General features: G+C 68.8%; 55 protein-coding genes and 6 pseudogenes (1 of these 61 only partly in view). 28 read left to right on the top strand and 33 right to left on the bottom strand.

The genetic code is table 11. The features are described from left to right. From ACWGI6_RS08210 to ACWGI6_RS08200, 3 genes and pseudogenes are all read left to right on the top strand, one after another. Nucleotides 1-67 carry the final stretch of a hypothetical protein gene (locus ACWGI6_RS08210; protein ID WP_453266734.1) on the top strand. 350 nt of this gene lie to the left of the window's left edge, so only the last 67 of its 417 coding nucleotides appear in the window; the start codon falls outside the window, past its left edge; its stop codon occupies nt 65-67. Between the two features lie 600 nt (nt 68-667). After that, the gene (locus ACWGI6_RS08205; protein ID WP_453266733.1) at nt 668-1732 is read left to right on the top strand and encodes an NAD(+)/NADH kinase; all 1065 of its coding nucleotides are present in this window, start codon (nt 668-670) and stop codon (nt 1730-1732) included. 243 nt (nt 1733-1975) lie between these two features. Continuing rightward, nucleotides 1976-2143, top strand: a pseudogene (locus ACWGI6_RS08200) (PPOX class F420-dependent enzyme); the annotation flags it as partial. A gap of 112 nt (nt 2144-2255) precedes the next feature. Here ACWGI6_RS08200 and ACWGI6_RS08195 read toward each other — a convergent pair. From ACWGI6_RS08195 to ACWGI6_RS08170, 6 genes and pseudogenes are all read right to left on the bottom strand, one after another. Further along, the gene (locus tag ACWGI6_RS08195; protein ID WP_453266732.1) at nt 2256-2591 is read right to left on the bottom strand and encodes a winged helix-turn-helix domain-containing protein; all 336 of its coding nucleotides are present in this window, start codon (nt 2589-2591) and stop codon (nt 2256-2258) included. Then, the gene (locus tag ACWGI6_RS08190) at nt 2578-3099 is read right to left on the bottom strand and encodes a hypothetical protein (RefSeq protein ID WP_453266731.1); all 522 of its coding nucleotides are present in this window, start codon (nt 3097-3099) and stop codon (nt 2578-2580) included. The genes ACWGI6_RS08195 and ACWGI6_RS08190 overlap by 14 nt, the downstream gene beginning before the upstream one ends. A 92-nt stretch (nt 3100-3191) precedes the next feature. Then, nucleotides 3192-3557, bottom strand: a complete 366-nt coding sequence (locus tag ACWGI6_RS08185; protein WP_453266863.1) for an AraC family ligand binding domain-containing protein — start codon at nt 3555-3557, stop codon at nt 3192-3194. A gap of 39 nt (nt 3558-3596) precedes the next feature. Then, nucleotides 3597-5189 carry a hypothetical protein gene (locus ACWGI6_RS08180; protein ID WP_453266730.1) on the bottom strand — a complete coding sequence of 531 codons (1593 nt, stop codon included), beginning with the start codon at nt 5187-5189 and terminating at the stop codon, nt 3597-3599. A gap of 517 nt (nt 5190-5706) precedes the next feature. Beyond that, nucleotides 5707-5910: pseudogene (locus ACWGI6_RS08175) on the bottom strand (transposase); the annotation flags it as partial. A gap of 88 nt (nt 5911-5998) precedes the next feature. Then, nucleotides 5999-6850, bottom strand: coding sequence for a LysR family transcriptional regulator (locus ACWGI6_RS08170; protein ID WP_453266729.1), 852 nt, complete (start codon nt 6848-6850; stop codon nt 5999-6001). A gap of 79 nt (nt 6851-6929) precedes the next feature. Here ACWGI6_RS08170 and ACWGI6_RS08165 point away from each other — a divergent pair, with 79 nt between their 5' ends. After that, nucleotides 6930-7424: a cupin domain-containing protein gene (locus tag ACWGI6_RS08165; RefSeq protein WP_453266728.1), complete on the top strand. Its 495-nt coding sequence runs from the start codon at nt 6930-6932 to the stop codon at nt 7422-7424. Between the two features lie 91 nt (nt 7425-7515). Here the strand turns inward: ACWGI6_RS08165 and ACWGI6_RS08160 are convergent. Beyond that, nucleotides 7516-7776, bottom strand: a pseudogene (locus tag ACWGI6_RS08160) (FUSC family protein); the annotation flags it as partial. 271 nt (nt 7777-8047) lie between these two features. Here ACWGI6_RS08160 and ACWGI6_RS08155 point away from each other — a divergent pair. Both ACWGI6_RS08155 and ACWGI6_RS08150 read left to right on the top strand, forming a co-directional pair. Continuing rightward, entirely contained in the window at nt 8048-8455 is a 408-nt protein-coding gene (locus ACWGI6_RS08155) for a YciI family protein (RefSeq protein WP_393909949.1), read from the top strand. 8 nt (nt 8456-8463) lie between these two features. Then, nucleotides 8464-9609 (top strand): RNA polymerase sigma factor, encoded by a 1146-nt coding sequence (locus tag ACWGI6_RS08150; RefSeq protein ID WP_453266862.1) that lies wholly within the window; start codon nt 8464-8466, stop codon nt 9607-9609. Between the two features lie 464 nt (nt 9610-10073). On the opposite strand, the gene ACWGI6_RS08145 is transcribed toward ACWGI6_RS08150, so the two are convergent. From ACWGI6_RS08145 to ACWGI6_RS08130, 4 genes are all read right to left on the bottom strand, one after another. Then, nucleotides 10074-10286, bottom strand: coding sequence for a hypothetical protein (locus ACWGI6_RS08145; RefSeq protein ID WP_393909950.1), 213 nt, complete (start codon nt 10284-10286; stop codon nt 10074-10076). 49 nt (nt 10287-10335) lie between these two features. Next, a complete protein-coding gene (locus ACWGI6_RS08140; protein ID WP_453266861.1) occupies nt 10336-11157 on the bottom strand; it encodes a family 1 encapsulin nanocompartment shell protein in 822 nt (273 codons plus the stop codon). Between the two features lie 20 nt (nt 11158-11177). Further along, nucleotides 11178-12161, bottom strand: a complete 984-nt coding sequence (locus ACWGI6_RS08135; protein WP_453266727.1) for a Dyp-type peroxidase — start codon at nt 12159-12161, stop codon at nt 11178-11180. Between the two features lie 282 nt (nt 12162-12443). Beyond that, nucleotides 12444-13079, bottom strand: a complete 636-nt coding sequence (locus ACWGI6_RS08130) for a DUF1345 domain-containing protein (protein WP_453266726.1) — start codon at nt 13077-13079, stop codon at nt 12444-12446. Between the two features lie 257 nt (nt 13080-13336). Here ACWGI6_RS08130 and ACWGI6_RS08125 point away from each other — a divergent pair, with 257 nt between their 5' ends. From ACWGI6_RS08125 to ACWGI6_RS08110, 4 genes are all read left to right on the top strand, one after another. Further along, nucleotides 13337-13777: a hypothetical protein gene (locus ACWGI6_RS08125; RefSeq protein ID WP_453266725.1), complete on the top strand. Its 441-nt coding sequence runs from the start codon at nt 13337-13339 to the stop codon at nt 13775-13777. A 135-nt stretch (nt 13778-13912) separates the two neighbouring features. Further along, nucleotides 13913-14431 carry a hypothetical protein gene (locus tag ACWGI6_RS08120; RefSeq protein ID WP_453266724.1) on the top strand — a complete coding sequence of 173 codons (519 nt, stop codon included), beginning with the start codon at nt 13913-13915 and terminating at the stop codon, nt 14429-14431. Nucleotides 14432-14520: 89 nt separating this feature from the next. Next, the gene (locus ACWGI6_RS08115) at nt 14521-15366 is read left to right on the top strand and encodes a DUF4097 family beta strand repeat-containing protein (protein WP_453266723.1); all 846 of its coding nucleotides are present in this window, start codon (nt 14521-14523) and stop codon (nt 15364-15366) included. A gap of 169 nt (nt 15367-15535) precedes the next feature. Then, nucleotides 15536-16762 (top strand): cytochrome P450, encoded by a 1227-nt coding sequence (locus tag ACWGI6_RS08110; RefSeq protein WP_453266722.1) that lies wholly within the window; start codon nt 15536-15538, stop codon nt 16760-16762. Nucleotides 16763-16827: 65 nt separating this feature from the next. Here ACWGI6_RS08110 and ACWGI6_RS08105 read toward each other — a convergent pair whose 3' ends face one another. Beyond that, complete coding sequence (locus tag ACWGI6_RS08105) at nt 16828-17283, bottom strand: VOC family protein (RefSeq protein ID WP_393909957.1); 456 nt, start codon at nt 17281-17283, stop codon at nt 16828-16830. A 332-nt stretch (nt 17284-17615) separates the two neighbouring features. On the opposite strand from ACWGI6_RS08105, the gene ACWGI6_RS08100 reads away from it, so the two are divergent. Then, entirely contained in the window at nt 17616-19133 is a 1518-nt protein-coding gene (locus ACWGI6_RS08100) for an FAD-dependent monooxygenase (protein ID WP_453266721.1), read from the top strand. Between the two features lie 152 nt (nt 19134-19285). Further along, complete coding sequence (locus ACWGI6_RS08095; protein ID WP_453266720.1) at nt 19286-19453, top strand: hypothetical protein; 168 nt, start codon at nt 19286-19288, stop codon at nt 19451-19453. Nucleotides 19454-19539: 86 nt separating this feature from the next. Here the strand turns inward: ACWGI6_RS08095 and ACWGI6_RS08090 are convergent, their stop codons facing one another. Continuing rightward, a complete protein-coding gene (locus ACWGI6_RS08090; protein ID WP_453266719.1) occupies nt 19540-20673 on the bottom strand; it encodes a PP2C family protein-serine/threonine phosphatase in 1134 nt (377 codons plus the stop codon). Between the two features lie 772 nt (nt 20674-21445). Between ACWGI6_RS08090 and ACWGI6_RS08085 the strand changes: the two genes are divergently transcribed. The 3 genes from ACWGI6_RS08085 to ACWGI6_RS08075 all read left to right on the top strand — a co-directional run bounded on the left by ACWGI6_RS08085 (nt 21446) and on the right by ACWGI6_RS08075 (nt 23992). Further along, nucleotides 21446-21841, top strand: coding sequence for an SH3 domain-containing protein (locus ACWGI6_RS08085; RefSeq protein ID WP_453266718.1), 396 nt, complete (start codon nt 21446-21448; stop codon nt 21839-21841). Between the two features lie 109 nt (nt 21842-21950). Then, complete coding sequence (locus tag ACWGI6_RS08080; RefSeq protein WP_453266717.1) at nt 21951-22958, top strand: phage baseplate protein; 1008 nt, start codon at nt 21951-21953, stop codon at nt 22956-22958. A gap of 152 nt (nt 22959-23110) precedes the next feature. Then, complete coding sequence (locus ACWGI6_RS08075; protein ID WP_453266716.1) at nt 23111-23992, top strand: helix-turn-helix domain-containing protein; 882 nt, start codon at nt 23111-23113, stop codon at nt 23990-23992. Between the two features lie 239 nt (nt 23993-24231). On the opposite strand, the gene ACWGI6_RS08070 is transcribed toward ACWGI6_RS08075, so the two are convergent. Further along, nucleotides 24232-25155 (bottom strand): SDR family oxidoreductase, encoded by a 924-nt coding sequence (locus ACWGI6_RS08070; RefSeq protein ID WP_453266715.1) that lies wholly within the window; start codon nt 25153-25155, stop codon nt 24232-24234. An 85-nt stretch (nt 25156-25240) separates the two neighbouring features. On the opposite strand from ACWGI6_RS08070, the gene ACWGI6_RS08065 reads away from it, so the two are divergent. Beyond that, entirely contained in the window at nt 25241-25807 is a 567-nt protein-coding gene (locus ACWGI6_RS08065; RefSeq protein ID WP_453266714.1) for a TetR family transcriptional regulator, read from the top strand. 463 nt (nt 25808-26270) lie between these two features. Then, nucleotides 26271-28151 carry a transketolase gene (locus ACWGI6_RS08060; protein ID WP_453266713.1) on the top strand — a complete coding sequence of 627 codons (1881 nt, stop codon included), beginning with the start codon at nt 26271-26273 and terminating at the stop codon, nt 28149-28151. A gap of 226 nt (nt 28152-28377) precedes the next feature. On the opposite strand, the gene ACWGI6_RS08055 is transcribed toward ACWGI6_RS08060, so the two are convergent. Continuing rightward, nucleotides 28378-28908 carry a PadR family transcriptional regulator gene (locus tag ACWGI6_RS08055; protein WP_453266712.1) on the bottom strand — a complete coding sequence of 177 codons (531 nt, stop codon included), beginning with the start codon at nt 28906-28908 and terminating at the stop codon, nt 28378-28380. Nucleotides 28909-29007: 99 nt separating this feature from the next. Here ACWGI6_RS08055 and ACWGI6_RS08050 point away from each other — a divergent pair, with 99 nt between their 5' ends. After that, a complete protein-coding gene (locus ACWGI6_RS08050) occupies nt 29008-29808 on the top strand; it encodes an alpha/beta fold hydrolase (RefSeq protein WP_453266711.1) in 801 nt (266 codons plus the stop codon). A gap of 266 nt (nt 29809-30074) precedes the next feature. Here ACWGI6_RS08050 and ACWGI6_RS08045 read toward each other — a convergent pair whose 3' ends face one another. From ACWGI6_RS08045 to ACWGI6_RS07990, 12 genes and pseudogenes are all read right to left on the bottom strand, one after another. Beyond that, nucleotides 30075-30488: a RidA family protein gene (locus tag ACWGI6_RS08045; RefSeq protein ID WP_393910001.1), complete on the bottom strand. Its 414-nt coding sequence runs from the start codon at nt 30486-30488 to the stop codon at nt 30075-30077. Nucleotides 30489-30832: 344 nt separating this feature from the next. Further along, the gene (locus ACWGI6_RS08040) at nt 30833-32800 is read right to left on the bottom strand and encodes a caspase, EACC1-associated type (RefSeq protein WP_453266710.1); all 1968 of its coding nucleotides are present in this window, start codon (nt 32798-32800) and stop codon (nt 30833-30835) included. Next, complete coding sequence (locus ACWGI6_RS08035; RefSeq protein ID WP_453266709.1) at nt 32797-33225, bottom strand: effector-associated constant component EACC1; 429 nt, start codon at nt 33223-33225, stop codon at nt 32797-32799. The genes ACWGI6_RS08040 and ACWGI6_RS08035 overlap by 4 nt, the downstream gene beginning before the upstream one ends. A 189-nt stretch (nt 33226-33414) precedes the next feature. Then, a complete protein-coding gene (locus ACWGI6_RS08030) occupies nt 33415-36099 on the bottom strand; it encodes an ATP-binding protein (protein ID WP_453266708.1) in 2685 nt (894 codons plus the stop codon). A gap of 84 nt (nt 36100-36183) precedes the next feature. Beyond that, nucleotides 36184-36534 (bottom strand): YciI family protein, encoded by a 351-nt coding sequence (locus ACWGI6_RS08025; protein ID WP_453266707.1) that lies wholly within the window; start codon nt 36532-36534, stop codon nt 36184-36186. Beyond that, the gene (locus ACWGI6_RS08020; protein WP_453266706.1) at nt 36531-37472 is read right to left on the bottom strand and encodes a virginiamycin B lyase family protein; all 942 of its coding nucleotides are present in this window, start codon (nt 37470-37472) and stop codon (nt 36531-36533) included. Before ACWGI6_RS08020 ends, ACWGI6_RS08025 begins: the two co-directional genes overlap by 4 nt. Before the next feature lie 124 nt (nt 37473-37596). Then, nucleotides 37597-38538: a GNAT family N-acetyltransferase gene (locus ACWGI6_RS08015; protein WP_453266705.1), complete on the bottom strand. Its 942-nt coding sequence runs from the start codon at nt 38536-38538 to the stop codon at nt 37597-37599. An 8-nt stretch (nt 38539-38546) separates the two neighbouring features. After that, on the bottom strand, nt 38547-39116 hold the full coding sequence (locus tag ACWGI6_RS08010; RefSeq protein ID WP_453266704.1) for a dihydrofolate reductase family protein: 570 nt from the start codon (nt 39114-39116) through the stop codon (nt 38547-38549). Nucleotides 39117-39512: 396 nt separating this feature from the next. Next, the gene (locus ACWGI6_RS08005; RefSeq protein WP_453266703.1) at nt 39513-40496 is read right to left on the bottom strand and encodes a glycine betaine ABC transporter substrate-binding protein; all 984 of its coding nucleotides are present in this window, start codon (nt 40494-40496) and stop codon (nt 39513-39515) included. 169 nt (nt 40497-40665) lie between these two features. Continuing rightward, nucleotides 40666-41312, bottom strand: a pseudogene (locus ACWGI6_RS08000) (ABC transporter permease). Between the two features lie 46 nt (nt 41313-41358). Further along, nucleotides 41359-41556, bottom strand: a pseudogene (locus tag ACWGI6_RS07995) (Lrp/AsnC family transcriptional regulator); the annotation flags it as partial. Then, nucleotides 41538-41633, bottom strand: a pseudogene (locus tag ACWGI6_RS07990) (IS5/IS1182 family transposase); the annotation flags it as partial. The pseudogenes ACWGI6_RS07990 and ACWGI6_RS07995, both read right to left, overlap by 19 nt. Nucleotides 41634-42263: 630 nt before the next feature. Here ACWGI6_RS07990 and ACWGI6_RS07985 point away from each other — a divergent pair. After that, nucleotides 42264-43328, top strand: a complete 1065-nt coding sequence (locus ACWGI6_RS07985; RefSeq protein ID WP_453266702.1) for an RICIN domain-containing protein — start codon at nt 42264-42266, stop codon at nt 43326-43328. 204 nt (nt 43329-43532) lie between these two features. Here the strand turns inward: ACWGI6_RS07985 and ACWGI6_RS07980 are convergent, their stop codons facing one another. From ACWGI6_RS07980 to ACWGI6_RS07970, 3 genes are all read right to left on the bottom strand, one after another. Beyond that, a complete protein-coding gene (locus tag ACWGI6_RS07980) occupies nt 43533-43979 on the bottom strand; it encodes a DUF1266 domain-containing protein (RefSeq protein ID WP_453266701.1) in 447 nt (148 codons plus the stop codon). 41 nt (nt 43980-44020) lie between these two features. Next, the gene (locus ACWGI6_RS07975; RefSeq protein WP_453266700.1) at nt 44021-44173 is read right to left on the bottom strand and encodes a hypothetical protein; all 153 of its coding nucleotides are present in this window, start codon (nt 44171-44173) and stop codon (nt 44021-44023) included. 175 nt (nt 44174-44348) lie between these two features. Further along, nucleotides 44349-44729, bottom strand: a complete 381-nt coding sequence (locus ACWGI6_RS07970) for a hypothetical protein (protein ID WP_453266699.1) — start codon at nt 44727-44729, stop codon at nt 44349-44351. Nucleotides 44730-44962: 233 nt separating this feature from the next. Here ACWGI6_RS07970 and ACWGI6_RS07965 point away from each other — a divergent pair, with 233 nt between their 5' ends. The 3 genes from ACWGI6_RS07965 (at nt 44963) to ACWGI6_RS07955 (ending at nt 47584) form a co-directional block, all read left to right on the top strand. After that, nucleotides 44963-45130 carry a hypothetical protein gene (locus tag ACWGI6_RS07965; protein WP_453266698.1) on the top strand — a complete coding sequence of 56 codons (168 nt, stop codon included), beginning with the start codon at nt 44963-44965 and terminating at the stop codon, nt 45128-45130. A gap of 461 nt (nt 45131-45591) precedes the next feature. Next, nucleotides 45592-46413, top strand: coding sequence for a maleylpyruvate isomerase family mycothiol-dependent enzyme (locus ACWGI6_RS07960; RefSeq protein WP_453266697.1), 822 nt, complete (start codon nt 45592-45594; stop codon nt 46411-46413). 205 nt (nt 46414-46618) lie between these two features. Further along, nucleotides 46619-47584: an SDR family NAD(P)-dependent oxidoreductase gene (locus ACWGI6_RS07955; protein ID WP_453266696.1), complete on the top strand. Its 966-nt coding sequence runs from the start codon at nt 46619-46621 to the stop codon at nt 47582-47584. Nucleotides 47585-47862: 278 nt separating this feature from the next. On the opposite strand, the gene ACWGI6_RS07950 is transcribed toward ACWGI6_RS07955, so the two are convergent. Together ACWGI6_RS07950 and ACWGI6_RS07945 are read right to left on the bottom strand one after the other, a co-directional pair. Then, complete coding sequence (locus ACWGI6_RS07950) at nt 47863-48273, bottom strand: STAS domain-containing protein (protein ID WP_453266695.1); 411 nt, start codon at nt 48271-48273, stop codon at nt 47863-47865. Nucleotides 48274-48490: 217 nt separating this feature from the next. Next, nucleotides 48491-49624 carry a glutathione-independent formaldehyde dehydrogenase gene (locus ACWGI6_RS07945; RefSeq protein ID WP_453266694.1) on the bottom strand — a complete coding sequence of 378 codons (1134 nt, stop codon included), beginning with the start codon at nt 49622-49624 and terminating at the stop codon, nt 48491-48493. A 173-nt stretch (nt 49625-49797) separates the two neighbouring features. On the opposite strand from ACWGI6_RS07945, the gene ACWGI6_RS07940 reads away from it, so the two are divergent. Both ACWGI6_RS07940 and ACWGI6_RS07935 read left to right on the top strand, forming a co-directional pair. Then, nucleotides 49798-49989, top strand: a complete 192-nt coding sequence (locus ACWGI6_RS07940; RefSeq protein ID WP_393909991.1) for a hypothetical protein — start codon at nt 49798-49800, stop codon at nt 49987-49989. A gap of 223 nt (nt 49990-50212) precedes the next feature. Further along, entirely contained in the window at nt 50213-50443 is a 231-nt protein-coding gene (locus tag ACWGI6_RS07935; protein WP_453266693.1) for a DUF6480 family protein, read from the top strand. A gap of 161 nt (nt 50444-50604) precedes the next feature. Here the strand turns inward: ACWGI6_RS07935 and ACWGI6_RS07930 are convergent, their stop codons facing one another. Next, nucleotides 50605-50907, bottom strand: coding sequence for a hypothetical protein (locus ACWGI6_RS07930; RefSeq protein ID WP_393909993.1), 303 nt, complete (start codon nt 50905-50907; stop codon nt 50605-50607). A gap of 427 nt (nt 50908-51334) precedes the next feature. On the opposite strand from ACWGI6_RS07930, the gene ACWGI6_RS07925 reads away from it, so the two are divergent. The 4 genes from ACWGI6_RS07925 (at nt 51335) to ACWGI6_RS07910 (ending at nt 55922) form a co-directional block, all read left to right on the top strand. Next, a complete protein-coding gene (locus ACWGI6_RS07925) occupies nt 51335-52567 on the top strand; it encodes a chitinase (RefSeq protein ID WP_453266692.1) in 1233 nt (410 codons plus the stop codon). 337 nt (nt 52568-52904) lie between these two features. After that, on the top strand, nt 52905-54524 hold the full coding sequence (locus ACWGI6_RS07920; RefSeq protein WP_453266691.1) for a M4 family metallopeptidase: 1620 nt from the start codon (nt 52905-52907) through the stop codon (nt 54522-54524). A gap of 273 nt (nt 54525-54797) precedes the next feature. After that, on the top strand, nt 54798-55190 hold the full coding sequence (locus ACWGI6_RS07915) for a DUF6153 family protein (protein ID WP_453266860.1): 393 nt from the start codon (nt 54798-54800) through the stop codon (nt 55188-55190). An 87-nt stretch (nt 55191-55277) separates the two neighbouring features. Further along, the gene (locus ACWGI6_RS07910) at nt 55278-55922 is read left to right on the top strand and encodes a DUF305 domain-containing protein (protein WP_453266690.1); all 645 of its coding nucleotides are present in this window, start codon (nt 55278-55280) and stop codon (nt 55920-55922) included. Nucleotides 55923-55983: the final 61 nt, after the last annotated feature.

Genomic DNA, 55983 nt, shown 5'->3' with positions numbered 1-55983 from the left:
CCCGCCCGGCCGGGAAGCGCGTGCCCAGCGGAATTCGCCCTCGGGTTCGCCGGAGCGGACAGACTGATGCCATGAGTGCCTTGCAGCGGCACCGTCGGGTCGCGTCCTGGACCGGGCGCGGGTCTCCCGGCCGTCTGCCCCGCTCCCCCGTGGCGGGGCGGACGGCCCGGTGAGAGGCGAAGTCCAGAAGGCCGCCTCCCTCACCGATGGCTGCACCTTGACGTCGTGTCAGGGTCAAGGTCCGGGTGCGGGAGCAGTGGCGGCGTTTCCGGCTCGCAGGTGAGCGTGCTGACAATTGCCCGAGAGCGGTCCGCATGACGTTGCCGCCATGGCGGCATCGCGTCCTCCATCAGGCCGCCGGGTGCACGTACGACGACGCCCCTTGTTGCGGCTGCCTTACCCCACCATTGGGATGACTTCGCCCGTGAAGTTGCCCTGCGAATACACACCTACAGCCCTGTACAGGGTGGAATTGCCCCTTGGGCCACGGGCTGTCCCGCACGGTGCATCGCGGCGGGATTCGCTCGCCCGGTGGGCAGTCCTGGTGGGCCAGGTGCGGTCACGGTGTTCATGGCTCCCGCGCCGGTTGCCGGGACGCCCGCAGCCGTCCGAGGCGGGTGTTCCCTCGCCGATGTGCACACGGACGTTCAGAGGGAGAGGACACTGCGTGAGCGTGCAACAGGTGGGCATCGTCGTCCACGAAGGGCGTCCCGCCGCCGTAGCGGCCGCCGATGTCGTCCGACGGTGGTGCGTGCGGCAGGGCGTCGGGTGCGTCGCCATCGACGTGTGGAGTCAGGACGAGCAACGGCGGGATGCGCGGGAGGAGGTCGACGCTGCCGGTGGCCCCGACCTGATCGTCACGCTCGGAGGAGACGGTACCTTCCTCCGCGGAGCGCGCCTGGCCGCACAGAACGACGCTCTGGTCCTCGGCGTCGACCTGGGCACCCTCGGGTTCCTGACCGAAGTCCCGGCCGACGACGTCGAGTGCGCGCTGGACACCGTCCACCACGGTCAGGTGAATGTCGAGACCCGCCTGATGCTGACGATGCGGGCGTCCCGGCCACTGGGACTCCCCGAGGGGATGGAAGCCCTCCTGCGCTACGGCCGGGGCCCCGCGCTCCCGCCCCCGCTGGTGCGCCCCGAGTGTGCCGTCGCCCTCGACTGGGGTGTGGCCCTCAACCTGACGGCCCTCAACGACATCGTCCTGGAAAAACTGGCCCGCGACCGGCAGGTCTCCCTCGGCGTGTACCTCTCGGGCCAACTGCTCGCCTCGTACTCCGCCGACGCCGTCCTGGTCGCCACCCCCACCGGATCCACCGCCTACAGCTTCGCCGCCGGCGGCCCTGTCATCTCCCCCGCGGCCGATGCCATCGTCTTCACCCCCGTCGCCCCGCACATGACCTTCAACCGCTCGGTAGTTGCCGCCCCCGACGAGGCCGTTGCCGTGCGCGTCCTGGAACACTCCGGCCGCGCGGCGGTGAGCGTCGACGGCCAGTTGCGCGGCGTCCTCGATCCGGGGGACTGGATCGGCGTCTACGCGGCACCGCGGCGCCTGCGCGTCGTGCGACTCGGACCGACCGACTTCTACGGCCGGCTGCGGGAGCGCATGCGCCTGACCGACGCCCCCGCGGCAGCCGACGCCGGCATCACCCCCCTGTGGCCCCACACCAGCCCACCCCCCGCAGATCTCGCGCACCTCCGCCTTCCACCCCTCCCCCTGGACGTCGACTGAACTGAACGCCGACCACCGACCACCCGGCCCCGCGGGCCCACACGCAGCACCGGAAGCGGCACCGTGCGGCACAGGAATCCTGCCGGGCAATCCGGGCCCGAGGTATGACCTTCCTGACACGCGCTCCACGGCTCCGACAGGAACTCGTGGAGAGCGATGTCGACCGCCGGCGAAGCCGTCAGGAGCCCAGCGGCGGCACACCGTCCATCGGCGCCAGCGGCCGCCCCGGCTTCCGGGGTGGAGGTGAGCGAGGACGCACAGCAGGTACGCGAATGGGCGGCCCGGATCGCGGCCCGCTACGTGGGAGAGAACCGTGCACCGGAGTACGCCGCCCGGAACGGCGTGCCCGGGATCCTCCTGGTACGGATGTCGATCGACAAGGTCGTGGCGATCAGCGGCGTAGCCGACTGAGAGAGCAGATGCGAGGCAATGGCGCCGGCCTTGGTCAGCTGCGTCAGGTTTGCACAGGCGGATGAGGTCTGTACGCGCGCAACCAGTGGGCGTCGCGTCCTCGATCCTTTGGCTACGGCTCCGCTAATCCGCCTCCGTCATCACCGGAGACGCGTTGCGCCGACCGGGCCGCGATATCCTGCAATGCCGTCAGATGCGCTTGCAGTGCGAGGTGTCCGTCACGGCTCAAGTTCAGCCAGGTACGGGGAGTCTTACCGACGTAGCCCTTCTTCACCTCGACGAATCCTCGTTTGCTCAGCGTGCTGATCTGTTTGGACAGCGCCGAATCCGACAGGTTCAGGGAGTCGCGGACGAACTTGAACTCGGCCCATCGTGTGGCCGCCAGCAGTGCGGTGATCGACAGGCGGGTGGGGTCCAGCAACAACGGGTCGATCTCAGGAGCGGTCATGGGCGTCCCCGAGTTGACTGAGGCGCTTGAGTCGCTCGGTCTGACGGTTGGACTGGAGCATCGCCGCCAGCCCGAGAGCAAGCCCCATCAGCAGATGCCAGTAGGGGATGTGGGTCAGGATCACGCCAAAAGTCAGGAAAGCGACGGCGGCGACGCCTATGAAGGTAAACGTCCGCCGGCGAGAACGCTGCTCCGCCAACCCCGGCGGGATGATCCCCCGGACCTGCAACCCCGGCGGAAGGCCGAGCAGGCTCCGCCCCCATCGCGTGTACTGGCCGACGAGAAACGCCACGGTCAGGGGCGCCAGAACCCCGAAGCACCATGGCCACCACCGTTCCAGGTGGAGTAGCGGCAGGAGGTCGGGTGTGGCGAAGACCAGGAACAGATGGGCACCCCAGGCTATCGAGAACCAACGGGGCTGACGTTGTGCGTCTATCGCCTGGTCGCGTCGCCGCTGGACGTCGTCAAGAGCGCGGGCTGCGTGTTGAGCGTCGGGTTCAAGGGGCACGGGCCACCTCCGGGCGAGGTCGTAGGAGTCAGCGGAAGCACTTTCCTGAACGGAAAGCTACCAAGCACTTTCCGCTGAGGCAAGTACTTGCCTCAGCGGAAGAAGAAGGAACACGGGGAGAGCCGGTCTCCGTATTCGTGGACGAGGTGGCGCAGCGTCTCGATGTGAGCGTCGAGGGGGATGGAGGCCAGGTCTCCGTATTCGTGGACGAGGTGGCGCAGTGCGAGGCCGGCGGAGCGGGCGTGGCGCCCGGCGAGGACCATGGGCGAGTCGTCCTGGAGGGGCTCCGCGGGCACGAAGCCGGGTTGCCAGATGACGAGGGTGCCCCGCGCCGCGGGGTGATCCCACGGAACGTAGTGATGGACCTGGCCGGCTCGCACCCAGAGCCAGGAGCCGGGTTCCAGCGTGTAGTCCTGGAAGTCCACGGTGTGCCGTACCGTGCCCTGCCGGACGTGGATCAGATGGTGGAAGACCGGCCGGAGCGGCGCCGACAGGCGCTAGCCGTACGCCTTCAAGGCGTTCCGCAGCCTCTCCTCCGGCCCGTGCACGAACAGCGCCCGCAGTCCGCTCAGGGGATCGCAGATGTGGATGTGGTCGTCGTCATCTTCATCGGGATCTTCGTCGTACTCGTCGTCATCTCCCGAGTCGGATTCCGGCCACGCCACCATCGGGACGTCGTACAGATGGGGTTCGTCGGAGGGCTGCGGGCGCCACCTCCACACGGCACCGCACTGCCGGACCTGGACCTCCCCGAAGTACCAGGCCGCGCCGACCAGGAACGGGTCGTCCTGCGAGGCCGAGATCTCCTCGTAGGTGCCGAACAGTCCACGCACCAGGCCTTCGAGCCGGTCGAGGGACTGAGGAGAGAAGTCCCACTCGGCGGTTCCTCCGCCCACTTCCTCGGCCCACGCGGGGAAGGCCTGCCGCCGTTCGGCCAGCCAGGTGTTCAGCCGGTAGTTGTCCTCCCAGTCCGGACCCGCCAGGTCATCCGCCTCCTCCAGTTCCTTCAGCTCCTCTCCCGTGACGGGCGGCAGGGCCGGTGTCTCCAGATGTTCCGGGCGGACCAGCGGCCACAGCGCGGTGGGCCAGGTCGGCTCCCCCCAGACGTACTCCCCCTCCGGTACGCGGTCCGGGAAGCGGTCCACCACGTCGCGCAGACTCTCGCCGGCAATGACGTCACGCAACATGACGGGGAGAAGTTCGGCGTGACCGTCGTAACGGAGCCGCTGGTTGACGAATACGGCGCCGGCCCAGTAGCCGTCCTCCGCGTGCCAAGTTCCGGGCGGAGCGTCGGGGTTGACCCCGCGGTACTGCCACTGGGCGCCCTTGCGCTCGACGATGCACTGACCCACGTACCAGGCGGCCATGACCCAGAACGGTTCGTCGCTGGCCTCGTAGTAGTCCTCGACCGTCGGGAAACTCTTGCGCAGCAGCGCCTCCAGCCTGTCCAGGGACTTGGGGGTGAAGTTCCAGCGTTCCCGGCCGCCGGCTGCCTTGGCCCACCAGTTGAGGTAGTCGAGCATGCGGGCGTTCCGCCAGCGGTACGCGGTGTCGGCGGCCGTGAGCAGGCACCCGTAGTAAACCCACGGCGTGGTCACCCGCTTCGGCCACCACTCCGGGTGCTCCCGCTGCCGGGCCCTGACTGCCTTGCGCAGCAGGCGCGCGACTGTGGCGAAGACCTTCCCGGTCCTCTCCGTTACGGCCTGACCGACGAGAAGGAGCGGAACGACCGGTTCAAGGCCGAGGACAGGATCCGGGCACACCACGGGCAGCCCGTCCGTGCCCGCGCTCTCGTCCCAGTCCCAGCGCCCGCCTGCTTCCTCCAGTAGCGTCTCGCCCAGATAGACCGCGACGGACTCGATGAATATCGCGTTCGAGTCGCTGCCGTCGTCGCCTTTGCAGAAGTCGAGCAGGTGCTCCTCCAGTTCCGGCAGCTCACGAGCGCTGTATTCGTGCTCCCATTCCTCGTAGGTGAACTCGTCGAGGAACCGGTCCATGATCTCGTGCAGGCACTCAATCCACAGGTACAACTTGTGCGCGGGAGAGTCCTCCGGAGCGTGCCTGCCCGCCATGTATACGTCGTCCGCCATGTAGTCATCCATGTAACTCCCCCGTGTAGACATTCCTGAGGCCCGACCGCAGTGGCGCTTCGTCAGGTTCTTTTGGTCGTGTGGTCTGTGACGTCGTGCGCTCTGTGTCGTCGTGTGGTCCATGACGTCGTGAAGTCTGTGACGTCGTGTGATCTGTGGTGGTGCATGCTGCCGTCCTGGATCCAGGGGAAGGTTAAATCGTCCTTGCTGTCGGCGTCATCGCACGCTGTCCGGCAGTCCCGGCCAGTGGTGCGGGACCCTGCACCTCAAGTCCCCCGTACCTCAAGTCCGGCACGCAGCAGCGGAATCGGCGGAGTGGCTCAAGGGCGGCATGGCTCTCCGCATCGTAGGTCTGACCCCGCCGTTCGGCGGGAAGTTCCGGCTCCCAGGTGCAAGCGCCATGGCAGCGAAAGCAGACACGGCTCGCAGCCTGGCAGGCCCGCGATCAGCGCCATTACCTGCTGGGGCTTTGCCCCTCCCCCAGATCGTGACGTTCTCGCCGACGGGCCGCATCTTTCGGCGCCTGGCGCCATGCACAGCCGGAGGGAGCCACGAACACGATCCCGGCCAGGACCTCGCGATCGCCGAACCGCCGCCGTCCACCGCCTTGAGGCCGTACCGGAGCCACCTCCACCACCCGCTCGAACAATCCCCACCGCCCCTCGGAACGAGATGACGAAGTGTGAGGCGAACGGTCGCGCCGGTTCTGCCGTCGTGCCATCGGCAGTCTCACGGCCCTGGGCTCGGGAGGATCGGAGCGTGGGTTCGCGCACGCCTACTGGTCATACTCGGAGCCGCCGGTGAGACCCTCAGGCGTGGTAGGCGGCGGCCGCGATCCGGACGAACGAGCGGATCAGCGGATTCGAGTCGCCCTCGTTCCATACCGCCACCACGCGGCTCGGCGGCATGTCGATCAGCGGCACCACGCTGAGCCCCTCTGCTGGCTCGTGGTCCAGGAGAGTCATGCCGACCGTGCCGTTCCAGAGAACAGCTTGCTGACATTCCTGGACGGCGCGCACCACCGGACCCTCGCGAGTTTCCCCGCCGTTCCAGTACGACTGCCAGGCTGGGTCGGTGCCCTCCGGGAAGACGAACCAGCGGCGGTCGGCCAGGTCGGCCAGCTTCAGGCTGTCGCGGCGGGCCAGCGGATCGTCGGCGCGCAGCAGCGCTCCCACCGGGTCGGCGCGCAGCTCGTGCACGGTCAGGCCGGTCTCGTCGAAAGGCCCGCGGGTCAGGGCGACGTCGACCAGTCCGGCATGCAGCCCGCAGGTGGGATCGGTCAGGTCGGTCTCACGGATGCGGACTTCAACGCGCGGGTGCCGCCGGTGGTAGGCGTCGGCCAGCCGGGTTGCGTCCGGGTCGGTGCTGTCACCCAGGATGCCGACGGTGATGGCCGCGTCGCCGGCCGCCGCTGCTACGCGTACGCGTACCCGGTCGGCCTGGTCGAGCAGGGCGCGCGCCTCATCGAGCAGTACCGCCCCCACCGGAGTGAGTGTGACACCGGCGGAGGATCGGTCGAACAGCGCGGCGCCGACCTCGGTCTCCAGCAGCTTGATCGCCCGGCTCAGTGGTGGCTGACTCATGTGCAGCCGGGCAGCGGCCCGGCCGAAGTGGAGTTCCTCGGCAACCGCCACGAAATAGCGCAGCGTGCGTAGCTCCATGGTGCAACGATACCCATACGGTATCGAGGTCGCCGAATGGGTCTTGGACAGTCGCAGGCCCTGGCAGTGGAATCGAAGCATGACTGACGATCTGAAGGCCAGTGAGCCGATTGCCGACCCCGCCGTCTCAGTGGTCGGTCCGGGCGACGGTGAGACGATCTTCCTGGGCACCACGCGACTGCGCGTCCTCGAAGACGGCAGCAACACCGGGCACCGGCTCGGGCTCGCCGAGTCCGTCCTCGCGCCGCACACGCCCGGTCCTCCGCAGCACCGTCACGCCCAGCACGACGAGGGTTTCTACATCATCTCCGGCACGGTGCGGTTCACGGTCGGAGAGAAGGACTACGACGCGACCGCGGGCACGCTCGTGATGGTCCCGCCCGGAGCCCCGCACACTTTCGCCAACATGACCGACCAACCAGCCGTCATGCTCAGCACATTCACACCAGACCTCTACGTGCAGTACTTCCGAGAACTGCAGGACATGATTGCCGGCGGCCAGGCTTTGACCCCACAGGCGAGCATCCAAACAATGAGCCGTTACGCCACCGAGCCCGCTACCGAGTTCCCCTAGAGGGGCGTGTCTCCTTGGTGCTCTGAGGGACCGCGCATTCCGTGGATGGTGTGGATGCGTGGCTGGAACCGATCAGTCCAGTTCACCCACAGGGGTAGGGCAGGTTGCGCGCGAACGTGGTGGTGAAGGCGCCCAACATGGCGTAGACAGCAAGCTGAGCCCGCCCGGCCGGCACCAGCGGAAGAGCCGGCAGTGCCTTGGCAAGCGCTGCACGCAGGGCGAAGGCGAACGCCCCGTCCACCCTGTGCAGGGCAAGTGCACCGCGCGGAGAGACCACGCGCCTGACACCGGCCACCGAACGCCGCCAACTGCTCCCGGTCACGGCAAGACGAAAAGGGCGCGAAGGGGGCATATTCGGTGTATATCGAGGATCTCAGTGCACCGCTGGCACAGCGTCCCGCCGAGCTTGGCGACCTCGGAGGCCTCGCTCCGTCTCGCCCTCGCGCCACGCCGTGGATCCGGACACCGCGAGACGGCTCACCCGGGCTCATCTGGACCGCTCACCCGGGCTCGTCCGAGAGAGCCAAAAAAAATCGGCCGGCGATGTCGAGAACCCGTGACTGGCTCCGTCCCCGAGGTGAACGTGACCAAAATAGGTCGCACCAGCACCGAGGAGAGACACGATGGCCAAGTACCTGCTGCTCAAGCACTACCGCGGCGCCCCGGCTGCAGTGAACGACGTGCCGATGGACCAGTGGACGCCGGCGGAGATCTCGGCGCACATGCAGTACATGCAGGACTTCGCGGCCCGGCTCGAGGGGACCGGCGAGTTCGTCGACGGTCAGGCGCTCGCTCCCGAGGGGAGGTGGGTCCGGTACGACGGTGAGGGTCGCCCGCCGGTCACCGACGGCCCGTTCGCCGAGACCAAGGACCTCATCGCCGGCTGGATGGTGATCGACGTCGACAGCTACGAGCGCGCCGTCGAGCTGGCCGGGGAACTGTCGGCCGCCCCTGGTGCGGGCGGGAAGCCGATCCACGAGTGGCTCGAGGTCCGCCCGTTCCTGGCCGCGCCGCCCACCATCACGGAGTGACCTCTCAGGTGAACGAGGTCCTGCTCCGGAGCCTCACCCCGAGCGTGCTCGGGATCCTCGTCCGCCGCGGAGTCAGCTTCGCGGCGGCCGAGGACGCCGTGCAGGACGCGCTGGTCGAGGCGGTCCGCGTCTGGCCGGCCGACCCGCCGCGGGACCCGAAGGGCTGGCTCGTCACCGTGGCCTGGCGCCGGTTCCTCGACGCGAACCGGGCGGACACCGCCCGCCGCCGGCGGGAGGACCTCGTCGACGAGGAGCCGGCGCCCGGCCCCGCACCCGCGGTGGACGACACGCTCCAGCTCTACTTCCTGTGCGCCCACCCGTCGCTGACGCCGTCGTCCGCGGTCGCGCTCACGCTGCGCGCCGTCGGCGGGCTGACCACCCGCCAGATCGCCCAGGCCTACCTGGTGCCCGAGGCGACCATGGCCCAGCGCATCAGCCGGGCCAAGCGCACCGTCTCCGGCGTGCGGTTCGACCAGCCCGGCGACGTCGCCACCGTGCTGCGCGTCCTCTACTTGGTCTTCAACGAGGGCTACTCCGGCGACGTCGACCTCGCCGCCGAGGCCATCCGGCTCACCCGGCAGCTCGCGGCCGCGATCGACCACCCCGAGGTGGCGGGGCTGCTCGCCCTCATGCTGCTCCACCACGCCCGGTGCGCCGCCCGGACCGCGCCCGACGGCAGTCTGGTGCCGCTCGCCGAGCAGGACCGGGGCCGGTGGGACACCGAGTCGATCGCCGAGGGCGTCGAGATCCTGCAGGCGGCCCTTGCCCGCGACCGGCTGGGCGAGTTCCAGGCCCAGGCCGCCGTCGCGGCACTCCACGCCGACGCGCCCACCGCCGAGGAGACCGACTGGGTGCAGATCGTCGAGTGGTACGACGAGCTCGCGCGCCTGACCGACAGCCCGGTCGTCCGGCTCAACCGCGCGGTGGCCGTCGGCGAGGCCGACGGACCGCGCGCCGGCCTGGCGGCGCTCGCGGCGCTGAACGACTCACTGCCCCGCCACACCGCGGTGGCGGCGTACCTCCACGAGCGCGACGGCGACCTGGCGACGGCGGCACGGCTGTACGCCGAGGCGGCCCAAAAGGCACCCAACCTCGCCGAGCGCGACCACCTGACGCGCCAGGCCGCCCGGCTCAACGCCCGCCGGTGTCGCTGATGGGTCGCGCTCGGTTTTCCCCGCGTCCCAGCGACGACCCGTCCCTGCCCGGGGAGTGATGCGACCGTGCCCCGGCAGACGCCAGAAGCTGACCGTCTGATCGGGGCGCAACCCGCCCCGCCCCCGACGACATCCAACGTCACCACCAGCGACGCTCAGCCGACAGGGTGACAGCCGGAGCCGCTCAGGACGCCAAGGTCATCCCGTGGCGGGTTTCCGGCGTATCCGGGTCATGCCCGATGCCGGCCCTTCGCTGACCTGGAGTGCGACGCTTGCCCCTCTGAGCTGCGGAGACACTGACCTGCTGCATCTTCAGGTTCCATAGTGACTTGGCGGGTAGGGCTCTCGTTCCTTTCGATGCGCTGCCATCGTCGGCATCTCGCCCGAGGCAACCTCGCGGGCGATCTCGGTTTCCTCCGCTTCGTACAGGGTCCCGGGGTTCTCGCGTTGCCCCGCACGAAGGCCTACCTCCTGTCGATCCTGCAGAGTGCGCCTCTCAAGTGCTTCATCATCAGGTCGCCGCGGCAGGCCTCTTCCATGGCCGCCCCCCGGGTTCCCTTCGACTGCTCGGTTGGATTTGTGATGATGCGCCATGCGTCCTCCTTCGTGAAACCGCGGCCTGGTTCCGCCAGATCGGCGGAGACCTCGCGTCCACCCTTGCCGTCGAGCCTCTTCACGCATCTCCCTGGCCGGGTGCTGACGGTGGCGCGGCGGCTCAGATCTCCCTCACCCCTCCACCCATCCGTTCGCCGGCGGACCGAGGGCAACCACGGCCTCGTCCGTGTACACCAGGAACGTCAAGGTCTGACGAAAGTAGAGCTCGATCTGGGTCTCGTCGTGCGCCGTATAGCCAATCGCCAGATCCTCGCCAAGTTTCAATTCAAAGTCCCCGCCTCGTGTGGACAGCAGGCATGCCCCGTCGAGTGCGGGCGCCCAGATCAGGTGGCCGTCCAGCATGCGACCGAGATGAGCCGCGATGGGATAGCCATGATCAGAGGTCTCGTTGACCGCTGTGCACGCAGCGGCGCCCAGCAGCAGTGAATACGGTCCTCCGACGCCTGCCAGACGGAGAGTGGTCAGAGCGCGGCTGACGGCATCCGGGAAGTCGCGTGGATTTTCCGGGAGAGTCAGAACTGGATTGGACGTACGATCACGCAGGCCATCGATGCCCGCTGCTTCATATCCGTCGAAAATTGCCCGGTCTTCGACGAATGCCATGGCGCGCGCTGCGTCCTTGACCGGCTGCCAGTCAGAGTCCTTGGCGCCGCGATCGACATCGTCAATCGCGGCGCGTCCCACCTTGAACGGCACGCGGAGTTCCACCAGGGGCTGTGCTTCGCGTAGTTGTGCAGTGACACCCTCCGCCGGCCCCTTGATGCTGGACAGATGGCCTGTCCCCATCGCAGCGGTCTCGGGGCCGTCGGGGCCGGAGACATCCACAACTCGCCGACCTGCAAGATTGCGCCGGAAGGTGCGGCGCGCCTCGTCTTCGATTTCGGCCCACGCCTCGGGCGTGATCGGGGCAAGCTCGCGATGCAGGTTGTTCATGCCGTTGAGCGTGGTCATGGTCAGACTCCTTTTAGGCTGCCAATCCCCAACGAACCGTCACTCGCCACTGCACTGTCTGGCGCAGCAGGAAGCTCGTCCAGGAAGTTGGCGGTCGGCACATGAAATAGGCACCCGGTAACCGCGGTCGAAAAATCTAGGATCCGGTCATGCCGGCCGGGGCTGTCACCGAGAAACATATTCTTCAGCATTTGCTCGGTCACGAGCGGAGTGCGCGCGTAGCCGATGAAGTATGTGCCAAACTCACCCTGCCCGACACTGCCGAACGGCATGTTCTCACGAACAATCTTGCGCTCGTTCCCATCCTCGTCGGTGATGGTGTTGAGCGCGACATGAGAGTCGGCAGGTTTGACGTCATCGGGGAGTTCAATATTTGCCAGCTTTGTCCGTCCGATGACTTTTTCCTGCTCGTCCGACGACAGAGCATTCCAGGCCGCCAGATCATGCAAATACTTCTGAACAATCACATAGCTTCCTCCCTCGAAGTCGGGGTCTTCATCACCGATGAATACGGAGGCGACCGCGAGCTCTCCCCCAGGGTTCTCACTACCGTCCACGAAGCCGAGCAGATCGCGCTCGTCGAAGTACTTGAAGGCGTGCACCTCGTCGACCACGGTGACCGCTCCGCTCAGCCGCTCCGCGATCAGCCGGACCAGTTCGAAACACAGGTCCATGCGTCGGGCTCGCACGTGGAAGAGGACATCGCCAGGTGTGGCCGGAGCTCGGTGGCGCTGGCCAACCAACTCCACGAACGGATGCAGTTCTCGAGGACGCGGCCCGCTGAAGAGCCGATCCCAGGCCGCCGACCCAATACCGACGACGCAACTCAGCTTCTCGTGGGGTGCGCGGAAGGCGACCGAGCGATGCAGCGCCGGTACATCTTGGAGCAGGTCACGGACCGTGCCCTCACCGCCTGGTGCGACAGTGACCACAAGAAACACGGTGGCCCTGGCCGGCGGGACAATCACGGGCTGTGACTCAACCATGGAGCCTGCCTCCAAGTGGGATACCTGCCGATCGAACGTATGCACTAGCCGCCCACCCCGCGGGACGCCGGACGGCGGTTGCCGATGAAGCGCATCCGCCTCCCTCCCTCAATCCTGCTGCGTGCCGAAGCAAACCGCTCGAGCACGAAGCGAACCCGCCGCTCACGCACGAGCCCCCACCGGGAGCACGGTGGGGGCGATTCGTGCGTGAGTTCGACTCGGTCCACTGCCGCCGAGCGCGCCGCTCCAGACTCATGGTTCGAATTGAGCGGCACGACTGGATCAGCCCGTGACGATTCCGGTAACGAGATTGATGGTCGTCGCCAGGATGCTGGTTCCGAAAACATAGGAAAGCAGCGAATGCCGAAGCACGATCGCACGGATCGTCGTACTCGAAACGTCGGTGTCAGAGACTTGATAGGTCATGCCGAGGTTGTAACTGAAGTAGAGGAAGTCCCTGTACGCCGGCGCACGCTCGGAGTTGAAGTCGATTCCACCCGCGGGCTTCATGTAATAAAGGTACGCATAGCGGGTGGCGTACATCAGGTGCAGTGCGGCCCAGGCCATGAAAACGCCGGCGAGCGCGGTTGCGGCCGCGGCGTGGCCGGCGTCGGACTTGCCGAGCAGGAGCAGCAGCACAATGGCAACCAGTCCGCACAGGGCAGCCATGACGACAGTCAGTTCCTCGGCAGCGGGCAGAAAGTCCTCGCGGCCGGCGTTGTCGCGAGTGGCAGTGGAATCCATGGGCCACAGCACGATCCAGCCTGCCACAACGAAGACCGTTTCCGTCGCGGCAATTCCAGAAAGGATGCCCAACAGCGTGCCGGTCGGCACTGCGACGACTACGCCGATCACCGCTCCGAAAACCACCGCGCCGGCGAGTCGGGGAACCGCCGACAGTGGCAACCAGGTCCTCATGGCCACAACAGTAGTCGTGTCGTCGTCGGTCGCCCTGGCGAAGTCCTCGTCAAAGACCCACGGAAGTTCACGTGGGCCGGGCGCCTTGTACGGCGCCTGATACAACTGCAGGGCGCAGACAGGATATTACCTCAGCGCTGACGTAATACGCCGGCGACCACCCGCGCGGTCCGATCGTCGAGGAAGCATTCCGGCACAGCACATCCGCTACCGCTTTTACGTCATTGATGCTGGTAGATGGCCTCCCCTGGTCTGTGATGAGCTGGTTTGAGGCCCGCCGCTTCGCCGCCGCTTCGCCCCGGCAGTTCGACCAGTTGCCGTTGACGCTTGTGGTGGTCGCGATGTTCCGGGTCGGCCGGCCGGCGAGGGACCGGCTGATCATGCTGCTGGCGAGGGTGAGCCTTCGCCCAGGGCAGGTCGCCGGGCTGCGCCACTGCGATCTGCACCTACTGGTCGACTCGCGCTCACTGGGGTGCGACACCGAGGGGCCACATCGGCAGGTGATCCGACGGCAGAACATCAACGGCGCCTGGTCGAAGACAAGGAAGCCGTGGGTGACGCCGGTGGACTTCCTGGTGGTGCGAGCCGCCACCCTGCGGCATCACATGGCATCACATGACGTCGGATGGCGCGGCCTGGCACCATCCGGTGTCACCTGGTGTCGCCCAGCGCCATTCCATGTCCCCAAAGCCAAATGAGCACGCATGGCGCCACAATGACTCGGGTCGCTCCCTCCCCCATTCACCAGCTCAGAGCAGCCACCCTCAAGCCCGCCCCGCATGAGGCGCCACGCAGGCTTGCGCATGGCGCCATAGTGGTGCCATCATGACGTCATGGACCTCACTCCGTATGTCGACACCCTGCGTCGCGAACTCGCGGTGGCCGCCGAAGCCGGCGGGGAAGATGCCCGCGAGCTGGCCGAGCGGCTCACCGCTCCTCTGGAGTCGGCGACCCGTCTGACCATGCTCCATGTGCTCTCCGCCGCGATGGACGAGATCACCCGCGAGCTCGCCCCCGGCTCGGTCGACGTACGGCTGCGCGGGCTCGACCCCGACTTCGTGGTGACGCTGCCGCCCAGTGACAGCGGCCCCCCGGAAGCAGCGGCCGCACCCGCCGAACCACTCGCGGCACCGCCCCCCACGGACGGCGACGACGGTGGCACCGCCCGCGTCAATCTGCGACTGCCGGCCCACCTCAAGGCGCGCGCCGAGGAGGCCGCGAACCGCGAGGGCCTGTCGGTCAACGCGTGGCTGGTGCGCGCCGTGTCGGCCGCGGTCGACGGCGGCACGCGGCCACGTACGACGGAGAAGACCCACACCGTCGGACAGAACTTCAAAGGCTGGGTGCGCTAGCCGCACCCGCACCCGCACCCGCACCACTTCACCCACACCACGTCCCCACCAGCGGGGACGACCATGAGACCCAAGAGGACGGGACAGCCATGGCTTCTTTTGACACTCCCGAACCGATCTCGGCCACGGCGCACGTGGAGGCCGGTTCCATCCAGTTCACCGCGGGCGATCGCCTCGACACGGTCGTCGAGGTGCGGCCCCGCGACCCGCAGCGGGACGCGGACGTGCGGGCCGCCGAGCAGACCGAGGTGAGGTACGCGAGCGGCGGCCTGACCGTCCGGACGCCCAAGCAGCGCTATCTGCTCGGGCGCACCGGCATCGTCGACGTGACGGTCGACCTGCCCACCGGCTCGCGCATCGACATGACCGGCGCCTGGGCCCAGGTGCTCGGCGAGGGCCGGCTCGGCGAGGTCCGGGTGAAGACCTCCTCGGGCGATGTACGCCTGGACACGACCGGGCCGCTGCAACTGACCGCGTCGCACGGCTCGATCACCGTGGACAGCGTCGAGGGTACGGCCGAGATCACCACCAGCTCCGGCAGTCTGCGTGTCGGCCTCGTCGACGGACCCGCGATCCTGAAGAACTCGCACGGCACCACGACCGTCGGCACCGCGACCGGGGAGCTGCGGGTGAGCGGCGCCAACGGCGACATCGACATCGTGCGCGCCGAGGGCTCGGTCATCGCGACCACCGCGCACGGCACCCTGCGCGTGGCCGAAGTGACCCGCGGCACCGTCCAGTTGGAGACCTCCCACGGCGCCATCGAGGTCGGTATCCGCGAGGGCACGGCCGCCTGGCTCGACGTCAGCTCGGGCTACGGGCAGGTTCGCAACACACTCACCGCGTCCGAGTCCCCGGAGAAGGCCGAGGACACCGTCGAGGTTCGCGCCCGTACCCGGTACGGCAATATCGACGTCCTCCGCGCCAAGCCCTGAGCACTCCCACGCACCCCCGCACCATCCTCAACTCACCCCATCCTCCTGCTACTTCAGCCTGCGAGCGGGATGGCGCCATCGCCTCTTCTGTCATGCACACGTCCAGAGGTCCCTGGTCCGCAGTCGCCCCCGCCGTCTGACCGCAACAACCGCCACGAAAGGCCATCCGATGAGTCAACCCGTTCCCGTACCGCACGGCCTCCCCATGGAGCGCGATGCGGGCCCCTTCGACCCGCCCCGCCAAATCACCCGGCTGCGCGAGGCTCGCCCCGTCAGCCCCATGGTCTTCCCCGACGGTCACGAGGGCTGGATGGTCACCGGCTATGACGCGGTCCGCCAGCTCATGGCCGACACCCGGTTCAGCTCCCGCCAGGACATCGGCGTTCTCCATGTGCCGTACGAGACACCCGGGATGCCCGCCGCTACCGAACCGTCCCCACAGATCCCGGGCGTGTTCATCGCCATGGACCCGCCGGACCACACCCGGCTGCGGCGCAGGCTCACCGGCGCCTTCACCGTCAAACGTATGAAGCAGCTCGAAGAGCACATCATCGACGTCGCCGAGCGGCAACTGGACGAACTGGCGCGCCTTACCCCGCCGGTCGACCTGGTCAAGGAGTTCGCGCTGCCGGTGCCCTCGCTGGTGATCTGCGAACTGCTCGGTGTCCCCTACGCGGACCGGGAGACCTTCCAGGTCAACTCCGCTAAGTTCCTGGTCAAGGACCTGCCGCTCGACGAGAAGATGGCCGCGTACGGCGCACTGACCACGTACCTCTCGGAACTGGTCACGCGCAAACGCGCCGCCCCCGGCGAAGACATACTGTCCGACCTGGCCCGCCACGACGACCTCACCATCGAGGAGCTGACCGGCATCGCCTTCCTGCTGCTGCTCGCGGGCCACGAGACCACCGCCAACATGCTGGCACTGGGCACCTTCGCGCTCCTGGAGCACCCCGAGCAGCTGGCCGAACTGCGCGCCAACCCGGATCTGCTGCCCGATGCCGTCGAGGAGCTCCTGCGCTACCTGTCCATTGCCGACATCTTCTATCGCTACGCCACGGAGGACATCGAACTCGGCGGTGAAACAATCGGCAACGGATCGACCGTCATTGTCTCCTTGCTGGCCGCCAACCACGACGCCCGGCGCTTCGACAACCCCGACACCCTGGACATCCACCGCAAGGCCCGCGGTCATCTGTCCTTCGGCCACGGCATCCACCAATGCCTCGGCCAGCAACTGGCCCGCATCGAGATGCGCGCCGGTTTCAACGGACTGCTGCGTCGCTTCCCGACCCTCAAGCTCGCCATCCCCGCCGGCGAGGTGAAACTCAGGACCGACATGAATATCTACGGCGTCCACGAACTGCCGGTCACCTGGACGGAAACGGCCCGGTAAGACCGTCGGCCGAGCGCGTCACCTGTGTGGGAACGTGGGGCCGGGTCGGCCCGCGCAGCGCGAGCTCAGCCTCTGGAGGTCTCGTCGATGGCAGGCATCGGTTCCCCGACCGGATGCCACCTATGGAGAAAACTGGCCTGCCGGCTGACATCGACGAGTTCGATGCGGGCACCGATGCTGTCCATGCGGTGGTAGGCGAACGGCCGACCGAGGGGACAGCCGGAGAAGTCCACGGGCATGCCTTCCTTCTCCAAGCGCCGGGAACCTTGTCGGACATCGCTGGACCAGAAGCCCATGTGATCGAATCTGGCTCCCTGGGATCCGTCCCAGGGGCTGCCTGCGGGTCCCTCGATGAGTTCGATGAACGGCGGCCCGCCCATGCTGAAGACGATGCGGTAGTCCCACTCGCCAAGCCGGTCGGACACAGGATCACTCCACTCGACCCCAGCCGAACGCTGAAAGTCCCGCATCGCTTGCTCGACGTCCGGGACCACAAAGCACACATGGTAGAAGGCAGTCATCCACCCATGATCGGACACCCCAGCTCCGAGGGTCCAGGAGATAAAGAACAGGCGTAGTGCCTGTTTGCGAAGCTCCACTTCGAGTTACCCGGCTCGGGAATCGAACGAGACAGTCCCCGGGGTTGAGACCGGTAAAGCCTCCTCCTGCCTGATCGCGCTCTGACCAGGGGGATCGGGCGGCTGAGTCGTGGTGTCGGCGGCATTCCGGGGGCTGTCAGTCCGGTGTCGGTGGCATATCGGGGACTGTCGGTCCGATGTCGGTGGGGTCCGGCACCTTTCGAGAGGTCCTGCCGGGTGCCCATCCGGCTGTGGTTTGGGGAAGGGAATCTCTCGTGCATGACGTAGTGATCGTGGGCGCCGGCCCGGTTGGTCTGTTCCTTGCCTGCGAGCTTGGCCTCGCTGGTTGCTCTGTCCTGGTGCTTGAGCGGGAGCCGGTGCCCCACTCCCCGTTCAAGGCGAAGCGGCTCGGGACACGGGGCCTGTCCGTCGCATCGGTCGAGGCGTTCTACCGCCGCGGGATGTTGCACCAGCTACTGACCGCGTCGGGCGTCCACGACGATCCCGGCGCGGCCCCCGACGCGGACGAGCCGTCACCCCCTCGGGGCGTGGGCCATTTCGCCGGCATGGTGCTCGATCCGGCCCAGGTCGACGTCACCGCCCTGCCGTACCGGCTTCCCGGCCCGGCGATGGAGGGCATGCTGACATACCTCGAAGCGGTCGAGACGCTGCTGTCCGAGCAGGCATCCCAGCTCGGCGTGGACATCAGGCACGGCGTCACGGTCTCCGCCATCACCCAGAACGAGGAGAGCGCGATCGCGCAAGCCGGCGAGCACGAGTACGCGGCGCGCTGGGTCGTCGGCTGCGATGGCGGACGCAGTGCGGTGCGTGGGCTCGCGGGCTTCGAATTCGTCGGCACCGAGCCGCAGTTCACCGGCTACACCATGCACGCCACCGTCGCCGATTCCGAAAAACTGCGCTCTGGGATCAACCTGACGCCGACGGGAATGTACCTCCAGCTCTCGGAAGGGCACATCGGCATGATGGACTTCGACGGCGGCGCGTTCGATCGCTCGCAGCAGCCGACTCGCGACCATCTCCAGGCAGTTCTGCGCCGGGTATCCGGCACCGACGTGACGCTGAGCGACGTGCATCTCGCGTCGAGCTTCACCGATCGTGCGATGCAGACGACGACCTACCGGCGGGGACGTGTCCTGCTCGCGGGCGACGCCGCTCACATCCACTCGCCCCTTGGCGGGCAGGGACTCAACACGGGCATCGGTGACGCCATGAACCTGGGTTGGAAGCTCGCGGCGACCGTGCACGGATACGCGCCGGACGGGCTGCTCGACACCTACACCCGCGAGCGCCATCCGATCGGCGCAGGGGTGCTCGACTGGTCGCGCGCCCAGGTGGCGGTCATGCGGCCGGACCCGCATGGCCAGGCGGTCCAAGGGTTGGTTCGCGACCTGATCGGGACCCGGGACGGAACGACCTACGTGTTCGAGAGGGTGTCGGGATCGTCGATCCGTTACGACCTTGGCAGCGAGCATCCGTTGGTCGGCCGCAGCGCCCCGGACCTTCGTCTCGAAAACGGCACTCGCCTCGGCGACCTGATGTGCGACGGACGGGGCGTCGCGCTCGATTTCAGCACCGACCGATGCCTGCGCGGTTCAGCGAGGGGCTGGGAGAGCCGGATGCGGTATGCAGCCGGTCCGGCGAAAAACGACCTCGGATTGGGTGCCGTGCTTGTCCGACCCGACGGCGTAGTCGCCTGGGCAGGTGATCGCACCCCTGATCGCGAAGCGTTCGAGCGGGCCGCCGGCCATTGGTTCGGGGGTCCGGAAATCTAAAGCAGCTACGCCGTTCTCCTTAGCGGCTGATCCTCATCGAGCCGTTTCTCCTGCCGATCCACGGCGTCGTCGAGGCCGGTGCCGGTGTCGCGCTCATCGGAGAGAAAGAGCGAGAGGAATGGCGCACCGACCTGGACCCGAAGATCCAGGTCGTGCGCAAGCTCGCCCGCAAGTACGGCGCGCATCTGCTCGCCGCCGACGGCATGTTCGCCGAGCTCGCCGCGACGACCGGGCCGGAGCACTGGGCTGCGGACGGCGTACACCCGACGCCGGCCGGTCACGCCGCACTCGCGGCGGCCTGGCTGGGCCTGGTCGCGTGACCGGGCCTCGCGATCACGTCGTGACCTGCGAAAATACGAAGTAGATAGCCACACCGGCAAGGAAGCAGCGCTCGGCGGCCCGGTCGCTATAGCGGCCGGGCGAGGAGGTCCTGCACCGGCCGGGGTCGGTGCAGTGCGAGGAGGGCCTGGTCGTCCTGGGGCGCGCCTCCGCTGTGGCGGCTGACGTCTCGGGCCAAGAGATCGAGGACCGTCGCGGGTTCCGGGAAATGGCCGGTCTGGCGCAGGTAGGACTGCATCATGCGGGGGACGCGCTCGGCGGGGTCGTAGAAGACGCCGGCCGGGTCACGGGCCTCGGTGACGCCGTCGGTGAAGCACAGCAGCATCGCCCCGGGCGGGAAGGGGTACGTCTCCACCGGTGATATCCAGCCCCCCAGAGCGGCGATGCCCAGGGGCGGTGCTTCCTCCCCCGGCTCCAGTACGCGCGCTTGGCCGTCCGCATACAGCAGCAGAGGGGCGGGATGGCCGCGGTTGACGATGTGGACCTGACTCAGGTCTTCGGCGAACTCAACGATCAGGGCGGTGGTGAATCCCTCGGTCGCATCCAGGCCCTCCCTGCGCTGGCCCTCGCGCAACAGGGCCTCCTCCATGCAATCCACCAGGGCCGGCAGGTCGGGCTCATGGTCCGCCGCGTAGCGGAAGACCCCGATGTCGACACTGACCGCCGTGACGGCGGACAGGCCCTTACCCCTCACGTCGCCGACCATGGCACGCACACCGAACGGAGTCTCCTGCATCACGTAGAGGTCGCCGCCGATCAGCGCCATGTCTTCGGCCGGTACATAGCGGGCGGCGATCCGCAGGTCCCCCAGTCGGCTCGGGGGGCTGGGCAGCACGGCGCGCTGGGCCACCTCCGCGGCGTAGCGTGCCCGGTTCGCGCTCACGTGCTGCGTGCGCAGGGACCGGTTCAGGCCGACCGCCAGTGCGGTGACGGCCGCCAGCGTGATCTGGACAACCGCGTCGCCCTGCCAGTCGTAGGTTCCGTCGACGAACGCCAGCCCCGTCTGCACCACCATCGCGGCAAGGCCGATCCCGACGATGCCCGCCGGACTGAGCAGCGAAACTGCTGTCACCGGCGCCACGGCCAGCAGCGGAGCGGACGACATCGAGGGAGGCGTCAGCAGATCCACCAACGCCGCGAGAGCGATCACCACGGCGGGAACCCAGCGGCGTACCTGTGACCACACCGGCAACACCCTCATCAGGCCATTCTGCCCTCCCGGTGGGCTCGCGACAGCAGAGCGGCCACGGCAACGATCCAACGGGGCCAAACGGCCGACATCTCGATGTGGGCAATGGCCTCCCAACGCAGCCTACGCAGCCTCTGCAGGGGCCGCGCGCTGCGCCGGCCACCTCTCGCGCATTCTCAGCGGCGAGCGGTACACCGACTGGCCCGTCACCGTCAGCATCGCCGGTGCCTACGGCGCCGAGCCCCGCGCTCTGCGCAGGCTTGGGAGAGCCCCGAGACCCACCCGCGGCGATACACAGCGCAAGGACTGCTCGCCTCCACGCCCCTGTGGGTGCCCCCCTACGACCGCGCCGTCGCAGAGCTCCACTGCCACCTGCCCGGCAGCCGCCGACACCGCACCGCCACACAACTTGAGGAGAGGCTCATCGCCCTCAACAGCTCCCTGGGCCCGTCTCCCCTCTTCGCCGCCGCGGGCACAGTCCCCGCCGCCACAGCCCGCCCGCGGCCCTCCCCGCTCCGTGAGCACCCCGTGCGGCTCCTGTCCCCGCGTACGCGTTCGGGGGCGACGGTCTGTCGGCTGGTGGGGCGGCGTGGGGGCGGGGCACGCGGTGGCATTGCGGGTGTGCAGGAGGTGGGAGCCGGCCTCCAGGTGCCTGGAGTGCGGGCCGGCGCGTTCCACTTTCTCCCTGGGACGGCTGGGACGCATCATCGCGTGAGTCGTCGGAAACGCTGAGCGACGCAGGGTCACGCTCCGGTGGACCTGCAGATCGCTCAAGGAGAATCCGATGACTCGACGCATGATCCGCAGCGGCCTGGTCGCCGCGGTCGCCGCTCTCGCCATGGTCCCCGCGGTGGCGTTCGCCGACTCCTGTCCGGACCCCGCCCCCGGCTGGCACTCCGCATACCAGAGCACGGCGACGATGAGGACCACTCATGCGTACGGCCGCGTGGTGACCCCGAACGACATCAACCTGAATGTCCGTTCGGGTCCGGGCACCGCCTACCGCGTGGTCGACACCGTACGCGCCGGACGCGTGCGGTCCCTCGTGTGCAAGACCAACGGCAGCACGGTGCGGGGCAATGAGCGCTGGTACAAGCTCTCGCACCACCGGGGTTATGTCTCCGCCCACTACGTCCACGCCTTCCGCGCCGTCCCGTGGTGCCGGTTCCTCAGCAACTGATCCCGGCTTCCGCGGTGACGCCGCAATGACCTCTGGCTGCCCGTCCGTTCGAGGGGGCGAGCGGACGGGCAGCCGGTCCGAGTTCTTGGAGCGCTTGATGGTCAGAGACATGCAGGAGCCACGGCCGGGACGCAGAGCCGTGTGCGGCCTCGGGGTGATCGCGGCGGCGGCTGCCGTGGTGCCGGCGCAGTGGGCGCGGGCGGCACCGGCACCGGCACCGAGCCGGAAGCTGCCCGCCCTGTCCGCGGCGGGCCAGCCGTTCCTCGCCGGGCGGCTGCGGCACACCACGGTGCTGCAGTCGTTCGCAGTCGACGAACGGCAAGGTCATCTCTACGCCCTGCAGCTGGTGGCGGGCGGGATCCGGCTGGCGGGCGAAGAGACGGCCGCTCCCCACGCGGAACGTGTCAGGAACGGTGATCTGTGTCTGAACCGGCTCACCCTTGACGGCTCCGCGGCCGGCCACATGTATCTGAAGGGCTTTGGCCACGGAGGCTCAATCGGGCTGGAGGAATCCGCGGGCGGCGTCACACTGTGGACGGAGTGGGATGCCAACCCGTCATCCGGCTACGGGCGTGGGGTGTGCCGCTTCCGTTTCACGGACGGTCAGGTACTGCAACGCGGCAGCGGCGAACTCGGCTCGTACCGCCCCGTCACCGGCTCCACCAGCAACTTCCCCGCCCTTGATGTGACGCACCGACAACTGCTGCTGCGGTACAAGAGGGACGGTATACCGAGGTTCGCCCTGTACGACCTGGACCGGTTCCGGGCCAGTTGGTACCTTCCGCTGACCGACTTCGCCCAGCCGGACGCCGAACTGGGGCTGCCCTTCCAAGGCATGGCTCTGTACGGCAATTACGCCTACCAGCTCCTGGGCAGTGCGTACGGAACGGGGAATCCGGCGGCCTCGGGCGGCAACACCCGGTTGTACCGCATCGATCTGCGGACCGGACGTGTGGTGTGGCAGCACCTGGAGCGGACGGCTCCGGGCCTGTCGCCGCGCGAGCCGGAAGGCCTGGCCGTGCTGCGGGGTGACGGCACGCCGCGACTGTGCCTGGGGTTCGTCGAAGGTCCGGCGGGCGGTCGCAGTTTCCGACTGTATGACAAAGCGCTCAGCTGACATGTTCCGTTCGGTGCGTGCGGGGTGTCATCGGCCGCCGCGAGTGGGTACACATTCCGCCATCCGGGAGGAAACAGACCCCCGGATCGCCGGTCGGGGACGCTGAAGCGGACCCTCCCGGGTCGGAAGCAGGGTGGTGAGGGGAAGCGCACATGGTGTCCCACTGGCGGCCGCTGCCCGACACGCTCGATTCCGCCGCGCAACGTCTGGCGGAGGAGTTGCGCGTACTCAAGGAACGGACCGGGCTGAGCCTGGACGGGCTGGCCAGGAAAACCCCGTACAGCAAGTCCGCCTGGCACCGCTATCTCAACGGCGAGAAGCTGCCGCCGCGCAGCGCGGTCGAGGCTCTCGGCCAGGTGGCAGGCGCGGATCAGGAACGGCTGCTCGCGGTGTACGACGCCGCGTACCTCGCCCGCACCGCCCCCGTGGCCGACCCGTCCGAGCCGCCCACGGCTCCCGTCGTGGCGGAACGGACCGGGCGGGCCGGAAAGGTTCTGCGAAGCGCCGGGGCGCTGCGGACCGCCGGAGCGCTGGTGGCGCTGACGGCACTGGTGGCAACCATGGGAGCGGCGGCCTCGATCGTGGAGATTCCCGCACGTGCCGCGCGGACGGACGGGGATGCGTCCCATGCGTGCCACGGCCACCGATGCCAGGGGCGGTACCCGTGGCGGCTCGGCTGCAATCGCGACGCGCGCGCGGAGAGCGCCATCGTGGACACCACCTACACCGTGCGGCTCCGGTTCAGCCCGTCGTGCGGCACCGTCTGGTCGGAGGTGCTGCCGCGCTCCGGCGGCGCGCAGAAGGTGTCGATCTGGGTCGGCCGTGACGCGCGGCTCACCTCCCACCCCGACGGCCGTGAGGGACTTGCCGTCAGCCCCATGCTGGCCACGTCGGATCTGCGGCAGGCGGTGGCGTGCGCGAAGGTGGCGGACCGGGTGGCGTGCACGGGCGCCATCGAGCTGACGAGCCGGGCCCGCCCCAAGGACGGTGATGACTTTCCTGGCCCCAAGTTCCTTGAACGGGTGATGCATTGAGGTGACCGACCGATGACGGACAGGCGAGCCGCTGGTGTTGTCCGTCGCCGTGCGGAGGGGGCAGTGGGCAGTGTGGCCGCCGTCGACCTGGCCGCCGATCCGGGTCAGACCTCGAAGCCGCGCCCGGTCCGCCCGGAGGCGGCCCTTCCGATGCGCCCATTCAGTCAACTCGACGACCCTGTGGAAACGCTATCTGCGTGAGACTCGACGCACCGCACCTGTGGCCTCCCCGCGGCCGGTCAGGCGGTAGTGGCAGGGGCGTGGAAGTAGTGGCCCTCGTCGAGGTCCGCGAGGAGGCCGGGGTGGGTCGGCTCCCAGCCCAGCAGTTCGCGGGTCAGGCTGTTCGATGCCGGGGCGTCGGCACCGAGGAAGGCGCCCAGCCAGGCGAAGTGCTCGGCCGCGGCCTCGGGAGCCACGGAGGTCACCGGCACGTCGAGGTGACGGCCGATCACCTCGGCGATGTCGCGGATCGCGACGCCCTCCTCCGCGACACCGTGCAGCACCGATCCGGCGGGGGCCTTCTCGACCGCCAGGCGGAACAGCCGTGCCGCGTCGAGGCGGTGGACGGCCGGCCAGCGGTTGGCGCCGTCGCCGAGGTAGCCGGAGACGCCCTCGGCACGGGCAATGGCGGCCAGGGTCGCCATAAAACCGTGGTCGCCTTCGCCGTGGCAGGTGGGAGAGAGGCGCACCACGGATGAGCGCACGCCGCGTGAGGCGAGGGCGAGCACCGCCTGGGCGGTGGCCGACCGGATCGAGAGCGGCGAGCCGTCAATCGTGGGCATGTCCCGCTCGGTCGCCACCCGCCCGGGCGCGAGGCCGACCAGGCCGGAGGCGAGGACGAAGGGGCGGTCGGTGCCGGCGAGCGCGTCGCCGAAGGTGTCGACGGCGCGGCGGTCGGCCTCGGCGGCGCCCTGGAAGTCGCCGGTGAACGCGATGTCGTGCTTGAAGGCGAGGTGGATCACCCCGTCAGAGGCGGCGGCCGCGCCCCGCAGGACGTCAAGATCGTCGACGGTGCCGCGGAGGACCTCCGCCCCGGCCGCGGTGAGTGCGGCGGCGGAGGCGTCGGAGCGGGCGAGCCCGACGACCTGGTGCCCCGCGTCGATGAGCTCGGGGACGACGGCGGAGCCGATCCAGCCGGACGCGCCGGTCACAAAGATGCGCATGGGTGGAACTCCAAACAGTTGATGTCAGTCACTGTCATCGAGGCTACACCTGATGTCAGCCACTGTCATCACGTAGGATCTGCGCATGGGTAGATGGGAGCCGAACGCAGGCGGGCGCCTGGCGAAAGCCGCGTTGGAGCTCTACAGCGAGCGCGGGTTCGAGCAGACCACCGTGGCGGAGATCGCCAAACGGGCCGGGCTCACGGAGCGGACCTTCTTCCGGCACTACGCCGACAAGCGCGAAGTGCTGTTCGCCGGCTCCCGCGAGTTGCAGGAGCTGTTTGCGCAGGCGGTCGCCGACGCGCCGGAGTCCGCGCCACCGATCGACGCGCTGGCGGTGGGCCTTGACGCGGTCTCCGGATTTTTCGCCGATCGCCGCGAGTACGCGCGGAAGCGGCAGGATGTGATCATGGCGAACGCGGAACTCCAGGAGCGCGAGCTGATCAAGCTCGCCTCGATGTCGGCCGCGCTCGCCGACACCCTGCGCCGACGCGGCGTCGCGGAGCCGGCCGCGAGCCTGACCGCCGAGGCGGGGCTCGCCGTCTTCAAGGTCGGCTTCGAACGCTGGATCATGGCGGCCGAGAAACGCGAAATGTCGCAGCTGATGCGGGAATCGCTGGACGAGCTCAAGGCCGTGACTGCGGGCGGCTAGAGCCGGCCTTCAAAGTCCCGTCTGTACGGGGCGGCAGACCGGTGGTCAGGACCGGCCGTGATCCCGGAGGCGCCAGGCCGTGGCGAGGTGGAGGTCGGCGCAGGGTCCGGCGGGGCGGCATCCGCTTCTCGCCCCGGGCCGGGCCGACCGCGGAGCCCCCGGCCTGCGCCGGCCCGGCGACGGTCAGGACGGGGGCGAGAGGGGACGCACGCGTCGCCGGGGGTGAGCCGAGCGAGCGCAACGGCGGCCAAGAAAGAGTCGCCGGGCAGCGAAGAGGTTCGCGTAGATCTGGGTACCCGCAGAGCGGGGCGTTCGCCTCACCAGCAGCACGCCCGGACGTTGGAGCACCCGAAACGGCCGTCGGCCTCAGCAAACGGTCGTACAGCCGGCTGCATCCGGGACCCCGCCCGGGTCACGGGGTACAGGCACGTGGTATCAGCGTTTCTGCAGGAAGGAGGCCGTGATGACGGCCGAGCACGGATCTACCGGTTTGATCGGTCCCGACAGCGATCTGGACCAGGTCTTCGAGCTTGCCCAGCAGCTGCGCGTCGACTCCGTTCGCGCCAGCACCGCGGCCGGCTCGGGCCACCCCACCTCCAGCCTGTCCGCTGCCGATCTCATGGCCGTCCTGATGGCCCGCCACCTGCGCTACGACTGGCAGCAGCCGACGAACTCGACAGGCGACCACCTGATCTTCTCCAAGGGCCACGCCTCCCCCCTCTTGTATTCCATGTTCCTCGCCGCCGGAGCCATCGACGAGCAGGAACTGCTGACCACCTACCGCCGAAACGGCGCCCGCCTGCAGGGCCACCCCACACCGGTGCTGCCCTGGGTGGACGTAGCCACCGGCTCACTGGGCCAGGGCATCGCCTACGGCGTGGGTATCGCCCTGACCGGACGCGACCTGGAAAAGCAGCCCTACCGCGTATGGGTGCTGTGCGGAGACAGCGAGATGACCGAAGGCTCGGTGTGGGAGGCCCTGGACAAGGCCGGCCGCCACCAGCTGGCCAATTTCATTGCCATCATCGACGTCAACCGCCTCGGTCAATGCGGACCCACCGAACTGGGCTGGGACACGGACGCCTACGCCCGCCGCGCCGAAGCCTTCGGCTGCCGCGCTCTCCTCATCGACGGCCACGACCTCGAAGCCATCGACCAGGCCCTGGCCACTGCCGCCGACGGACAGGCCCCCACTGTCATCGTCGCCAGGACGGTCAAAGGCCAGGGTGTGGCGGAGATCGCCGATGCCGAGGGCTGGCACGGTAAGGCCCTGCCCGACGACCTCGCCGAACGCGCCATCGGCGAACTGGGCGGCGTACGCCACCTCACCGTCCGCGGCCCCCGGCCGCCCGCCGACGCCCACCCCCGCGAGCCCATGGGTGACGTGACCATCGAACTGCCGCACTTCGAGGCCGGCGACAAGGTCGCCACCCGCGTGGCCTTCGGCAAGGCCTTGGTTGCACTCGGCGCACGCGCCGACGTCGTCGTCCTGGATGCGGAAGTGGGCAATTCCACCCACGCCGAGGACTTCGGCAAGGCCCACCCCGAGCGCTACTTCCAGACCTACATCGCCGAACAGCAAATGATCGCCTCGGCGGTCGCCATGGCCGTCCGCGGCTACCGCCCGTACGCCGCGACCTTCGCCGCATTCCTCACTCGGGCCCACGACTTCATCCGCATGGCCGCGATCTCCCAGGTGACCCTGGCCCTGTCGGGCAGCCACAGCGGCGTCGAGATCGGCGCCGACGGACCCTCCCAGATGGGCGTGGAAGATCTCGCCATGATGCGCGCGGTGCACGGCTCCACCGTGCTCTACCCCAGCGACGCCACCTCCGCCGCAGCCCTGACCGTCGCCATGGCCGACCTCGAAGGCATCTCCTACCTCCGCACCACCCGAGGCGCCTACCCCGTCCTCTACACCGCCGACGAAACCTTCCCCATCGGCGGCTCCAAAACATTGCGCGCCACCGACCAGGACCAGGTCACCCTCGTCGGCGCCGGTGTCACCCTGCACGAATGCCTGGTCGCCGCCGATCAACTCGCCACCGACAACATCAGTGCCCGCGTCATCGACCTGTACTCCGTCAAACCCGTGGACGCCGATACCCTCGTCCGCGCCGCCCGGGACACTCACGCCCTCGTCATCGTCGAGGACCACCACCCCGAAGGCGGCCTCGGCGAAGCAGTCCTGTCCGCCCTCGCCGAACACCGCCAGGCCCCAGCCATCGCCCACCTGGCCGTCCGCAACCTGCCCGTCTCCGGCACACCCACCGAACTCCTCGACGCCGCCGGCATCTCCCACACCCACATCGCCCGTACCGCCCGCGACCTCACCGCCCGCTGACCCGCGCGTCTCACCAGGAGTTGTGTCCTGACAGCAAGATGCCTGCGCCGGATCGCGGCGGACCCGGCGCAGGCCCGGCCACTCGCCCGAAGGGGCGGCATGGCTGCCTACATCCGAAGCCAGGTGCCCTTCTGGTTCCGGGCCAGGCATGCGGTTCGCTACGAGGCGACCGTTCTCGTCGCGGCTCTCAACGAGTGGCTGTGACCAGCGCATTCGACGAGCGCGGCTAGGCGTCGCACACCAGCTCTCCGATGGTGCGCTCCAGCCAGGCGCGGTCGGCCTTGCTGGTGGCGTTGGCGAGTTGGAGCATGCCGCGGCGGAAGTGGTCGGTCATGTCGCGGGCGCGCTGCGGGCGGCCGTCCTCGTAGAAGTAGCTGCCGGGCTCGTCCATGAAGGCGAGGCGGCGGCGCAGTACGCGGGCCTGGTCGGCGGGGTTGGGCAGCCGGCCGAGGAAGGCGAGCAGGATGAAGAAGGAGTTGCGGTCGGTGATCTCGAGGTCGGCGGGCTCGCGTAGGCGGCGCATGAGTTCGGCGCGGCCGGATTCGGTGAGGGTGAGCACCTGACGGGGTGTGGCGCGTTCGCCGGGTTCGGTGTGGCGGGTGAGGTGCCCGGCGGCTTCCAGGCGCTTGATGGCGGGGTAGAGAGCGCCGTCGCTCACGGGGCGCACATGGCCGCTGAGGCCGGAGATGCGGGCGCGCAGGTCGTACGCGTGCAGGGGTTCCTCGTTGAGGAATCCGAGGATGCAGAGGGTGAGCACCGGGCCTCCGAGGTGCGTACTTCGCGGTCGTCGTGGCTGTCCAGAGTAGTCGCGCAAAATTATACCTCTAATAGAGATACCTCTGTTAGAGTCAAAGCCATGACGACGGCAACCACGCAGTACTTCCGCAACCCGGACGGCATACGGCTCGCCTACCTCGACCTGGGCGGCACCGGCCACCCCGTCCTCGCGCTGCACGGCTCCTATGGGCGCGGCCGCTCCATGCTCGGGCTCGCCGATCACCTCGGACCCGAATACCGGCTCATCGCGCTCGACCAGCGCGGCCACGGCCTCTCCGACCACCCCGACGACTACGGGCGAGAGGGCTACGTCGCCGACGCGGCGGCACTCGTCGAACACCTCGGACTCGGCCCCGTCGCGATCGTCGGACACTCACTCGGCGGCATCAACGCGTACCAACTGGCCGCGAGACGACCGGAACTGGTCTCGGCCGTGGTCGTGGTGGACTTTCCGGCGGAGTACCGGGCACCGATCGGCAAAGATCAGCTGCACGCACTGCCGACGCACTTCCCGAGCATGCGGGCGATGCTGGACGCACTCGCGCCTATGGACGAGCCCCGGCACTTCACCGAGAGCGCCGTGGAGGAACCGGAGGGCTGGCGGTTCCTGTGGCGGGCGGAGGAGGTACATGCCGCCAAGGTCGGCGTCCGAGGCGACTGGTGGGACGACTTCACCGCAGCCAAGCAGCCGCTGATGGTGGTGCGGGGTGGACGCAGCCCGGTCGTCCCGCCCCAGCAGGCGGAGGAGATGGTCCGTCTCCGGCCTGGCACAGAAGTCGTGACGATCGACGGGCACCACGACTTCTACCTCACGCACCAGGCGGAACTGGGCGCGACAGTAAGGGAATTCCTCGACCGCACGGCCCCGTGGGCGGTGTGACGCCTCCTCCTCGACCACTCATGCCAAGGTCGACTTTCGATACACGTACACGCCGTAGCCGCGTCTGTGCCTCGACGCTGACGCCAGGACATACCCACTCCGGTTGACCCGGCTCCCAGGTCGCACGCGGGATCAAAGGCAACTGCGGGACGTCGGTGCGGCCGAGCACCTGCCCGGCCCGCTGCTACCGGCCCCGCCGATCGTGGGGCTCACCACGACGTCGTCGCCCCCGCGCGTCCGACTGCCTCACGACCGGACGGCATCAGTCACCCCGCGCCGTTCTCCTCCGGTACGACCGCCATGGCCTCGACTTCGACGAGGTATTCCGGCTGCGCCAGAGCCTGCACTCCGATCCATGAGGACGGGGGCGGGTTCTCCGTTCCGAAGGTATCGACGAGGACGCGACCGATCAGATCCGCCTCGGGACCGGACTCGAAGTTCGGAAGGTAGAGCCGAAGGATCTGGATGTCGTCCGGAGTGCCGCCGACGGCTTCGAGAGCGATGAACACATGCTTCAGCGCCTGGCGAAGCTGCGCCTCCCGCCCCACCGCCGTCACTTCGTGGTTGCTGTCCCACGCCACCTGACCCGCGATGTTGACGATCTTTCCCGGTGGGGAGACCGCGACCTGGGAGAAGCCCCACGGCCTGCTGGAGAACAGTTCCTGCGGCTGGAGCGTCATACGCGGCACGTCACACTTCCCTGATCGCAGATTGCGGATTACCCGTCGTGATCCACTCTATGCGGCAGACGCCCACACCCCAGTTCATCCGGCCGTACAGACCGCACGGCCGGCGTTCAAACACACTTACTCAGAGGACGTTTTGGCGCCCTTTCCCCATACGTCGAGGGTCTGGTGAGTGGTTGAAGGGGTCAGCGTGCTAAACGGTGAGTGTGTGGGGCGTGGTGCATGCGCGGGGCTGTTGCGCTCGCGGCGACGCTGGGGCCTCGGGGACGGTCCGTAGGCCAGGGTGAGAGCCATTGCGTACGACGTGTCCGACCGCTTGGAAAGCCTTGACGTGAGAATCAGGGGAGCTGCACGCTCAACGCATAGAGGCGGGTGGTCTGTTCGCTGCTGGTGTTGTCGTCCGACACGAGGTACAGCGGGCTTTGGCCCTTGTGCGGGCCGGTGGTCCACGGCGCGCCGAGGGCCATTCCCTCGACGTTCTCCAGCAGCGGACTGACGATCCGTCCCGAGTGGGTGGGGACGACACCGGGGTCACCGGCAGGGCACCGCCCGAGGTCGAAGAGCAGGCTGTGCTCGACGAACACATCGGCCGGCTGGTCGTAGAGGGCCTTGCGCGCATCGACGGGCTGGGCACCTTTGAGGGGGACGTCGTAGATCCGGATCGCGTTGCCGACGCCGTCCACGTACTGCCGTTCCAGGGCGAGCAGCCGGTCGTCGCCGGACGCGACCAGCTCGGCGAGGTACATGCCCTCCTTGGCCTGATACGCGTACTGCCGGTCGAGGCGGTAGGCGCCGCCCGGGGTGCCGACGTAGCGCTGGATGCGGAGCATGTTGCGGCCGCGGGAGTCACCGTCCTTGGCCAACGCGCCCTCCATCGCGGCGTAGAGATACCGCCCGTCCGGGGAGACGGTTAACGACTCGATCGTGCGCCCGGCCTGGCCCTGGCCCTTCGGGCTGGTCCGGAACTCGGGCGGAATGGGCAGGTCGGAGCCCAGCTGTGTGCCTGTGGCCATCTTGAAGCGGCGGATCGCGGGCCCGGTCTCCGAAGCGACCAGGATCGTCTTCCCGCCGCGCTCGACGACCAGGCCCTCGCCGTCGAACCACTCGGAGGGTTTGGTGCCGCTCTGGGTGCGCAGCGTCTTGGCGGTCAGCGCCTCGGGGTGGAGCTTCTCCGGCGGACCGAGGCGCAGCGGGAACACCCTCCCCGTCAGATTGTCCGTCAGGGCCAGGGCCCGGCCGGGCCCGGTGAGCGCGAGCGCGGACAGGCCGCCGATGGTTTCGCCCGACGCCTGCTGCTTGTCGAGCGCGTCGGAGTAGCTGAGCAGGGTGGCCCGCGGCGAGCAGGCGCCGCCCGGCCGGCGGGGATGGAGCTCCCGCACCCACTGCCACACGGGCGGCGCGGCGAGTCCGGCCACCAGGCCGAGCACCAGGGCACCCGTCGCCAGCACGCGGCGCGGGATGCGCCCACGCGGCGCAACGGGTGGGTCCGTCACCCTCGGGGGCGGCGCCACCGCCAGATTGCGGATGAACGGCAGGAGGCCGACCCCGCCGTCGTCCCGGTCCTGGGGCTCCTGCGGCTGCGGCAGCCGGCGCTCGGCCATCCGGCCCCGGACCGCCTCAAAGATCGCGTGCAGCCCCAGCAGCTCGGGCCCGTCGGGCACGCCCTCGCGCAGTACGCCCACGAATTCACCGGTGAATGCCGTGCACCGGCCGGGGTCGGGAGCGTGGGACTTGCGGTCCGCTGACGTGGACGTCATCACATAGGCGCCGCGCACACCCTTCAGCGTCTTCCCCGATGCCCGCACGCCACGGTCCGCGACGGACATCCCGCCCTTGAGGACCCGGCCGCTGTAGCAGCAGTCCAGCAGCAGGACCCGGCGCTCGGCGGAGCCGTGATCGCGCATGGCGCGGCGGATGTAGGCGTCGCTGACCGCCGTCTCGGGCTGGTCCTCGACGGAGTCGGGGAGGGTGAGGTAGAGCTCCTCCTCAGCGCGGTCCAGCAGGCCGTGTCCCGCGTAGTAGACGATCAGGGTGTCGGCGGCCACCTGGGCGGCCGCGCGGATCGGGCCGACCAGAGCGGCCGCGGACTCCGGGTTCCGGACCGTCGTGATCCGCTCCGCGGGGATACCCAGGATCGCCTCGTCGCTCAGCGCGGCGACCAGTTCGGTGAGGTTGTGCCGTACGCTGCGCAGCGGTTCGAGTTCGGAGTACCGGTCGACGCCGATGAGGACACAGGCCGAGCGCGCGGCGTCGATCCCCAGCGCGTCCTCGGTACCCGTGTCCTCCGTCGTCGCGTCGACGGTCACTTCCCCGCCTCCAGCTCCTGCTCCGGCTCCGACTCCGGTCCCGGCTCCGGCTCCGGCCCCTGCTCCGGCTCCGGCTCTTGACCGTCCGCGGCGGTCGGTCGCACCGAGACGTCCGGGAAGGCCTCCTGGACCGCTTCCAGTTCCCCGGGCGTGGCGCCCGCGACCTGGATGACGACCTGGGACCGTGGCCTGCGCCCGTCCCGCCAGGCGGCGTAGGAGAACGGCAGCTGCGCCAGCGTCGCGAGTGTGGACACCAGCGCGAGCACGGCCTCCAGGTCGCCGCCCATCTCGTCCGGCCTGGCCCGTCCGCGCACCGGCTCGATCGGGATCCGGCCGCGCAGCGAACGGTCGTCGCACAGCCAGGTGTAGAGCGACCGCAGCTCCCGCCGGCTGTCCGGACCGGTCAGCTCGAACCTGATGTCCATCGCACTCCCCCGGGCTCACACGTCTGCTTGATGTCAGTGTGCCCCCTGCCACTGAAACAACTTCCCTGTCTTCACGGGATGTTCCTCGTCCGGACACCTTTCGGACCCCAGGACCGGAACCAGCTGGGGAGGAGGCGCCGGAACCCGTGGTCAGGAAGGGCGCCCGACCTGCCTGTTCTTCTGCACCCGTCAGGGCGTGAGCAGCTCGGCGAGTTCTGTTCGGGAGCTGATGCCGAGCTTGGGGAACGCGCGGTAGAGGTGGTGGCCGACGGTGCGTGGGCTCAGGAACAGGTGCGTGGCGATCTCGCGGTTGGTGGCGCCGGTGGCCGCGAGGCGGACGACTTCGCGCTCCTGGGCGCTCAGGCGGGTCAGGGGGGAATCGGTGGCGTCGGACGGGTCGTGGGTTTCGCCCGCTGCCTGGAGTTCCGTGCGAGCGCGGTGGGCCCAGGGTCGGGCGTTCAGCTGACCGAAGATTTTCAGCGCGGTGCGCAGTTGGTCGCGGGCGTCGATTTTGCGGCGCGAGCGGCGCAGCCATTCGCCGTAGAGGAGTTGGGTGCGCGCCCGATCGAAGTCGTTGCCGTCGGTGTGGAGGTCCAAGGCGGCCAGATAGTGCTGCTCGGCCTGTGTGTCCGGGCTGGTCAGGGCCGCGCAGCGGTGCGCTTGGGCGGTGAAGTGGAGCTGTCCGAGGTCGGCCGCCCATGTCATGAGCTGGTCCGCGGGTGCCCGCGCCCCTTCCGGATGTCCGGCGCGCACGGCCGCCTCGATCAGATCCGGCAACAGCTGCCGGGCCAGGAAGGGGTGGCCCGCCGCCTGCCGGGCCGCCTCCAGATGGCGCAGCGCGTCCTGCGCCCGCCCGAGGCCGAGGTCGAGCAGCCCCAGCGCCCACAGCGCCTCCGCCGCGCCCCGTCCGACCTCGCGCGGGCGGGTGTACTCCAGTGCCTGTTCGGCCATTTTCCGGGTCTGCGCCTCCTCCCCCTGGACGGCGGCCAGCACCGCCAACAGGGCGCGCAGATGGGCTGCTCGGTGGTCCAGGTCGTAGCCGTCGGCCAGCCGGAGCGCTTCGGTGGCGTGTGCGTGCGCGTCGTCGAGCCGGCCGAGCGCCAGCTCCACCTGGGCGCGCAGATGCAGCGTGGTGGGCAGCCATCCACCGATGCCCTGCTCGCGGCAGTGGGCGACCGCCGCGGCGGCCAGTTCGTGCGCGGTCGCGTGATCGGCCATCAGGTGGCAGTGGATCGCGGTCACCAACTGGTCCATGAGCCCAACGTCGGCGAGGCGTCCGGCCCGTACGAGAGTGTCCAGGGCCCGGCGCGCGCCGGGAAGGTCGCCCGCCAGGAGGTGGGCGGGCACGGCCAGGATCGGCAGATGGGGTGTGCGGACGCCGATCTCCACCATGAGGGGTGCGTCGCCCGCGCAGAAGGCCGCGTGGATGGCGTCGGTCAGCAGCGGCGCGAGCTTGTCGGGGCGGTCGGCCGAGATCGTGTCCGCGCAGTCGGCCAGGATGCGGGCGGCCCGGCGGGGGCTGCCGTAGCCGAGCTCGACCACGGAGCGTACGCGGGCGAAGTCCGCCGCCATCCCTGGGTCCCCCAACGGCAGTGGCACCTGGTCGGTGAGAGCGCGGCACCGTTCGTCCTGGCCGGCCTCGCTCGCCTTCTGCGCGGCGGTGATCAGGCGGCGGGCGTGCCGGTGCGGATCGGCGGTCAGGCGGGCGGCCCGCTCGTACGCCGCGGACGCGGACGCCATCGCCTGCCTGCTTCCGGCCCACTCGGCGACCCGTTCCAACTCCGCGGCGACCTCTTCGTCCGGTCCGGTCGTCGCGGCGGCCAGGTGCCAGGCGCGCCGGTGCGCGTGCCGGGCGCCGTCCAGGTCCGCCGCCAACGCCCGGTGCGCCGCGATCCGCCAGGCCAGCGGGGCCTGTTGGTAGGCGGCGAACCGGATGAGGGGGTGCCGGAAACGCAGTTTCTGCGCGGAGACGAAGACCAGTCCGGCACGCTCGGCGGGCTCCAGATCCCTGACCGCCCCGTCGAGCCGGCCCGCGGCTGCCAGCACGGTGGGAAGGTCCCCGGTGTCGTCGGCCGCGGCCACCGCGAGAGTGCGCTGGGTCGCGTCGGGAAGGCGCCGGATCTGCTGTGCGAACGCGTCCTGGAGCTGATGGGGCAGCTCGGGCCGCGCCTCGGCCGGCGCCAGCGGCCCCAGCTGTCCGGCGCGCTGCGCCGGGGTCAGCGCGGCGGCCAACTCCCGCAGCGCCAGCGGGTTTCCCTGCGCCTGGTCGAGGATGTGCTCGGCGACCGGGGGTGCGAGGCCTGGCAGCAGCGCCACGGCCGACCGCCGGTCGACGCCGGTGACGTGTACGCGCGGCAGCGCCCTGGATCCGCTCTCCGGCGAGGTGCCGCGGGTGGCGAAGAGCATGACGATGCCTTCGTCCCGCAGGCGCCGGGCGGCAAAGGTCAGCGCGTCCCCGGACGGCCGGTCGAGCCATTGCAGGTCGTCGACCAGGCACAGCAGGGGGTCGTCCGTGGCCGCCTCGGACAGCAGCGACAGTGTGGCGAGCCCCAGGGTGAGACGGTCCCGTACGGGCTCGTCGCTCAGGCCGAAGACGGCGCGCAGAGCCCCGGCCTGCGGTCCCGGCAGCCGGTCGAGTAGATCGAGCACCGGCAGGAGGAGCTGATGGAGCCCTCCGAAAGCGAGCTCCATCTCCGACTCGATGCCCTCGACCCGCAGCACGCGCACGCCGTCCGCGTGGGCGGCCGCATGCTCAAGGAGAGTGGTCTTGCCGATGCCGGCCTCGCCGTGCAGGAGCAGCGAACTGCTCACTCCACGCCGACAGTTGGCCAGCATCCGCTCAATGTGGTGTCGTTCCTCTGCGCGCCCCTGCACCGTCCGCTCCCCCCGCCCAGCAATCGAGCATCATGATCGACACTGTACGTCGGGGGGGAGGGGCGATGCCGCAACGGGCCGTCCTCAGTCGCCTTGGAGCACCGGCCGGATCTCGATGGTCTCCAAGGTGCCGAGCCCCTTGGCGAGTTCCACGGCTTCCGCACGGTCGGCCACGTCGATGACGAACCAGCCGCCCAGGGTCTCCTCGCCGGGGTGTGCGGGCCCGTCGGTCACCGTGGCGGGCGCTGCTTCGGTGGTCTTGCGCACGGTCGTCGCGGAGGCCGACTCGGTGTCCAGGGCATCGCCACTGATCAGTTTGCCTGCCGCCGCGATCTTGCCGATCCAGGTCTCGTACGCCGCTCGGTGGGCGGCCCGGTCGGTCCGGATCCGGTGGCGCGACTCATCGGTCTCGAAGATCACGAGTGCGTACTTCATGAGCGTTCCCTTTCGTTTTCGTTGTTCGTTGCTTCGTTGCTTCGTTGCGTGCGGTCACGGACGCCGACGCGGGCGAGTGCGCCGATTTCCAGCGCTGTCCACAGAGCTCCGTCCGGGCCCAGGGCGATCCCGTGCGGCTCCGAGCCCGGGGTCGGCAGGTCGTGCACGGTGACAGTGCCGTCGGGGGTGAGGGAGCCCACCCGGTTGCCGGCCCACTCGGTGAACCACAACGTGCCGTCGCTGCCGGGGGTGATGGCATGCGGCCGGGACATGCGGTCGGGCAGCGGGAACTCGGTGATCCCGCCGTCGGGAGTGATCCGCCCGATCTGCCCCGCACCGATCTCGACGAACCAGACCGCCCCGTCATGCCCGGCCGCGATGCCCACCGGGGCGGCGGACCTGGTCGGCAACGGGTGCAGAGTGATGGCTCCGTCCATGCCGATCCGCCCGATCGCGTCGGACTGGTTCAGGGTGAACCACATCCCGTCGTCGGCGCCTGCGGTGATCGCGGAGGGGTAGGCGCCCGTGGCCGGCAGCGGGAACTCGGTCACCCGGCCGTCGGTGGTGATCCTGCCGATCCGGTCGGCGGTGGTCTCGGTGAACCACAGCGCTCCGTCCGGCCCGGCGGCGATTCCGAACGGACCGCACTCCGCAGTCGGCACGGTGAATTCCTCGACCTTGCCGTCGAGGGTGATCCGGCCGATGCGGTGCGCCCGGTGCTCGGTGAACCACAAGGCGTCGTCCGGCCCCACAGCGATGATCGTCGGCCCGCAGTCCGGATCGAGTTGATGGTGCGTGAGTACCCCTCCGGGCACGAAGCGCCCGATGCCCCCGCTGTGAACCAGCGTGAACCACAGCGCCCCGTCCGGGCCGGTGGTGAGCGCGTAGGGACCGCTGTCGCTCTCGGCCAAGGTGAACTCTTCGATGAAAACCGGCATCAGACCGGCTCTCCTCTCTTCATACGGCTCATACGGCTCATAGCTCTCTTCATGCGGCGCGCCCGCCGCCGCTCTTCATCAACCGTCCGTCTCCCTCGGGCGAAGGGGCGTCCGTCTCTCCGCCCTACGCCACCGGCGCCGAATACAGCATGCGGATCTCCGAAGTCCGGTAGCCGGCGCGGGCGAAGGCCGCGGCCATGGGGGCATTGCCGGTGTCCGTGGTGGCTGTGATCAGTTCGGCACCGGATTCCGCGTGGAGGAGGGTGATCTCGGTGAGGAGGTCGTCCACGTACCCATGGCCGCGGAACTCGGGGACGACGCCCAGGTAGCCCACGTTGCGGGCATACGGTGTCGCGGAGGGGAGGGCGAGGCCGGCGACCTGCCCGTCCGGGGTGTGGGCCACGCGCCACCACTCGCGCCGACCGGGGCAGCCGAGATAGAAGTCCATCTCGTCCCTGGCCGTGGCGTCGGCGCCCTTGGCGGCGATGTTCCTGCGGGTCTCGTCGTCCAGGCTGCCGACGGCTATCCGACGGAACAGCCGGAGGAACTCCTCGTCCGAAGCGGGGGCGAACGTCAGCCGGCCCCTGGACGCGGGGAGGCCGACGTCGGCCGTCCATTGCAGGCGCAGCCGTTCCACCTCGTGCGTGAGGCCTGCTGCCACGGCGGCCCGGCGCCGCCACTCCACGGCGGCCACCGCGGCCGGGGTGTCACGCCAGCCGACGGGCAGCGTCAGGTTGTACAGCGGAGTTTTGGGCGCACCGGCGTCGGCGAACGCCCGCAGCGCGGCGGTCAGCAGCCCGGCCGCCACCTCCGCGCGGTCGGGGAGCGTGGGATCGACCTGCAGACAGTCCAGGGCGATGGGGTGAGCGCTGTCCTGCTGCCCCCACCACAAGGAACGGCCCACGATCCGCCCGTCGTCCTCGGCGATCCAGGTCCACTCCGGCCGGTACATCCCCTGCTTCAACTCGTCCAGGTAGCGGTCGGCGTCGATCCAGCCCACCGGTTCATCCACGATGACTGCCGCGACACGCTCTTGATCGGCCTCGGCCGTGGGGCGAAACAACACGTGTGCTCCTACTGCTTGGTGTACGTAGTGACAGTCGCGCCGGTGGCGAAGACCCGGAAGTCGGTCAGCGTGAAGGCGGCAGGGTCGAATGCCGCGTGGAACAGCGGAACGCCGGCCCCGAACACCACCGGGTGGCGGTGGACCACCAGCTTGTCGACCTCGCGCAGCAAGCGCCCGGCCAGCACCGGGCCGCCGCACAGCCAGATGCCCATGCCCGGCCGCCGCTTCAGCCCGCGGACGAACTCCGCCGGTTCCCCGGCGACGACATCGACGCCTGACGCGGGCCGTTTCAGGGACGAGGAGACCACGTACTGCCGCAGCCAGGGATACGGGCTGTCGGCGCCGGCCGCCCGAGCGGATTCGTAGACGCCGCGCCCCATGACGACCGTGTCGAACAATCTGTTCGCCGTGCTGACGACGCCCAGCGGCCTGCGGGCATGGTCCGGGACGGTCTCGGGGTACTCGGCCAGAACGGCGGCCTTGAGATCGCCGTCGAAGCCGAAGGGGTCGCACTGTCCGTCAGGACCGGCGGTGAAGCCGTCGACACTGCAGCCGACGAGGTACGTGAGCAGACGCATGCGGTCCGGTTCCGATCCGTTGCCACCAGGGACAAGATGACACTAGGCGCCCCGATGCAGGAGGGCATCGGTCATCGCGACGTAACGTGACCCGCCTCGCCCGGGGCGGCATCCGTAGCGGTCGGGTCGGTACCGGCCGGCCGGGGTGTCAGGGCCGCCCCCTCTCCCACGCCTCCCGATCCCCGGCATCGCCCGACTCCACAACCTCGGCCTCGCCGGCTGACGGAAACCGAGCTGGTCAACTGGCATGACGTAGATCCTTTACGGGGCAGCGACCAGGGCGCGTCGTTCGGATCATGGTGTCCCGGCCCTCCGGACGGCAGAGTCACGACAGCGTCTACGCGAGCGGCAGGGCACTCTCCTCCTGCTCGTCGGACGCTCGTGCGAATCCGTCTGTCAGCCTTCCCGGATGAAGCCCTCCCGCACCAGCCAGTCCTTCGCCACCTCGTGCGGGTCCTCCCCGTCCACGTCCACCCGCGCGTTCAGCCGCTGGGCCTCCGCCCCCGTAAGCCGCTTGGTGATCGGGGTGAGGAGGTCGGCGATGGCGGGGTACTTCCTCATTGTGGCGCTGTTCATCTCGGGTGCCGCGTTGTAGTTGGGGAAGAAGTGCCGGTCGTCCTCCAGCACCTTCAGCTTGAGTGCGGGAATGCGGCCGTCGGTGGTGGCCGCCACGCCGAGGGCGCAGGCCGCGCCCTCGGCGACCTGGGTGTAGACGACGCCGTCGTCCATCTTTTTGAAGTTCCCGCGCCGGAGGGCGAATCCGTACGTCTTCGCCACGCCCGGCAGGCCGTCCTCGCGCACCGAGAACTCGCTTCCGCCGCAGATCGTCGCCGCGCCCGGGTCTTTCTTCGTCAGACGTGCCACGTCGGAGAGTGTGCGCAGCCGGTACTTCTGCGCATTCGCCTGGTTCGCGACCAGCGCGTAGGTGTTGTTGAGCGGGGCGGCGGGCAGCCAGTTGATGCCGTTGCGGCGGTCCTCCTCGCGTACGGCCTCCCACTGCTCGTACGGGTCGACGACCCGCTTGGTGTGACCGAGGTAGGTGATCCAGGCCGTGCCGGTGTACTCATACATCCCGTCCGCCGCACCGGACTTGACCGCCTCGCGGGCACCGATCGAGCCCTGGATGCTCGTCCGGTCCAGGACTTCCGCGCCGGCCGCTTTGAAGACCAGCCCCATGATCTGGCCCAGGATGATCTGCTCGGTGAACTCCTTTGAGGTCACGGTCAGTTGGGCGCCATTCAGCGGTCGCCCCTTCCCGATGGAGCCGGGCTGCACCGAGTCGGCCAGCGGGCTGCCGCTGGTCAGTCCGCAGCCGCTCAGCCCTGCGGCGGCGAGCAGCAGGGCGCCCGCGACGGCCGTCCGTACCTGGGCCAGGCGCATCAGTCCACCTCCAGGCCGCGTGGGCGTAGCAGCAACTCGTACGAGGAGGTTGTCCAGCCGTATACTCGCGCTGGCGGCGGCCGGCCGGTCGGGCCCGGCGGATCGGGCGGATCCGCCGGGGCCCGCGGCGCCGGACGTCAGGTAGGTCGGTTCGACGATTTCGGCAGAGTCAGCCACGGATCCCCCGTGAGATGGTGAGCCGTCCGATCAGCACGTACCCGGCGTCGAACGGCAGGGCTGGGACGACGATTCCGAGCGTCCCCGACAGTACTTCGTTGAGCGTGTTCGCACTGCCCAGGCTGGAGATCCCGCGGAAGATCTGGTGGCCAAGCCCGGGTCCTGAGGCAAAGGCCGCGATCGCCGCGATGCCCATCAGCATCTCGGTCAACACCCGGGCACCGGTGAGCATTGGCGCCCGGGCGAGGGGCAGTTCGACCCTGAGCAGCTGGGCGAACGTGACATCCCAATGCCCTTGGCGGCCTCGACGAGGGCCGGGTCGACTCCGCGCAACCCGACGACCGCGTTACGGACCACCGGCAGCAGTCCGTACAGCGTCAGCGCGATGACGGCCGGCGCGACGACGAGGCCGACGACCGGGACGAGCAGACCGAGGAGAGCCAGGGAGGGGACGGTGAGGATGCTTGCGGTCATGGTGACCGCGAGGTTTCCCGCCCACTCGGTGCGGTAGGTGAGGACGCCGATCAGGACCCCGAGCACCGTGGCGACGACCATGCACGGGAAGACGGCGCCGGCGTACTGATAGGCGCCCACCAGCAGCTGCTGGCAGCGGGTGCCCAGGTACTCCCAGAAGGTCACTTCTCGGTCCCTCCCTCAAGGCCGGTCCTCCAGCGGTCAGCGGTCCCTACGGCGCCTGCCGCGACGCCTGGCGCACCGGTGGAGTGATCCGGAGCGGCACCGGATTCTCCAACGTGATCGCCGTCGAGGCCCGCACGATGCCATCGAATCCCACCATCCGGTCGATCACGCGCTGCAAGTCGGCATTCGAGCGTGCCACCAAACGGCACAGCATGTCACCACCCCGCCGGCCTGTCCGGCGGTGAGAACGAACGCGAGGGGCCGGCAGCGGGCATCCGCGGCGAGAGGAATCTTCGTGCTCAGCCCGCCGCGGGACCGGCCCCCGCGTCGGCCTGGGCCATCAGCGCGGTGAACACTCGCTCCCAGGTGCCGTCCAGAGCCAACGACCGCTGATCCAAACGAAACTGCTAGTAGTCAGTGGGAGAGGGCGCCGTCCGCCGGTGCCGCCCATGAACAGCAGCGTGCCTCCGTCCCGGACCTTGTCACGGCTGTAGAGAGCGACCCCCAGTGTCATGGCGAGACGCTCGCCGCACAGCGTGGGCCCTATTGTCGCGCTTCGGGTCGCTGATCGCCCGCCGGCCAACCCAGCTGCCTGCTGTTCCCGGGAAAGGCGAGCCCCCCGCGTCGTCGTCGGCGAGCGTGGTGAGTGCAATCCAGGGCGGCTGACGGGGAGCTCGCTCTGCGTGCGGGCGACGAGATGCTGCCGGCGTCGCACTCCGCCTTGGTGTCGTAGTGCTCCACCTTGGTCCGTAGTACTCCACCTTGGTCCGTAGTACTCCACCTTGGCGCCCGGCCCTCGTATGGGTGCCGTCTGCGCAGGCTCACGGGTGCGCTTCGCCTTCCGCCCCGAAGGGCGGCGCACTACTCAAAATCACCGGTAGCAGCGATAGTGCGGTCAACACGGTGGAATGCACCACCAACACTCCAATCAGATATGGGGGTTGTTCTGGCATGAAAGCGCCCAGACCAACGGTCTTATGCAGAGCACTCACCGTCCTCATAGCCGCGCTGAGTATCACCCTGGGACTCACCGCCCGGGCCGGCACCGCACAGGCCGCAGACGACTGTTCCGGCCTGTCCTGCCTGACGTTCACGTCGGTCAACAGCGGACGGAACCTTGACGTCCAGAACGGCAACACCGGGGACGGTGTCTTCATCGTCACCAACTCCGCGCCCGGCTACCACCAGAAGTGGGACGCCCACCTGCAGGGGGCCGACTCGTCGTTCACCCTCGTCAACGACGACACCGGCAAGTGCATCGAATCCGGGCTCCCGCTCAAACAGCAGTCCTGCTCCGGCTCTTCCGCGCAGCGCTGGCACTTCCAGCCCGTCAACGGCACCACGGACACGTTCATGGTCCGTAGCGCCGGCGACAACAAGTGCCTCGATGTGGTCCGCGCCGCGCAGTACGACGACGCCTGGACGCAGACCTACGGCTGCAACGGCACCAAGGCCCAGCAGTGGAAGATCCCGAGCAGCGCAAGCGACGCGGCGCTCACGGCCGCCATCGACTACGCCTCGAAGCGCTGCCAGAAGGACAGCTCCACGTGCTCGTGGACAAAGGGCTCCCAGGCCCCGGCCGAGCCGCTTCCGAAGAAGTGCGTCTCCCCCGTCTGGTACAACGGCACCGAGGCACCGGTGCCGTGGACGTTCTCGCTCAACACCTCCACGGGCTGGTCGAGCCAGCTCGGCGTGACCTTCACCTCGGGCCTCGGCACGGGCGGTGCGAGCCCTGTCCAAACCAGCGTGAGCCTCACCATCTCCGGCCAGGTCACCTACGACGTACGTCAGGATCTCGGCAACAGCCTGATGATCACCGTTCCGTCGCACCAATACGGGTGGGTGGCACTGTCGGAACTGGCGACGAAGGTGACCGGTGAGTGGACCTTCGACGCCAACGGGTTCCCGTGGAAGGCGAGGGACACCGTCACCGTTCCGCTCAAGAGTGACGACCAGGGCCGGTCCAGCATCTATCTGGCCCAGACCAGCCCGAACTTCACGACCTGCAACAGCTGAACCGGCACAAGGGGCGGGCCCACACGACCGTGCGGGCCCGCCCTGCTCCCGGGTCCCTCCTTGCCGGATTCTCGCCCTGCGGTCCCTCATCGAGTGGCAGCCGGACGCCGGACGGCTTTCCCACGTAGCGGCAGTTTTGGCCGCTCGGGGGGTGTGGCGTAGCGGCAGTCCCGGCCACTCAAGCGGTGCGGACCGCTTCTCCGGTCACGGGTATTGGGTGGCTCCGTGATCGGCCTGGTAGACGGTTTCCCACGGCACCAGCCGCCAGGGACTGCTGGTGTTCGTCGGGTCCAGCAGGCTGCGTACGGCCTCGATCGTGTCGTCCTGGGAACCGGCCCAGTCGTTGCCGGCAGTTCGCATCCAGAGTTCCCGGCCGGCGACGAAGTCGTTGGCGAAGGCCTCCCAGGAGCCATAGGTCTGTGCCACGGGCGCTACGGCGCTCGCGAGGAGTTGCCAGGCGCCGGGTTCGTCGACGTATCCGGCGCCGAACCCCAGCCTGACGACCGTGACGTAGCGGCCGAAGTCCCACGCCACCGGCGGGTGCCCGAGCGCCGACGTCATCTGCATACGGTGACCCTCGGTCGCCAGCCATCGCAGGGTCGCCTCCAAACTCTCCGGCGAGGTGACGTCCCAGCTTTGCTGCAGGCCCACCTTGCAATGGGTGGAGTTGATCCGCTTCAGGGGGTAAAGCATCAGGTGGCTGCGCCCCACATGCGCTCCGACAGCATCGCATCCAGCGAGACCAGCCATCGCTGATGGGCCGTCAGCGGGGTGGGGTAGCGCTTCTTCGCCGACCGCCCGAACGTCATCTTGAGCAGGGCTGAGGCAAGTGTCCATCCATTCATGGCCAGTGATCTTCACAGCGGTGGATCAACAGGTCAAACGGTTCGTGCCCCGAGTCCGCGAGCGCGTACCCGGTACGGCTCAGTGCTTCTCCTCGTCTCCCCGCTGCGCGCCCGCGCCCGGCGTCCGCATCACCTGGCTGTGGGCGCGCGGCGAGGCGGCGCGGAGGGAATCGGTTCACGATGCCGTCGGCTGGGACTCCAGCCGCAGTTGGACCTCCTGCTCCTGGTCACCGGATGCTGAGCCGACGTCCCGGACCGTGAAGACATGGGCCAGGCCCGCGCGCAGCCGGTCGACCGCCCAATAGCCACCCTGGACGGTGGCCGTCACCGGCGCGGTCAGCCGGCGCGGCGCTGCCTGCGCCGGTGCCTGCGAGACCTCAACGGTCGTGAGCCACACGGTCGTTCCCGCCCCGGCCGAGGCGTGAGGTGCATCGTCCGTCGCCCGGTCAGAGGTGAAAATGGCGTTGAGCGCCTGGAAGACCCTGTGTGCGTCCTCGGGCCTGCAGTCGGTGACTTCCACCTGGACCTGGGTCGCGCCCTGATCCGTCTGTGCCACCTCTTCCGCGTCCTTCACTGTGGGCTTCCTCTCCGAGTGGTGCTTACGGCTGCGCAGCCCGGCCCTCTCCAGCAGACGGGCGAACGAGTGGAGGAGTGGTTCAGCAACCGCCGGGAACGAGCATGCCCCGGCATGTGAGAGCGCGTACCCGATCAGCGCCCGCCTACAACCACCCGGACCATCTCATCCGCCACTCACTCCGTCCCGCCACTGACCGGCCCAGAAGCGACCGGGTGGAACCCGACGGACACGCGCTCACCGCCCGGACCGGCTGGTCCACAGTGCAGGCGGCGATCCGCGCAGGCGCGCCCGCCTACGCCCTCGCCGGGACCTCCCGAAAGGGCTGGACCGACACCACGGTCGTCGCCGCCTTCGTGGTGGCCGCCCCCGCCCTCCCCTGATTTGATGCGGATCCCCGACGTCAAGCTGCCGGTTCACGGAGCGAGGAGAGCTGCACATGCCCGACGGACCGCGGCTTGAGAAAGCCCTCGATCACCTGCGTGCCGAGCTGGCCACCGGGCGATCGGCAACGACCGAGTTGACCACTCGGGCCGTCTGGCCGGCCTTCCAGCGGTTCGGGCGGCAGCGTTTTGACACAGCACCCACGCCCGACGCCGACGGTCTGCTCTTCCAGTACGGCACCTACGCCGCCGGCGGGCGGCCGATGTTCACTGTGGATCTCACTCGACAGTTCGACATCGTTGATGCATCGCACTCACGCACCACCGTCGTCCGACCGCACTGCTCAGAGTCTTGTCGTGGCCTGCGTGACCTGGTCTCCTGTACCGCGGGCTCCGTAACGTGCTCGCCGGCCGGTTGCACACGCATGCGGCACGGGCACGAGACCGAGGATGGGAACGGCGTGGAATCAGTGGCAGGGCAGGACGTACGGGGCACGCTGCCCGAGGGTCTCGGTGGGGCCATACGCGAGACCGCCGAGGAGATCGCCGCGCTGCTGCGCCGGGGCGCCGACATGGGGCTTCCGGTACCCGGGTCGGAGTGGAACATCGGGGAGGCGGCAGCGCATCTGGCACAGGCCAACGAACTGATGGCGGACATTGCGGCAGGACATGCACGCAGTTACGGGGACGGCACGCCGCAGAGCCTCGCCGCGGCCAATGAACGAGCGCTCGCCGAGTTCGACGAGCGTGCGGCTGAGCCGCTGGCCGCGATGATCGTGGCGCAGGCCGATGCCTACCTGACGGCGTTGGACGACGGTGCCACGGAAGGAACTGTCGTCACCCCGCTGGGCCCGATGGGCCCGGACGTACTGGGGTCGTACCTGCTCACACACATGCTGGGCCACGGCTACGACCTCGCCCGTGCACTCGCTCGTCCACACATGATCGACCGCGCCCGGGTCGAGCTGACCCTGCCGTTCCTGATCACGGCCATGCCACGCGTGACCGACAGCGCCCACACAACCGGGCTGACCGCCCGCTACGCGATCCGCTTGTGGGGTGGCGCCCGGTTCGGTGTGACAGTGACCGACGGTGCGGTGTCTGTGAGCTCGCAGCCGCCGTCCCGCCCGGACTGCACCATCCTCACCGAGCCGGTCACCTTCCTCCTGATGGCACTCGGCCGTCGCGGCCAGTGGAGCGCCATCTCCCGGGGCCATATCCTTGCCTGGGGCCGCAAGCCTTGGCTCGCCCCGCGCTTCCCGGCTCTCTTCGAGGCGCCCTGAGCACAGCGGGCAGTAGCTGCACGCTTGCCTGGAGACCGGTTCCGATGAGTTCTTCCAGCCTGCCCGAAGGCTGTACGAGAGAACCCTGCACCTGTGTCGGGGGTTCGTCCTCGCCCGAGACCGTGGAGGTGAAAAGACTCTTCAGGAGGGGCCGGGTCGACGTTGCCTTTGCCTTTGAGCGCCCTCCAATTCGTAGGTTCGACTCATGACGACTCAGCAGCACAAGATCAACACCGGGTTCGGAGCCAGCAGCACCGCGAGTGATGTTCTGCGGGGCATCGACCTGTCCGGCAAGCTCGCGATCGTGACCGGCGGCTATTCGGGACTGGGCTTGGAGACGACGCGAGCCCTCGCCGCTGCGGGAGCCCACGTCGTCGTCCCCGCCCGGCGCCGCGCCGCGGCTCAGGAAGCGGTGAACGGGATCGACGGTGTGGAGGTGGACGAGCTCGAGCTGACAGACCTGGACAGCGTGCGGTCCTTCGCCGAGCGGTTCCTGGACTCGGACAGCGACATCGACATGGTGATCAACAACGCCGGGATCATGGCCTGCCCGGAAACGCGGGTCGGCCCCGGCTGGGAAGCCCAGTTCGCCACCAATCACCTCGGACACTACGCGCTGGTGAACCGGCTGTGGCCGGCGGTCGCGCGAGGCGGTGCGCGTGTGGTGTCGGTGTCCTCCAACGGACACCAGCTCTCCGACATCCATTGGGACGACGTGCACTTCGAGCACGGTTACGACAAGTGGCAGGCGTACGGACAGGCGAAGACGGCCAACGCCTTGTTCGCCCTCCAGTTGGACACGCTGGGCCGAGACGCCGGAGTACGGGCGTTCTCGCTGCACCCGGGTGCCATCTCCACGCAGCTGGCCCGGTACATGTCCCAGGAGGAGCTCACGGAGCTGTCCGCGATGATCGACGCCAGTGCGACGAACAGCGGCTGGAAGACGCCCGAACAGGGCGCGGCCACACAGGTGTGGGCGGCGACCTCTCCCCGGTTGGCCGGTATGGGCGGCGTGTACTGCGAAGACTGCGACATCGCCGAGCCCGCCGCGAAGGACACCGCCCTGGGCAGCGGAGTGCGAGCCTGGGCCACTGATCCTCAGGGGGCTGCACGGCTGTGGAGGCTGTCAGCCCAACTCACCGGAGTCGATGCCTTCACCACGATGACGTAAGTGCGCGGCTGTCCGGGCCGACGGTGCAGACAGCGACGGAGCGCCGATCTCGTCACGTGATCGGCCTCTTCCGCCTCGGCGTCGGTCGCCAGAGCCTGTTGCCGCTCGTGTGCCTTGGCCCCGGCGCACGAGTCGCGACACCCGGAATCCGCCGCGCCCATTTCCGGGGTGCAGGCCCGTCGTTGGCGTACTGCGCGCGGCGTTCCGACGTCCTCTCCGTCCCCTGCCCCGTTGTCGATGACGGGGTGGGCCGGTGCCGAAGATCACCGTTTTTCCGGTCACCGATTCGCGGTGGTTGAGTTTTCCGTCGGCACGGGCTGAGCCGCCTGCTGTGACGCAATCACGTCGAGGGCGTCCTCGGGGCTCGCATGAACCGGGGTGGTCACACTGATCCCGGTCAGGTCGAGCAGACGCAGCACGACATCGGACACCGCTGCCAGGTGCAGGCCCCCGTCAAGGCGCTTGGCCTCGTTGGATGCGCGGATGATGATGTTCAGCCCCGAGGAGTCCATGAACGGCACGGCGCGCAGGTCCAACACGAGAAACCGCCTGCCGTGCACGATCTGGTTGGCCAGCTGGTGGTGAAGGGATGTCCCGGTCTCACCGTCCAGATCCCCCGACACGGACACCACCGCCACCTCGGGCCCGGTGACGTTCACCTCGACGCTCAACTCGCTCGACTCGGACACGATCTCCGCCTCTCTGTTGATCGGTGGAGCTCGCGTACCCCGTCATCGTTCCTTCAGACAACGAGAGCAGCGCAGTCGGTGGAGACACCTCCCGCTGCCGACCACGGGGCGGGCGGCACGTCGCCGCAGTCGCGGTCGGCGGCGAGGGGCCCGCCGGCGGGCCCGGAGCCTCGCCGGCGAGCCCGCCCAGCCCGTCGGAGCGGCACAGCCGCCAGGTCTACGGATGCAGGACGACCTTCGTGTAGCCCTCGATGCGCTTGTCGAACTTGTCGTACGCCGACGGGGCCTGGTCAAGGGGTAGTTCGTGGGAGACGACGAAGCTCGGCGTCGCCCGGCCCTCGATGATCATGTCGCGCAATTGTCGGTTGTAGCGCTTCACGTTGCACTGCCCGGTACCCATCCGCAGGCCCTTCTCGAAGAGCTTGCCGATCGACACGAGGAGCATGCCCCGCTTGGCCTGCTCGTCAGGGCCGCCCGGATCGGCCGGAACGTACAAGCCCGGTACGCCGAGGGCACCGGTGGCCCGCACCGTGTCGACGAGCGAGTTCAGGACGGTCGCCGGTTCCTCGCGGGCCTCGCCCTGCGCCATCGCCTGATAACCGACGGCGTCCACGCCCTTGTCCGTGCCGACGCCCTTCGTCTGGTCCTTGATCTGCTGCACCGGGTCGCCCTCGGCGAAGTTGATCGGGACCGCGCCGATCTCCCGGGCCTTCTCCAGCCGCTCGGGAACCCGGTCCACGACGAACACCTTGCTCGCTCCGCGCAGGAGAGCCGAGTAAGCAGCCATGAGCCCCACCGGCCCGCCGCCGTACACCGCGACGCTCTCGCCCGGACGTACCTGGGCGAGTTCACAACCGTGGTAACCGGTGGGGAAGATGTCAGCGAGCAGGATGAAGTCGTTCTCGTGCTCGTTTCCCGGCGGCAGCTTCAGGCAGTTGAAGTCGGCGTAGGGAACGCGAAGATATTCCGCCTGGCCGCCCGACCAGGGCCCCATGGCGACATAGCCGTAAGCGCCGCCCGCAAATCCAGGATTGACGGTCTGACAGAATCCGGTGAATCCCTCGACGCAATTGGTACAGAACCCGCAGGCGACATTGAAGGGCATGACCACACGGTCACCCTCCTTGAGGGAGGTGACACCCTGGCCTATTTCCTCGATGATCCCCATGTTCTCGTGACCGAATACGATGCCCGGCTCGGCCGCCGTACGCCCTTCGTACATATGCAGGTCCGAACCGCAGATCGCAGTGGACGTGATCCTCACGATCACCTCGTTGGGGTGCTGGATGCTGGGCTTCTCCACATCCTCGACCTCAACCGTGTACGGCCCTTTGTAGACGATGGCTCTCATTAGCTGCCACCTCTCACTCGGCGGATAGCACGCAGAATTCCCCCACCCTTTGACGTGACCTATCCCTCATGATTCTCCGGTCTACTGGATGCGGCAAGCCGGTAACGTGAGAAGGGATATCCACTCCGGGTGTCGCCATGTCGTACCGAGAAACGAAAGAGGGAGGACAGCGCGTGGCAGCACAGCGACTCGGGACCTTGCTCGTCCCAGTGCACGGCCTGTCCGGCACCTCCTACCCGCCCGGAACGACGGTTACCGTCCGCGGTCGCGGTGCGACTGTCGATGCGTTTGTCCACGGCGACTGGCTCCCCCTGTCGTGGTGGGAGTTCTCCGACGGCCTCCGCGAGGACATCGCCGACCGTTGACCGGTCCTGCGTGCGGCTTCGCCGTGTACGCCTCTGATCTGCACGGATCTGCGATTTACCAGCCGCGCCGCCTCCGGCGACGAGGCCCCCCGCTTCCCGCCGGGACGGGCTGAGCCGTCACCGCGTCATGAGTGCTGTGCGTGTTCATTCCGTCACGGCCGCAGCTGCCACCACTCATCCACCCGTGTCACTTAATTCGTGCGAAATCGGGCAAACTGCCGGTATGGGCACTCAATTTCATGATCCGGATCCACGTGACACCCCCGACTCCGCCCCTGTAGGCGGGGTACCCCCCGGAGAAACCCCGCCGGGCGAGGGCAGTACGGGAGCAGAGACCGGCCCCCGCGACCAGCAGACACGGGGCTGGGCCAAAGGCCCGGTCATCATCCTCGCCATCCTCGTCGCGCTCTGCGCAGCGTTCTTCATCGCCTACGCCGTGATCGTGGCGGTGTGACCGTCGGCGGTCCCGAGTGCCGACAGCGCAATTCGCCGCCAAGGCATCATGCGTCGACGCGTCGGGACCACCGGCCGGGTGCATCGAGGGCGCCGCAGGAGCCCGGCACTACAGCCCGGGCCTCTCCCGAAAGGGCCGCTGCGGCTTGCCCGCGGCTGCCGTCAGGTCAGCTCGTAGGTGAGGGTGTAGTAGGCGCCATCCTGGCGGAACTTCATCTCGCCGTATCCGAGCAGGGGAATCTGCTCGCCGAGGAAGTCGTCGTCGTCAAGGCTGTCGCTCTCGTACATTCGGACGCGAGCGACATCGCCCTCGTACCGGAAGGACTTGTTGATGGAGCGCTTGCCGTCCTCGCCGATTTCGGTCGAGTAGACCTGCTTCCCGTTGATCGTGATGTAGATGTCGTCATTGCCGTTCCAGTCCTCCTGCTTGACGCATTCGAGCTGGCCAAACTTCACGACGCTCATAGGTTTTCCCCTCGTTGTCTTGTCGGTGGTGCGTGCCTGTGAGACCGATCCTGACTGCCGGAGATCAACAGTCACTAAACGGCGGTGGCGGGCGCGTTCGGGCCGGCGACAGGTTCCGCCGGCGAGCGGGGCGGGGGTGGTGTGCGGGATGGATGCACTGGGGGAAAGCCCTGGCCGCTCGCCGCTGTAGGCCTCTCACCGCTTCCGGCCGCCGATGACAGGCGTCACCGACACGCGCACCTTTCCGAAAACGGCAAGCACTGGCCTCTTCAGGACTTGGCACATCGAGCACCGCTGATGAAGCCCCCGTAGTGCGGTACCAGCCCTACCCCAGCAGCGAGTTGGGCACTGGTCCAGTCCAAAGCGTTGACGCACTCGCGGTGAGGGTTCACCCTGTGGAGCAATTGGTCTGGACCAACTGCTCTTCATGGGAGGGCATGTGCCACCTCGTCACGTCAGAACATTCGCCGCCGTGGTCTCGGCGGCCTGCCTCGCGCTCGCCGCGGCCGGCACGGCTCTCGCGGGCGGCCACGGCATCGCTCCCGCGGCGCCGAAGTCCGTGGGCAGCAACTGGTACGCCGCGGCGCCCTATCTCATGCCGCTCGACAACGACCCGCCGGACGCCGCGACGGTGATGGACGCCACCGGCCTCAAGGCGTTTCAGCTCGCCTTCATCCTGGCCCCGAACGGTGGCGGCTGTTCGCCGACATGGGGCGGGACCGGCCCGGTGGGTTCGGACACCGCGGTGGCCGGCGTGATATCCGCGATCCGCGCGAAGGGCGGAGACGTCTCCGCGTCCGTCGGCGGGTACGGCGGCACCAAGCTCGGACAGAGTTGCGCCACCCCCGAGGCGACAGCTGCCGCATACCAGCAGGTCGTCGACAAGTACGGCCTCAAGGCGCTCGATTTCGACCTGGAGGAGCCGGAGTACGAGAACGCCGCCGCCATTCACAAGGAGATCGGGGCTGCCAAGATTCTTCAGCAGAAGAATCCGGGTATCTACCTCTCCATCACCACAGCCGGCACCGCCGACGGCACCGGCTGGTTCGGCAAGCAGATGCTCAACGAGGCCAAGTCCCAGTCCTTCACCCCGGACAACTTCTCCATCATGCCTTTCGACGGCGGCTTCAACGGTGCGGCTTCACAGACCGCCGCCCTGACCAACTTCAACGCCATCCTCCGGTCCACCTTCGGCTGGGACGAAGCCACCGCGTACGCCCACGAGGGCATCTCACAGATGAACGGCCGCAGCGACACCGGTGAGTACTTCACCCAGGCCGACTTCCAGACGGTGCTGGACTTCGCGACCGCCCACCACATGGCGCGCTTCACGAACTGGTCCGTCAACCGGGACCGGCAGTGCTCCCCGCCGGACAACAACGGCAAGACGTCCGGCACCTGCAGCAGCGTTCCACAGGGCGCATACGACTTCACCAAGTACTCGGTGAAGTTCGCCGGGGCCACTCCCCCGACCACGCCTCCCACCACCCCACCGGGCAACGGCAGCTGCACCGCAGCCGCCTATAGCGCCGGGACCGTCTACGTGGGCGGCGACACGGCCTCGTACAACGGCCACACATGGAAGGCCAAGTGGTGGACGCAGGGCGAAACGCCCTCCACCGGCGGCTCGGGAGTCTGGCAGGACCTGGGCACCTGCTGACCCCGGAGGGCAGGAGCGGCTCCGCCCGACCGCTCCTCCCCTCCCCCGCCCCTTCCTCTACGAGGCCGACCTGCTCCCTGCCTGCTGAGGAGCGACCGCCGCTCCCGGAAGCCGGGCTGCGTCGGCATCAGCATGATCGCGCCGACGGCAGCCAGTTCCGTCCCGCCGCCCCTTTGGTGAAATTGTTGTTTCTTCTGTGTTGAACATCTGTCAAAAAGCGTCAACTCCTGGCACGCTCCCATCGATTCACTCCTTCTGCTCCACCGGGCACCCCACCCCTCGGCTGCCCGGCCGCTTCTTGGACCGCGACCCCGCAGTCCTCACAAGGGAGACCGAGTTGAGACGGATCTCGTCCACCCCCCGCAAGAACACCCTGCGCGCTGCCGCCCTGGTGGCCTCCGCCGCCATGGTCGCCGTCGGCGTACAGGCCGGCTCGGCCAGCGCGCAGCCGGACCGCGCGACCGGCGCGTCGGCGGTCCAACTCTCCACCGCGCAGCGGGCGTCCGCGCTCCAGGACGCTCAGAACAGTGCCACCGCCATCGCCGCGAAGATCGGCCTCGGCGCGCGGGAGAAGCTCGTCGTGCGAGACGTCGTCAAGGACGCGGACGGCACGGTGCACACCCGGTACGAGCGCACCTACGCGGGGCTGCCGGTCCTCGGCGGCGACCTGGTGGTACACGAGGCCAAGACCGGCACCCGCAGCGTCACCAAGGCGACCAACGCCCGTATATCCGTGGCCAGTACGTCCGCCGCGCTCGCCCCCTCCGCCGCGAAGAAGAGCGCACTCAGCGCTGCCGCCGCGAAGAAGGACACCAGGACCAGCGCCTCCACCACCCCGCGCAAGGTGATCTGGGCCGCCACGGGCAAGCCGGTTCTCGCGTACAAAACCGTCGTCACCGGTGTCCAGAAGGACGGCACGCCCAGCGAACTGCACGTCATCACCGATGCGGCCACCGGCAAGAAGCTGTTCCAGAACGAGGCCATCGAGACCGGTACCGGCACCAGCACCTACAGCGGCAAGGTCGCGCTCACCACCACCAAGAGCGGATCGACCTACCAGCTCACCGACGGTGCGCGCGGCGGCCACAAGACGTACGACCTCAAGCAGGGTACGTCGGGCACCGGCACGCTCTTCACCGACGCGGACGACGTATGGGGCGGCGGCCGTCAGACCGCCGGCGTCGACGCGCACTACGGGGCGGCCGTCACCTGGGACTTCTACAAGAACACCTTCGGCCGCAACGGCATCCGTAACGACGGCAAGGGCGCCTACTCCCGCGTCCACTACGGCAACAGCTACGTCAACGCCTTCTGGGACGACGGCTGCTTCTGCATGACCTACGGCGACGGCAGCGGGAACACCCACCCGCTCACCTCCCTCGACGTGGCCGCCCATGAGATGAGCCACGGCGTCACCGCCGCCACCGCGGGACTCAACTACAGCGGTGAGTCGGGCGGTCTCAACGAAGCCACGTCCGACATCTTCGGCACGTCGGCCGAGTTCTTCGCCAAGAACACCACGGACGTGGGCGACTACCTGATCGGTGAGAAGATCAACATCAACGGGGACGGCACCCCGCTGCGCTACATGGACAAGCCCAGCAAGGACGGAGCCTCGGCCGACTACTGGTCCAGTGGTGTCGGCAACAAGGACGTCCACTACTCCTCGGGGGTCGCCAACCACCTCTTCTACCTGCTGTCCGAGGGTAGCGGCGCCAAGACCATCAACGGCGTCAGCTACAACAGCCCCACCTCCGACGGCTCCAAGGTCACCGGAATCGGCCGGGCCAAGGCCGAGAAGATCTGGTACAAGGCCCTCACCACGTACATGACCTCCACCACCAACTACAAGGCCGCGCGCGCCGCCACCCTGAAGGCGGCAGGTGCCCTGTACGGCACAACGAGCGCGGAGTACAAGGCGGTTGGCGCCGCGTGGACCGGCGTCAACGTGAAGTAAGCACCCCTCGGGTACTGCGTCCCGGCACCGGACCCGGTGCCGGGACGCAGCCGTCTGCCGCAGCTGATGCCCGACCGCGGGCCGCTCCGGCGACTGCCCTGCGTTCACCACCCGGTGCGCATCATCGGGCGCACCGGCCGCCTGCTTGCACCGAACCTGCCGCCGCGCGCCGTGCCGTCCGGCACCGCAGGGGCAGCTGAGCCGTCCTCACTTGCGCTCGGCGACCGGGGCGAGGACGCCGCCGTTCGCCCCGTTACCTAATATGGGGGCGTGATGCCCCGCCGCCAGTACGTACCGACACCGCCCGCCCGGCGGTGTCGCGCGCTTTTCGTACTCGCGTTGCTGGCGGGTCTGCTGGGCATGCACGCCCTCGGCCCCGTCGTCACCTCGGCTCCTCCTCCGCACGAACACCACATCACCGTGGCGGCCACCGCTCACGAGCACTGTCACGGAGCGGGAGACTGCGGCAACGGCGGACATACCCATCACGCCGACACGACCTGTGCCTCCGGAGCGCTCGACGGGGCACCGACGCCCCCTGCCCTGGTCCCTTCCCCCGTCCGTCCGGCAGAGCCGGAGGACGCGGCAGGCCTGGACGAGTCGAAGGGCCAGGACGGCGGGCGCGCGCCACCCTCGCTGGCCGAACTCCAACTCCTGCGGATCTAGGAACGCCCTGACGGCACTCACGCCCCACTCCGGGGCGGCGTCGCCGTCCGGCATGTCCCGACACCGCACTTCTTCAGGAGTTCACCCATGAAGCCCACCCGTCCCTTCACGCGCCGCATCACCCTTGTTGCGGCAACTGCCGCCTCCGCGCTGGTACTGGCCGCATGTGGCAGCAACGACGGCGGCAGTCACTCCGGCCACGGCGCTCCCCCGAAGCCCGCCTCCTCGCCGAGCGCCTCGGTCCCGTCCGGTACACACAATGCAGCGGACGTGGCCTTCGCGAAGGGCATGATCCCGCACCACCGGCAGGCCGTGGAGATGGCCGACCTGGCCGCCACCCGAGCCGCGTCGAGCCGGGTCAAGGAACTCGCCAGCAAGATCAAGAAGGCGCAGGACCCAGAGATCAAGACCATGTCCGGGTGGCTGACGGCCTGGAACGAGCAGGTACCCGAGGAGATGGCCGAGATGCCCGGCATGGACCACTCCGCCCACGCGGATATGCCCGGCATGATGGACATGAAGGAGATGGACGCGCTCAAGAAGAAGTCCGGCAAGGACTTCGACACGTCCTTCCTGCAGATGATGGTCGGGCACCACCAGGGCGCGGTGAAGATGGCCGGCACCGAGAAGGACAAGGGCGCCTACGGCCGGGCGAAGACGCTGGCCACGGACATCATCAAGGCCCAGAACGCGGAGATCACACAGATGAACAAGCTGCTCGGCAAGAGCTGACCGCCGACAGCGGGCTACCTCCGCCCTGACCGTTGTCCGCCGACGGCCGGCACGCCGACGG

This window comes from Streptomyces sp. NPDC054786 (assembly GCF_053611685.1).
This window is presented reverse-complemented; position numbering and strand designations above follow the sequence as displayed.

Excerpts from the sequence above, each read along its gene's own strand:
- ACWGI6_RS08065 (WP_453266714.1), top strand. The coding sequence starts at position 25,241 with ATGGGTAGATGGGAGCCGAACGCAGGCGGGCGCCTGGCGAAAGCCGCG.
- ACWGI6_RS08070 (WP_453266715.1), bottom strand. The coding sequence starts at position 25,155 with ATGCGCATCTTTGTGACCGGCGCGTCCGGCTGGATCGGCTCCGCCGTC.
- ACWGI6_RS08165 (WP_453266728.1), top strand. The coding sequence starts at position 6,930 with ATGACTGACGATCTGAAGGCCAGTGAGCCGATTGCCGACCCCGCCGTC.
- ACWGI6_RS08135 (WP_453266727.1), bottom strand. The coding sequence starts at position 12,161 with ATGGTTGAGTCACAGCCCGTGATTGTCCCGCCGGCCAGGGCCACCGTG.
- ACWGI6_RS08110 (WP_453266722.1), top strand. The coding sequence starts at position 15,536 with ATGAGTCAACCCGTTCCCGTACCGCACGGCCTCCCCATGGAGCGCGAT.
- ACWGI6_RS08035 (WP_453266709.1), bottom strand. The coding sequence starts at position 33,225 with ATGGACATCAGGTTCGAGCTGACCGGTCCGGACAGCCGGCGGGAGCTG.
- ACWGI6_RS07975 (WP_453266700.1), bottom strand. The coding sequence starts at position 44,173 with ATGAATGGATGGACACTTGCCTCAGCCCTGCTCAAGATGACGTTCGGG.
- ACWGI6_RS08050 (WP_453266711.1), top strand. The coding sequence starts at position 29,008 with ATGACGACGGCAACCACGCAGTACTTCCGCAACCCGGACGGCATACGG.
- ACWGI6_RS08080 (WP_453266717.1), top strand. The coding sequence starts at position 21,951 with ATGCAGGAGCCACGGCCGGGACGCAGAGCCGTGTGCGGCCTCGGGGTG.
- ACWGI6_RS08130 (WP_453266726.1), bottom strand. The coding sequence starts at position 13,079 with ATGAGGACCTGGTTGCCACTGTCGGCGGTTCCCCGACTCGCCGGCGCG.
- ACWGI6_RS08005 (WP_453266703.1), bottom strand. The coding sequence starts at position 40,496 with ATGCGCCTGGCCCAGGTACGGACGGCCGTCGCGGGCGCCCTGCTGCTC.
- ACWGI6_RS08045 (WP_393910001.1), bottom strand. The coding sequence starts at position 30,488 with ATGACGCTCCAGCCGCAGGAACTGTTCTCCAGCAGGCCGTGGGGCTTC.
- ACWGI6_RS07955 (WP_453266696.1), top strand. The coding sequence starts at position 46,619 with ATGACGACTCAGCAGCACAAGATCAACACCGGGTTCGGAGCCAGCAGC.
- ACWGI6_RS08115 (WP_453266723.1), top strand. The coding sequence starts at position 14,521 with ATGGCTTCTTTTGACACTCCCGAACCGATCTCGGCCACGGCGCACGTG.
- ACWGI6_RS07925 (WP_453266692.1), top strand. The coding sequence starts at position 51,335 with ATGGGAGGGCATGTGCCACCTCGTCACGTCAGAACATTCGCCGCCGTG.
- ACWGI6_RS08020 (WP_453266706.1), bottom strand. The coding sequence starts at position 37,472 with ATGCCGGTTTTCATCGAAGAGTTCACCTTGGCCGAGAGCGACAGCGGT.
- ACWGI6_RS08155 (WP_393909949.1), top strand. The coding sequence starts at position 8,048 with ATGGCCAAGTACCTGCTGCTCAAGCACTACCGCGGCGCCCCGGCTGCA.
- ACWGI6_RS08090 (WP_453266719.1), bottom strand. The coding sequence starts at position 20,673 with ATGAGGGTGTTGCCGGTGTGGTCACAGGTACGCCGCTGGGTTCCCGCC.
- ACWGI6_RS08025 (WP_453266707.1), bottom strand. The coding sequence starts at position 36,534 with ATGAAGTACGCACTCGTGATCTTCGAGACCGATGAGTCGCGCCACCGG.
- ACWGI6_RS08120 (WP_453266724.1), top strand. The coding sequence starts at position 13,913 with ATGGACCTCACTCCGTATGTCGACACCCTGCGTCGCGAACTCGCGGTG.
- ACWGI6_RS08060 (WP_453266713.1), top strand. The coding sequence starts at position 26,271 with ATGACGGCCGAGCACGGATCTACCGGTTTGATCGGTCCCGACAGCGAT.
- ACWGI6_RS08180 (WP_453266730.1), bottom strand. The coding sequence starts at position 5,189 with ATGGCGGACGACGTATACATGGCGGGCAGGCACGCTCCGGAGGACTCT.
- ACWGI6_RS08075 (WP_453266716.1), top strand. The coding sequence starts at position 23,111 with ATGGTGTCCCACTGGCGGCCGCTGCCCGACACGCTCGATTCCGCCGCG.
- ACWGI6_RS08125 (WP_453266725.1), top strand. The coding sequence starts at position 13,337 with ATGAGCTGGTTTGAGGCCCGCCGCTTCGCCGCCGCTTCGCCCCGGCAG.
- ACWGI6_RS07930 (WP_393909993.1), bottom strand. The coding sequence starts at position 50,907 with ATGAGCGTCGTGAAGTTTGGCCAGCTCGAATGCGTCAAGCAGGAGGAC.
- ACWGI6_RS08105 (WP_393909957.1), bottom strand. The coding sequence starts at position 17,283 with ATGACTGCCTTCTACCATGTGTGCTTTGTGGTCCCGGACGTCGAGCAA.
- ACWGI6_RS07910 (WP_453266690.1), top strand. The coding sequence starts at position 55,278 with ATGAAGCCCACCCGTCCCTTCACGCGCCGCATCACCCTTGTTGCGGCA.
- ACWGI6_RS07935 (WP_453266693.1), top strand. The coding sequence starts at position 50,213 with ATGGGCACTCAATTTCATGATCCGGATCCACGTGACACCCCCGACTCC.
- ACWGI6_RS08085 (WP_453266718.1), top strand. The coding sequence starts at position 21,446 with ATGACTCGACGCATGATCCGCAGCGGCCTGGTCGCCGCGGTCGCCGCT.
- ACWGI6_RS08010 (WP_453266704.1), bottom strand. The coding sequence starts at position 39,116 with ATGCGTCTGCTCACGTACCTCGTCGGCTGCAGTGTCGACGGCTTCACC.
- ACWGI6_RS07985 (WP_453266702.1), top strand. The coding sequence starts at position 42,264 with ATGAAAGCGCCCAGACCAACGGTCTTATGCAGAGCACTCACCGTCCTC.
- ACWGI6_RS08195 (WP_453266732.1), bottom strand. The coding sequence starts at position 2,591 with ATGACCGCTCCTGAGATCGACCCGTTGTTGCTGGACCCCACCCGCCTG.
- ACWGI6_RS07945 (WP_453266694.1), bottom strand. The coding sequence starts at position 49,624 with ATGAGAGCCATCGTCTACAAAGGGCCGTACACGGTTGAGGTCGAGGAT.
- ACWGI6_RS08140 (WP_453266861.1), bottom strand. The coding sequence starts at position 11,157 with ATGAACAACCTGCATCGCGAGCTTGCCCCGATCACGCCCGAGGCGTGG.
- ACWGI6_RS07915 (WP_453266860.1), top strand. The coding sequence starts at position 54,798 with ATGCCCCGCCGCCAGTACGTACCGACACCGCCCGCCCGGCGGTGTCGC.
- ACWGI6_RS08170 (WP_453266729.1), bottom strand. The coding sequence starts at position 6,850 with ATGGAGCTACGCACGCTGCGCTATTTCGTGGCGGTTGCCGAGGAACTC.